The sequence below is a fragment of the Variovorax beijingensis genome, from assembly GCF_007828835.1.
GTDB classification, from domain to species: Bacteria; Pseudomonadota; Gammaproteobacteria; order Burkholderiales; family Burkholderiaceae_C; genus Variovorax; species Variovorax beijingensis_A.
This window is the reverse complement of sequence record NZ_VIVL01000015.1, coordinates 1-53920: the sequence shown is the minus strand read 5'-3', so window position 1 is coordinate 53920 and position 53920 is coordinate 1. Positions and strand designations below refer to the sequence as shown.

The window sequence follows — 53920 nt, the reverse complement described above, 5'->3', positions numbered from 1 at the left end:
ACCCGTGAGCGCATCGCCGAGGCGCGCTGCAAGATCGACATGGCGCGCCTGTTGACGCTCAAATCTGCATGGATGATGGATGTCGCGGGCAACAAGGCCGCGCAGGCGGAAATTGCGATGATCAAGGTCGTCGCGCCGCAGATGGCCTGCGACGTCATCGATTGGGCAATCCAACTGCACGGCAGCGCCGGCCTTAGCGAGGATTTTCCGCTGGCGCAAAGCTACAGCGCGGCGCGTTCGGTGCGGATTGCAGATGGTCCGGACGAGGTCCACCGCAACGCGGTCGCGAAGATCGAACTCAACAAGTACGTCTCGCGCTGAGATCAGCGCAAGGGCGATGCGGCCCTTCTGCGTTCGACCAGCGAGAGGGTCACCCGACCGGTTCCTGCCGTGAGCTCAATGTTTGCTTGGCTGCGGCGTAGTCGGCGTTGGTGAGCGATTGCCAGCCCACGGCATGCACAAAGAGCTCGGTGAGCACGTTGATCGCAGTGGCATCGTCAATGAAGCGGTCCGGGAAGTCACCGCCTTTCGCCGTCCAGTTGTAGCAGGTGTACTCGAGCATCGAGCAGAGCGCCGAGGCGGCGAGTTCGGTGTCCATGCCCGGGCTGTAGCCTTCTTTCTGCGCGAGCTGAATCATGACCGAGAGTCCGCGTATGCCCTGCTGGCGGACGTTTCGCCAGGCGCGAGAGAACTGCTGGTCGATCATGGCCATCTGGAAGGCGGCCGTGGCGATTGGCCAGTCTTCCCGATAGATTCTCCAGAAAGCGGTCAATCGCGACGTGAGATTCTCGAGGGGGCCTTCGGCCTCGCTGATGGGCCGGTTGACTTCATCCTTGAGCCGCTGCCGGAAGTCTTCCAACAGTTCCTGCAGCACTTGCTCTTTGGTCTTGAAGTACAGATAAAACGCGCCGGGCGAGCGGTCTGCCTGCGCCATGATGTCCGCAATCGTTGCGGCAGCGAAGCCGTCGATCGCGATCGTTCGTTTGGCGGCCTGTTTGATCGCCTCCCGAGTGGCGTCCCCTTTGTGGGTTGCGCGCTTGCGTCGGGCGGGGGGGGATTCGGTCTGCATTGGAGCTGAATGTAAGGTCAGCTTAGCTTTATGTCCAGAACTGGCCTTGCTGGAGGAGAGTCGCATAGGGTTTTCCAGAACTGAATGGTAATTTACTTTTAAGCGCCACTGCCGTCTAATCGCATCGTGCGGATCATGCGAAGCCGGATCCGGAAGGTCATTCGTTCAATGTTTCGGCCAAGGAGCCCTCCATGACATCAACGGCGGCGCTGCGCAGAGCAGCCACCATCAACCCCAAGGGACTGGCAATTTCGACCGGTGAGGAAAGGTGCACTTGGCCAGAACACGTTCGGCGCGTGTCCGCGATGGCGGGCGCGCTGAAGGCTGCGGGAGTCGAGCCCGGCGATCGGGTCGCAACGCTTTGCAGAAACTCGCCTCGCTACTACGAGCTGTTGATGGCCATTTGGTGGGCCGGCGGCGTCATCGTCCCTCTCAACACACGCCTGGCCTACCCCGAACTCCGATACATCACGGAGCACTCGCAGTCGTTGCTGCTTTTCGGAGATGAATCTTTCAAGGAGATCGGAAGCCGGATTGGAAGCGAGGTGCCATTGCTGAAGGCCTTCGTCTGTTTGGATGGTGAACGGTACGCACAGATGATCGAGCATCCACCGACAGACGATGCTTGCGGGGATCTCCATGCGCTGGCCGGCATCTGCTACACCGGCGGCACGACAGGGCTGCCCAAAGGGGTGGAGCTGACACACCTGAATTTCACTGTCAGTGCGATGGGTGTACAGCGGGAGGTCGGCCACGACCCCCAGACCGTCTACCTTCATTCGACACCCCTGTTCCATTTGGCGGATCTCGCGAACGGGTTGGCCGCGACATTCGGCTGCGGCACGCACAGCTTCATCGATCAGTTCACCCCGGAAGTGTTCTACCAGCGGCTCCGGGAAGAAGGCGTCACGCACATTCAACTCGTCCCGACGATGGCTGCGATGATTCTCGACGCGCCGGAGCGCGACGATCGACTCCTGTCGCAGATCCGCTCCATCGCGTATGGCGCCGCGCCGATATCTCAGGCGTTACTTGCCCGAATGGTGGAGGGCTTCCCGAATGCCCGTTTCAACCAGTTCTACGGTATGACCGAGGCGTGCGGCGCGAGCAGTACGCTGGCCCCGGATCGCCACGTCTTGAGCGGCCCGAAAGCGGGCAAGTTGGGGTCCGCGGGGCAGGTGATGCCGGGCTTCGAGATTCGCATCATGGATGCGAACTCGCGTCTATGCGGTCCCGGAGAAACCGGCGAGATCCAGATGCGCGGCCCGGCCGTCATGCGCGGCTATTGGAGGGAGCCCGAGAAAACAGCCAAGACGCTTGTGGACGGGTGGCTCTGCTCCGGTGATGCAGGCTATCTGGACGAAGACGGTTTCCTGTACGTTATCGACCGCATCAAGGACATGATCATCAGCGGAGGCGAGAACATCTATTGCGCCGAGGTTGAGAACGCCCTGGCTTCGCACCCGAACGTCGACGCTTGCGCTGTGATAGGTCTGCCCGATGAGCGCTGGGGGGACCGGGTTCATGCGGTGGTCGTGCCGAGGGCCGGCTCGACACTGAGCCCTTCTGATTTGGACACGCACTGTCGCGCGCTGATAGCAGGCTACAAGGTGCCGCGCAGCTATGACATTCGCAGCAAGCCGCTACCGCTCTCGGCCGTCGGAAAAGTCCAAAAGACTCAGTTGCGGGAGGAGTGGCTTGCCGCTGCCAAAGCCCACACAAAGCCGCTGGTTTGATCCGAGCCTGCCTGGTTGGGTCTTGAGCAACGCGGTCGGTGGGGCGCGCTCGATTGAACGAGACGGCTCTCCGCTGGCGATTGACCTGCGCTCTGATGGAGTTTGCTCAGCGCAACCCGCGGCGACCGTCATGGCCTGCCGAGCGGTGTGATTGCCGTACGCTCAGCCTGCGCCGTCTTGGCGTATTGCTATCCCTTGCCATGCGACGAGGGGCTGCTGGCGCCGGCGAGCCGCGCGATCTGAAAGACACTGTCTGGCGAGACCTGGACATAGTCATTCAGTCCGCCGGACCGCATGATCGGATAGGCCTCGGCTGTCTGATATACGCCGTCTTTGAGGAGTGCCTTGTCGATGTATACGGCCACCACCTCGCCCAATACGAGCCAGCCACTGACCTTGTCGCCATCGGTGTTCCGGAACTGCACGATGTCGATCACCTTGCATTCCATGGCTGCGCGGCTTTCGCCCACCCGCGGGACGTTGACCATGCGACCCGGCACGGCCGTGAGGCCGGCGAGCGGAAACTCGTCCTCGCCGTGCGGAAGCGGTGATGAGGTCTGGTTCATCTGATCACCCAGCTCGCGGGTGACCAGGTTCCAGGTGAACTCCCGCGTTTCCGACGCGTTTTGAACGCTGTCTTTCCAGGCGATCGAAGAAAACCCGATGATCGGTGGGTCGTAGTTGAACGCGTTGAAGAAACTGTAGGGCGCGAGATTGACCCGCCCCTGTGCGTCGCGCGACGAGATCCAGCCGATGGGCCGCGGGGCCACCAGCGCATTGAGCGGGTTGTGGCTCAACCCGTGGCCCTTGGCGGGCTCGTAGTAGTGAAAGTCTCGAACTGTCATCGTATGGGCCTGCTTTTCCGCGCGGCAGCGCTATTGCGCCACCAGATTGAGGGTCTTCGCGATGCTGACGAACTTGTCGCTCTCTGTACGCAAGAAGGCCGCTGCCTGCTGCGGCGTCATGGAGTCCAGCTTGCGCAAGCCCTGTGCCGTCGCAAGCGCGACGAATTCCGGACTCTCGTTCCACTCGTGGAAGGCCTTGCTCAGGCGTGCGACGACGGCATCGGGTGCGCGCGCGGGCGCGAACAAGCCCGTCCAGATGCCGAATTCGAAGTTCTTGAACCGTGCGTGCTCGCTCAGCGTCGCGAGGTCCGGCAGGAGCGGATGTCGCTTCGTGCTCGCGATGGCGATGGCCTTGATCCGCCCCGTCTGGATCATTCCCAGGATCGGTCCCGCGAGAGGAACAAATGCGAGGTCGACTTCGCCACCGCCCACGGCCGTGGCGATGGGTGCGATGCCTTTGTACGGAACCTCCAGCAGCTTGACACCGACGCGCCCCTGCAGTTCGGCGGCCGCAAGATGAGCGAGGGTGCCCTGGCCCCAGTGCGCAATGGACAACTCCTTCGCGCCCGGCTTTTGCATCTGCTCGAGGAGCGCGCCGAGGTTGTTGAAAGGGCGGTCGGGATGGCTGACGAGGACCATGTCCGCGCTCCCGAATGATCCGATGAGCTTGAAGCTGTCGGACGCGTACTTCGCCGAAGCGAGAGTGAGCGGCGCCACCACCAGATCCGGACCGGCAGTGGCGAGCAGCGTGTATCCGTCGGGCGCGGCGTTCAACACGTTCATCGCTGCGATGGAGCCGTTCGCCCCGGGCATGTTTTCGATCACGAGGGTCTGCCCGAGGGCGCGCTGCAGAACGGGCGTGGACGGCCGTACCGAAGCGTCGACGCCGAACCCAGCCGGGTAAGCGACTTTTACCAGGATGGCTTTGTTCGGATAGGGCTGCGCGGCCGCGGCAGCGCCGCCGCAAAGCGCGACCGCGACAAGAGCGGCATCAAAGAATCTGCGAGTCAGAGTTTTCATGTTTGTCTCCGTGTGCCGGTCAGAAAGCCGGCGAAGTGTTGTGAATAAAAGATTCATGCATACACATCGGTGATGGCGTGGACAGCTTCGAACCCATCAAGACGTCTCCAATCGCACTGGGGCGCAGCAATGACTTCCGGTGGCGCATCAACCGGCCGACTGTTGCGCGGGCAAAGAGATAGCAGCTGCGGGCACGGAGCGGGGCACTTGCGGCATTTGCAAAACGATCGTTTAGTAAACGAAGACTATGTCACCGCCAGCCACCTGTCAACAAGAAGCTCTTCCGTGAGATCCGGGCAAACCCTGGGCGGCCGACACTCGACTTCCGCTACATGCTCGTGGACCTGCCGGCGGTGTACGCGCGCACGGGCGGCGTGCTGCTGCCGCTGCACGCGCCCGAGCGGCAGGCCTACCGGGTGGCGGAACTGCGGCGCTGGTGCCGGCGCCTTGGCATGCATGTGAACCCGCAACCGAAGTTCATGTGCCCCGATGCGACTCTGGCTTCATGCATCGTCATCGCGGCAGGCGCTGCGGGCCACGACGTCGTGCCGCTCTACAAGGCCATCCTGCACGCCCAATGGTGTGCCGACCTGGACATCTCGAGTCCGCAGACACTCGCCGAGATCCTGCAAGCCTGCGGTCTCGACGCCCAGGCCCGGATCAGCCAGGCGCGCACCGACGAGGTGGCCCGCTCCTACGCCGCACTGACCGACCGCGCGGTTTCAGCAGGGGTGTTCGGCTCGCCGAGCTACGTCTTCCGCGAGGAACTCTTCTGGGGACAGGACCGCCTGGACTTTCTCGAAGAAGCGCTGGCGAAGTCCGATGGAGGGCGCGCTGGCCGGCTGAATGCCCGGTCCTGTTTCGACGACTTGGAAACGTAGTGTGTGCAATTCCAGGGCCGACACATAGGCATACGCAATGTGCGCCGGAAGGGGAGGGCGCAGCGAACAATTCATTCGCCCCCTACCCAAGCTCACTTCACTACCAAGGAATCACCATGAAGTTCTCTCGCATTGCCAGTGCTGCCTCGTTCTCGGTCCTTGCCGCTCTCGTTGGAGCGCAAGCCCATGCCGAGGAATACCAAGGCGTGTTGCAGACGCACTCGACGCTCAGCCGCAGCGACGTTCGCGCCCAGGCCGTCGCGGCCGCGCACTCCGCAGATCCCTATGCCGATGGCGCCTCCTCAGGTGTGGTTGCGGCGCTCGCGTCCACGCTCGACCGCTCGGCAGTGCAGGCCGAAGCCCGCGCACTCGCTCACGCGCCGGCCCAGAACCTCTATGTCGAGGCCTTCGTCAACAGCCGGGTGCCCGCGCAGTACGGCATCCACGGGGTGCTCCCCACGCGCCAGGCGGGCATCGCCGACGGCGTCATCTTGCGCTGAACGCCGGAGCTCACCGTGACCATGAGATCCAACGTGCTGATCGGCGTGGCGGCTGTTGCGGCCTCGGTCGGCATACTCACCGCGGCGGCAACGCCGCCGGGAGGTGAGATTCCCGCCGGCGTTGCGCAGATCGCGCCCGAGTTCCAGAACATCGACCACTGGCTCAACTCCCAGCCGCTGAAGCTGCAGGACCTGCGCGGCAAGGTCGTGCTCGTCGACTTCTGGACCTACACCTGCATCAACTGCCTCAACCACCTGCCCCATGTCCAGGCGTGGAACGAGAAGTACAAGGACCAGGGCCTCGTCGTCGTGGGCGTGCACACGCCGGAGTTCGCGTACGAGAAGTCCACCAAGAACGTGCAGGACGCGATCAGCCGGCTGCAGATCAAGCACGCCGTTGCGCAAGACAACCACTACGCCACCTGGAAGGCCTTCAACAACCAGTACTGGCCCGCGGTCTACCTGATCGACAAGCAGGGAAAGATCGTCTATTCGCACTTCGGCGAAGGCAGCTACGGCACCACCGAGAAAAAGATCCAGTCGCTGCTGGCCGAACCGGCGCCGGCGGCGGGAAGCTGAGATGAAGAAGCTCTGGTTCGCGCTCCTCTTCCTTGCGGGCGGCTTCGCGCATGAAGTGCGCAACCCGGTGAGCTGCCAATGCATCGCCGCCAGCGGATTCACGGGGGCGACCCGGCGCCGCGCCCGTCCGATCGACCCGCCGCTTCCAAAAGAAAACTGACCAGCGCCTGCACCCGCGCGCTGCGCCCCTTGCGCGTGGGCACGAGCACCACCACCGGGGCCGCGCCGAATTCCCAGTCCGCCATCACGCGCTCGAGGCGGCCGGCGGCCAGCGCCTCGGCGGCATCCCATTGGGAGCGCAGCACGATGCCCAGGCCGTCCTCGGCCCACTGGCGCGCCACGCTGCCGTCGTTGCTGACGAAGGCCGGGTTGATGCGCAGCGTCTCGCTCTTGCGAGCGCCGCTGCCCGCGGGCCGCATGTGCCACAGCGTCACGTCCTCGTCGTTCTCGCGGATGCAGATGCAGGCGTGGTAGGCCAGGTCCGCCGGATTGCGGGGCGTGCCGTGCTCGCGCAGGTAGCCGGGGCTCGCGCACAGCCACCGTTCGTTGGAAGCGAGCGTGTGCGCCACCCATGAGGAGTCGCGCACTGCGCCCACGTGCACCACCGCGTCGGAATCGTGCTTGTCGGGCCACGGCGTTTCGCGCAGGTCCAGTTGCAGCCGCAGGGCCGGATGCAGGCGGGAGAAACGGGACAGCCATGGCGCGACGTGCGTGCGGCCATAGCCGAAGGACGCGGCCACGCGCAGCGTTCCGCTCAGGCGCCGGTCGTCGCGCTGCAGGGATTCGCGCAGGCCGTCGAACTTCAGCAAAAGTTCATAGGCCTCGCGCCCGAACCGTTCGCCTTCGGAGGTCAGGTGCAGCTTGCGCGACGTGCGGTGGGCCAGCGCCAGGCCCAGCGAGGCCTCGAGCTTGCGCAGGCGCATCGACAGCGCGGGCGGCGTGACACCCAGCGAGCGCGCAGCCGCGCTGAGCGAGCTCTCGCGCAGCAGCGCGGCAGCCAGGCGAAGGTCTTCGATCTGCATCATTCAGCAGAGCTTAACTATTGATGACGCAAGAGTGAAGCTCGAAGACGCCCTGGCACACCTAAAGTGAGCGCCATGCAAAACACTTCGACTCCCCATGCCGCGGCCGGACGCTATCCCCGGGCCGTGCTGTTCGACCTGCTCACCGCGCTGCTCGACTCGTGGACCGTCTGGAACGCGGCTGCCGGCTCCGAGCGGATGGGCCGCGCCTGGCGCGCCGAATACCTGCGGCTCACCTATGGCTGCGGCGCCTACGTGCCCTACGAAGACCTGGTGCGGCAGGCCGCCGCCGCCGTGGGGTTGCCCGCGAGCGCCCCGCAGTCGCTGGACGACCGTTGGGATGAACTGCCTGCCTGGAGCGGCGCCACCGAACTGCTGCGGGCGCTTCAGCCCCACTGCAAGCTGGCCGTGGTGACCAACTGCTCGCGGCGCCTGGGCGAACGCGCTGCCGAACGCCTGGGCATCGACTGGGACGTGGTCGTGACCTCCGAGGAAGCGGGCTTCTACAAGCCCGACCCCAGGCCCTACCGGCTGGCCCTGGAGCGGCTGGACGTGCAGCCGGGCGAGGCGGCCTTCGTTGCCGGCTCCGGCTACGACATGTTCGGCACCGCCAGCGTCGGCCTGCGTACCTACTGGCACAACCGCGCCGGCCTCGACCGGCCCGAAGGCGCGCCGTTGGCGGAGGTCGAGTCGCCCGCGCTCGACGGCGCGCTGCCATGGCTGCGCGGCTTCCGGCCGGCCGCTTCCTGATTCAACCCACCACCCCAGGACCTTGTCGATGATCCGCTTTCTTCGCCTGGCCGGCAGCCTTGTCGCCTTCTGCGCCGGCTTGCTGGCCGCGCCCGGCACTTTCGCCCAGCCGTTTCCGAACCGCCCGGTCACGCTGATCGTTCCTTTCCCTGCCGGGGGCCCCAGCGATGCACTGGCCCGCGCCATCGCACAGAAGATGGCTGCGCCGCTGGGCCAGCCCATCGTCATCGAGAACCTCGGCGGCGCCAACGGCGTCATCGGCCTGACGAAGGCCAGCAAGGCCGTCGCCGACGGCTACACCATCTCGTTCGGCGGCATCGGCACGCACGTGGCCAACCTCGCGCTGTACAAGAAGCTGGCCTACGACCCTGTCGCGGACTTCGCGCCCATCGGCCCCGCGGGCGCGGCACCGATGCTGCTGCTGGCCCGCGCCGATCTGCCGGCCAACGACCTGCGCGAGTTCGGCGCCTGGCTGGCGAAGCACAAGGACAAGGCCTCCTACGGCAGCGCGGGCGTGGGGTCGATCTCGCACTACGGCTGCGTGTTGCTGCTGTCTTCCCTCGGCCAGAACGCCACGCACGTGCCCTACAAGGGCGTCGCGCCAGCGGTCAACGACCTGATGGGCGGCCAGACCGATTTCATGTGCGACCAGACCACCACCGCACTGCCGCAGATCGCCGGCGGGCGCATCAAGGCCATCGCGGTACTGTCGGGCACGCGCCTCGCGCGGCTGCCTCGTATCGGCACCGCCGCGGAAGCCGGCCATGCCCTGGACGTGCGTTCCTGGAACGCCTTCTTCGCCCCGCGCGGCACGCCGCAGCCCGTGCTCGCCAGGCTGACGAGCGCGCTGCAGCAGGCGGTCGCCGACCCGGCGCTGCGCAAGCAGATGGAAGGACTGGGCGTCGACCTGCCCGCGCCTGCCGATGCAATGCCCGCGGCCGTCACCGCCCTCATCGCGCGCGGCATCCGCGACGACGTGCCGGCCCTCAAGGCCAAGGGCCAATACCTGGATTGATTCGAATGAGCAACATGCAGAACATCTCCCAAGATCTGGCCAGCATCGACACCCCCGCAGCCATCGTGTCGCTGCCGCGCATGCAACGGAACATCGCGCGCATGCAGCAGCAGGCCGACGCGCTGGGCGTGCGCTTTCGCCCGCACGTGAAGACCAGCAAATGCGCCGACGTGGTCGCCGCGCAGCTTGCCGCCGGCGCGGCGGGCATCACGGTGTCGACGCTGAAAGAGGCCGACCAGTTCTTCGCCCACGGCGTGACCGACATCCTCTACGCCGTCGGCATGGCGCCGCACCGGCTCGCGCATGCGCTGGACCTCTGCCAGCGCGGCTGCGCGCTGCAGATCCTGACCGACAGCGTCGAAGGTGCACGGGCCATCGCCGAGTACGGCCGCGCACGTGGCCACGCGTTCGAAGTTCTCATCGAGATCGACACCGACGGCCACCGCTCCGGCATCAAGCCGGGCGAGGATCTCCTCCTCGAGGTCGGCCGCATGCTGCACGAGGGCGGCATGCGCCTGGCCGGCGTGCTCACGCATGCGGGCTCCAGCTACGAACTGCATACGCCCGAGGCCCTGGCCGCCCTGGCCGAGCAGGAACGTGCCGGCTGCGTGCAGGCTGCGGAACGCCTGCGCGCAGCGGGCCTGCCGTGCCCCATCGTCTCGGCAGGCTCCACCCCCACGGCGCTGGAAGCCGCGTCGCTGGAAGGCGTCACCGAACTGCGCGCCGGCGTCTATGTCTTCTTCGACCTGGTGATGCGCAACGTGGGCGTCTGCCGCACCGAAGACATTGCGCTGAGCGTGCTCACCACCGTCATCGGGCACCAGGCCGACAAGGGCTGGGCCATCGTCGATGCCGGCTGGATGGCCATGAGCCGCGACCGGGGCACGGGCAGGCAGCAACGCGACTATGGCTATGGCCAGGTGTGCACCGTGGACGGAATGCCGATCGAGGGCTACCTGCTGTCGGCCGCCAACCAGGAGCACGGCATCCTGTCGCGCGAGGGCGCTGCGGACACGGACATCGTCGCGCGCTTTCCGGTCGGCACACGGCTGCGCATATTGCCCAACCATGCCTGCGCGACCGGCGCGCAGTTTCCCGCCTACCAGGCGCTGGCCGCGGACGGCACGGTGCAAACCTGGGAGCGTTTCCATGGCTGGTGAGAACGCCGCCGAGTCGCACAACATGCCGGGCCCGGTCCATGTCGCCGTGCCCGCGCTGGCCAGGCCGGGCGGCCACTACAGCCACGCTGCCATCGGCGGCGGCCTGGTCTTCATCGCCGGGCAGCTGCCGATCACGCCGGACGGCGAGCGCCTGGCCGATGCGGCTTTCGAGGCGCAGGCGGCACAGACGCTGGCGAACGTGCAGGCGGCGTTGCTGGCCGCCGGCTCGGGCATCGACAAGCTGCTGCAGGTGAGGGTCTATCTCGACGACATCGCCAACTGGCCGGCCTTCGACAGGATCTACGCGCAGTGGGCCGGACCCTCGCGCCCGGCCAGGGCCGTCGTGCCGACCGGGCCGCTGCACTTCGGGTTCAAGGTCGAGGTGGAGGCGATGGCGCTTGCGTGAATGGGCGTTTGCAGGGTGGAGGATTGGACGCTAGACTGACGTTAAAGCAAACATTAACGGATACTGCAATATGCCATTGAGAGCATCGGACATTGTTCCCATCAGCGAAGCGCGCGCCCGGCTCACCGAACTGGCCGAAGACGTGGTCGGCAGCGGCTCGGAGAAAGTGCTGACCAAGAACGGCGCGAGCTACGTTGCCTTGGTCGATGCACGCCGGCTGGATTACTACCATGCTCTCGAATCGGAGCACGCCAGCCTTGTGCTGGCCGAGGACGCCATCACCGGCCTGCGGCAGGCCTTGGCAGGCCAGTTCGTGTCTGACGAGGAACTGGACCGGGCACTCGGCGTCGCAACGGCGCCGTGAGCATTCCTGTCAGTGCAAGCGTTCGGGCGGTTCCGAACTTTCTGGTGTGCCTGCATGCTGCACGTAGCTTCATGGAGGCACAGGACGCCGCTTCTGCGCCGGCGCGCTTCAAGAAGTTGCAGGCTGAAGTGGTCAAAGCGCGCGCGCTTCTTTCGTTCGCGCCCACAAGCGGGCGACCTGCTCGATTCCTCGATGCCAAGTCGGGCTGGGGGCGGTTTCAAGCTGAGCAGGCAAGACAAACTGCCGAGGCACTTGGCTTGCCTGTGTTGCGGGAGTTGGTGCTGGCTCGTCACGTCCTGCTCTATGCCCATTCCGAGAAAGAAGTGGTGTTGCTCTCACTGAGGCACGAGCGTCAGCTGGGTGACGGATTGCCCTGGCACCCCGTCTGACGGGCGCTGAGGAAGGCCTGATCCCTCAAGGCGCGCTGCGGCGCAGAAACACATGCGTGGCGCGCTCGCCTGCCACCTGCCGATCGCAGCGGTAGCCCAGCGCCGGCAGGTCCAGGCCTGCGAACAGCGCCTCGCCCTTGCCCAGCAGCACCGGACGCACGGCCAGGTGCAGTTCGTCGATCAGGCCGGCCTTCAGGTATTCGCGCACCGTTGCCACGCCGCCGCCCACGCGCACGTCGCGCCCACCAGCGGCGGCCTGCGCCAGCGCGAGCGCTTCGTGGATGCCGCCGGTGACGAAGTGGAAGGTGGTGCCGCCCTGCATCGTCAGCGGCGCGCGGGCATGGTGGGTCAACACGAAGACCGGCACGTGGTAGGGAGGCTCGTCGCCCCACCAGCCTTTCCAGCTTTCGTCGGGCCAGGGACCGCGCACCGGCCCGAACATGTTGCGCCCGAGGATCCAGGCACCCATCTCGGCGAAACCCAGTTCGGCCATCTCGTTGTCGATGCCGGTTTCGCCGTTGGCCTCGCCCGTTTTCTGCATCTGCTGCCAGACGCGCGTGGGAAAGAACCAGTCCATGAGTTCGGGGCCGCGAACGCCCAGCGGATGCTCCAGGCTCTGGTCCGGGCCGGCGGCAAAACCGTCGAGCGAAACGCCGAAGCTGCGCACGAGCAATCGGGCCATGGGGTCGTCTCCTGCAAGAAGAAGGGGGCTGAAGTTTAGCGCGGGCGATGCCTCGCGAACCGCCGTTCGAGACCATGGGCATCGCACAAAATGCGCGCATGAGCATCGAATACATCAGCGTTGAAGAAGCCATTGCCGGCACCGGCCTGCGCATGGTGGTGGTGGGGCATATTCCCAGCCCCTGGTCGGAGGCGGCCAAGGGCATCCTGCATGTGAAAGGCATCCCGTGGAAAGCGGTGCGCCTGGCCTACGACAGCCCGCGACTCAAGGAGTGGGCCGGCCAGCGCAACGCGCCCGTGGCCATCTGCAACAACGAGGCGCCGCGCTCGGGCTGGGCGGACATCCTGCTCCTGTGCGAGCGGCTCGCGCCGCAGCCCTCGCTTCTCCCGGCCGATGCGGCCGACCGGGCGCTGATGTTCGGCCTGGCCCACGAGATCTGCGGCGAGCAGGGGCTGGCGTGGTCGCGCCGCCTGCAGCTGGTGCAGGCCGGGCTGACCGGAGAGGGCGGTTTCGCTGCACAGGCCGCCGCATACATCGGCAAGAAGTACGGCTTCAGTCCGCAGGCGGGCGCGAGTGCACCCGGGCGTGTGGTGGCTGTGCTGAAGATGCTGGCAGCGCGCCTGAAGGCACAGCAGGCGGCCGGCAGCGACTACTACATCGGCAGAAGTCTTAGCGCCGTGGACATCTACAGCGCGACCGCGCTGGCGCTGATGCGTCCGTTGCCGCAGGCGGTTTGCCAGATGGACCCCGTCACGCGCCAGGCTTTCGAATTCCGCGAGCCGGTGACCGATGCGGCGCTGGACGCTGTGCTGCTGCGGCACCGGGATCTCATGTACGAGCGGCACCTGGGGCTGCCGCTGTCGCTGTGACGGGCCGCGGAAACCCGAATTCGACGGCGATGCCGGCGTTCAAGGTCGACGCATTCAATGCAATCACGGCGCTCTTGTCCGCTCGTTCAGCGGCCGGCAAACCTCCAGCACCATCCCGCGCAGCCACCGATGCGCAGGATCCCGATCCAGGCGCGGATGCCACATCTGCGACACGGTGATCGGCTCCGTGGGCATCGGCAGAGGGAAAGAGCGCAGCGTGCCGCGCGCCCTCAGGTGTTCGAAGTAGGAGGACGGTATCAATGCAACCAGATCGGTCGCGGCCGCTATCGACAGGGCGGTACCGAAGCTGGGCACCACGACCGCGGCATTGCGCACCAGGCCCACTGCCGCAAGCGCGTCGTCCACCGGTCCCACGCTCCGGCCGTGGCGTGAAGTGACCACGTGGTCGCAGGCCGCGTAGCGCTCGGCCGTGATCTCGGGTCCGGCGAGCAGCGGATGGCCCTCGCGCACGACCGCGATGAAGCGGTCGCGATAGAGCGCCTGCACGCGGACCTCCGGGCCCGACTCGCCGAGAACGCCGATATCCAGGTCGAGCAATCCCTCGCGCAGGGGACGGACGTCCTTGTCGGGCTTGGGCGCGAAGCGCAGGCGAACGCCGGGCGCCTCGCGCGCGGCGCGGGCCACCAGCTGAGGCGCGAAGCCCTCGATGAAGCCGTCGTTGGCCCGTATCGTGAACAGGTGCCGGAGCGTGCGGGGGTCCATGCTCGCGCTGGCGGGCTGAAGCACCGCGCGCGACTCCTGCACCAGCTCCCTGACGCGATCGCGCAGTGCCAGCGCATGCGGCGTGGGCACCATGGCGCGGCCCGCGCGCACCAGGAGCTGATCCCCGGTCGATTCCCGCAGCCGCGTGAGTGCCCGGCTCATCGCCGACTCGCTCAGGCCCAGGCGCTCGGCAGCTTTCGCGACGCTGCCCTCGGAGAGAAGTGCGTTCAACGCAAACAGCAGGTTCAGGTCGGCTTCTGTCGGCATGCCCGAAGCTAGCACGGCCGCGAGGATTTCGACAGGCGCCGCATGCAGGAACAAGCTGCGCGCCGCGCGCTGTGCAAGCCGTGTGCGCAGTCCTAAGCTGGACTCATGCTGACATCCACACTTCGATCCAACTCTTCCTCCACCGCTTCGCCCACCGTCGAACCCCGGAAGGCGAACGATGCGAACGCGGCGCATGACGCCGACGGCCTGCCGTTGCCGCGGCGCTGCCTGGCCGTCGCCGCGATCCTGGGCGCGGGCGTGCTGGTGGTGCTCGACGGCGCCATCGCCAACATCGCACTGCCAAACATTGCCCAGCAGTTGCGGGCGACACCCGCCGATGCCGTCTGGATCATCACCGCCTACCAACTGGCTGTGGTCATGTTCCTGTTGCCGGCTTCTGCGGTCGGGGAGAGCTTCGGGTATCGGCGGGTCTTCGCGGGTGGCGTTGCGCTGTTCACCGCGGCGTCGGTGCTGTGCGCGTTGGCGCCATCGCTGCCATGGCTCGTGGCCGCGAGGTGCCTCCAGGGCCTGGGCAGTGCGGCCGTGATGCCACTGGGGCTGGCGTTGCTGCGCTTCACTTATCCGCGCCGGCTGCTGGCGCGCTCGATCGCGTGGAATGCACTCGCCGTCGCAGCCGCTTCGGCGTCGGGACCCGCCCTTGGCGCCTTCATACTTTCCGCGGCGAGTTGGCCGTGGCTCTTTGCGGTGAACCTGCCGATCGGCCTCCTCGTGCTCGCCGCCTGCGCAGGGTTGCCGAGCCCGGCGCGCCCGGTGCGTCGCATCGATGGCTGGAGCATCGCGCTCAATGCGGTCATGTTCGCGGCTTTCGTGCTGGGAAGCGACCGGCTGGTGGCACAGCCGCTGCTCGGCGGCGCGCTGCTCGCGCTGTCGGCCGTTTGCATGGTCTGGCTGGTGCGGCGCGAAATGCCAAAGGCGGCACCGTTGATCCCGCTCGACCTGCTGCGCGTGCATTCCTTTCGGGTCTCGATCATTGCCTCCGTGTGCTGCTTCACCGGCCAGATGGCCGGCCTTGTGGCGCTGCCGTTCTACATCCAGCACGAACTCGGCCAGAGCGCGGTGACGGCCGGCCTCTTGATGACTCCCTGGCCCCTGGCGGTGATGCTGGCCGCGCCGCTGTCGGCACGCCTGGCCCAGCGCGTGCCCGGCGCCTGGCTGTGCGCGGCCGGCAGTGCATGCTTCGCGAGCGGCCTGGCCCTGTGTGCGCTGTGGCCGCTGCACGGCAACCCGGCCCTGCCGATCGCTGCGTTCACGAGCCTCGCAGGCCTGGGTTTCGGCTTCTTCCAGACACCTAACAACCAGAACATGCTGCTCTCGGCACCCAGGGAACGCAGCGGCGCGGCCGGTGGCGCGCAAGGCACCGCCCGGCTCACGGGGCTGACGCTCGGCAGCCTGTTGATGAGCTTGATGTTCGAGCTGCTGCCATCCCACAGCGCAGTGCACTGGGGCTTGGTGATGGCGGCTCTGGCTGCGTTGGCAGGGAGCATGGCGAGCTTGCTCAGGAGTACCGCAAGGGTGCACGCCGCGTGATTTATATCGGAAGGCGGGGCCTCTTTTGGGCTCCGACTTGCCGGTGCGAACGACCGCTTTTTGAGGTGCCTTGTATCGCCGCATCGGGGAAGCTCGCGCGCAGCCTCATCTTGCATGCGACGAGGGGTTTATCTGCGATCTCGTGAAGGTTCAAGCAGCCGACAATGTAAGCGCACGGCGCGCCTGTTCGACCCGGGCGCGTGTCACGCAGTCGGCAGCATGATCGTTGATCAGCCCTGCAGCCTGCATGAAGGCATACACGGTGGTGGGCCCGACAAACTTCCAGCCCTGTTTCTTCAAGTCCTTGGACAAGGCCAGCGAGGACGCGGAAGCGGTTTGCGGCTCTGCGAGCTGCGCAGGGTCCGGCTCATGGCGCCAGAAGTAAGACGCCAGCGATCCCTCGCGCTGCGCCATCTCCTCGGCCATGCGCGCGTTGTGAATCACAGCCTCGATCTTGCCGCGATGGCGCACGATGCCGCTGTCGCCAAGCAATCGCTCGACATCAGGTGCGCCGAAGCGCGCGATGCGCCTGTAATCGAAGCCCAGGAAGGCCTGCCGGAAGTTCTCTCGCTTGACCAGAATGGTGCGCCAGCTCAGGCCCGACTGAAAGCCTTCCAGGCACAGCTTCTCGAAAAGGTGGTGGTCATCCGTGACGGGAAAGCCCCATTCAGTATCGTGATAGTGGAGAAACTCGGGAGCGGCGGCGCACCAGCGACACCGCGGCTGTCCATCGAGCCCGAGGAGAGTCGAGCCCATTTCAGGTACGTTCCACCAGGAACTGCAGGCGCTGGTCGACCCTGCCGGGCACTATCTCCGCGATCTCGACCTTGACCACGTCCTGCGCCACAAAGGGATCCATCGCTACGCGCTCCTCCAACGCCTCGCGGGTGGTGTTGTGTGCCAGGACGGTGCCACCCTGGTTGCCCGAGAGGCTGCCTGTCAGGAGGAAGACGCCATCTTCAAATCCCTGCTCGATCCATCGCATGTGCTCCGCCATGTGGCGTGATGCCTGGCCTTTGTTGCTCGAGAACTTGAGAAACACACAGAACATGAATGACCTTTCTTGAACAGATGGCTAACACGAACGACCGGAGGCAGTTGGCTGCACGGGCGAGCAGGACTCGACCCAGGCACTCATGAGTGCCACCTCCTGTTGTACAAATTGCTTGTTGCGCAGGGACTGCGCGAGCACCGCCACTCCTTGGCTGCGCGCCAGGAGATGCAGGGCGAGCGCATCCGCTTCCTTGCCTCGACCCATTTGGCGGAACTGCCCTCGCAGCCACACGCGGAAGAGATCCAGGATGGCGTTGGCCTCGCCTTGTCCCGGGTGCCCGAGCTTGGCAAGTTCCGTACACAGGGTGCCGACCGGACAGCCATGGCGCATGATCTTGGCTTGATTGCGGATCAGCAGGGTGATGAACAGGCGGATGCGCTCCTGCGGGCCCTCGCCTTCCGTCTCCCACTGACTCAACATCGCTCGCGTGCGCTCCATTCGCGCGGCGATGACCGCCGTCAGGATCTCGTCCTTCGTCTTGAAGTGATAGTAGAAATTGCCGCGCGAGATCCTCACGGCATCCGCGATGTCCGCGAAGGACGTGTGCTCGAACCCGCGCTCGTAGAACAAGGCGTCGGCGGCTTGAACGATGCTGTCGCGGGTACGCAAGATCGAATAGGACAGTTGACCTAAAGAAGGCGCAAACTGTAGGACGTGTGTCCTAGGTTGTCAATCAAGATCATTGCGGCTCATTGGGGCCTGGATACGCCTGATGAAGTCAAGCATGAGCGCAACGGCCGCGGCCGCATGGGTTTCGAGCAGCAGGTGGCCTGCGTCCAGGACATGGGCTTCCATCCTGGGCAGCGCACACATCCAGGACAGAACCTCGGCCAGGTCGAAATAGATATCGTGCCTTCCCCACACCATGAGGGCAGGGGGCTGCCAATGCTCGAGGTACTTGGCGATGGCGTCGAAGCGGGCGGCATAGTTTCCGTAGTCCGCGATCAGCGCCCGCTGGGTGTCCATATGTCCCGGCAGGTTCATCACTTGCCAATCCTCTTCCCAGTGTTCAGCGGGGATGCGCTCGGCCACTTCCGGCGGAACGCCGGCGATGTAGGTGTCGCGTGTGCCCGCGAGGGTCAGGTGCGCGGTCGCCGCCGCCTGGTTTTCTGCGTTGGGCTGCGTCCAGTAGGCCTGCGTCGCGGCCCATCCCGGTCCCCATCCCGTTCGATGCGCGTTGGCGTTCTGCACGATGAGGCCCAGCACCTTCTCTGGCGCCTGCATCGCGATCTGCAGGCCCACGGGCGCTCCCCAGTCATGCAGGTAGATGAATCGCGGACCGATCTCGAGCGAATCCAGCAGTTCGGAAATCGCCTGGCCGATGGCGGGAAACGAGGGGGCCGGCAGCGGGTCGGACTCGCCATGGCCGGGCAGATCCGGTGCGATCACGAAAGCGGCCTGCGACAGCGCGGGCACGACCGCCCGGAACAGCCGGGCCGAGTTGGGGGTTCCGTGCAGCAGCAGCAAGGCGGGTCTGGACACCTCGCCTGCGGTGGTGAACGACAGTTGGGTGCCGCCGGACAGGCGAAGCCGTTCTGTTCTCATGCCATGGCCCGTGCTGCTCGGCAGGGGCTTTCGCTTCAAGGCGGGTGGCTTCCGGGTTGCCATGCACGAATTCTGGCGTGAAGAGATCCGGGCCATGTCAGCGCAGGCCGCTACAGCGTGTCCTGGGATTGCCGGGGCGCGGAATCTTTTCTGCACCGGTTCGGGAACAGCAGGCATGCCTTGACCTTGGTGTCCCCTTCGGGCACCGTGCCTGCATTCGCAAAAATGGCCAAAGTGGTATCAGCCGATCGATGCCCTCATCGGGCAGGTCGACCCGTTCGGCTATAACCTCGATTTCCGCAGTGCCACCCGGGCGAAGGAGTTCTTGATGAGTTTGGATTTCACTTTCGGCCGCATGGCACTCGCCCTCTGCGCCGGCTCGCTCTTCGCCGTGACTGCCGCGATCGCCGGTGAGGTCGCCAGCCAGTCGCCAACTGGGAGCCTCGCCGCCGAAAAATTGGCTGCTCGCACTGGACCGGAGAGCGTTGTCGTGGAGAGCGCAGGGCCCTACGGCGTCGATACGGAAAGCGTCAGGCGCCATCTTGCCGACACCTTGGCAAAGGATTCGGCGCTGGCGCCGCTACCGCGCAACAACGAGCGGTACAGCTTCGATGGGAAGGTTCGCACCTATGTCGTGCCCGTGCGCCCGGCCATCGACAACCCGATCAACAGCTATTCGCCCTACGACAGCAGTTCGTTCCGCCGAGATGCCGTGGCCGCGGATGCGTCGAATCTCGGCTTGCTTCAGGCGCTGTTCAAGCGCCTCGCTGCGGATTGAACGAAGCGCCGGCAACGGCGCATCACTCACCGATTGAACGTCGGAGAAACCTGCCGCGCAATCATTGAGGCAGTCAGCCGACGGTGTACGGCGTTTCGGGCACCTGCGTGTGGAAGCTGGCATTGAGCATGTTCCACGAGCGGATCGCGCAGACCGCGAACGAGAGGTCCGCGATCTGTGCGTCACTGAAGTGCCGCTTCACTGCGTCGAAGTCCGCGTCGCTGGGCGTGCGCTGCGGCAACGCGTTGACGGCCTCCGCCCAGTTGAAGGCGGCGCGCTCGGCTTCGCTGAAGAAGCGCTCCGCCTCGCGCCAGCCGGCCACAGCGTTGACATGGCGCGGGTCCATGCCCTGCTTGAGCAGCTCGGCCCAGTGCATGTCGATGCAGAAAGCGCAGCCGTTGATCTGGCTGATGCGCAAGTTCACCAGTTCACGCAGACGCTTGTCCAGCGTACGGCCGGCGGCATGGGAAAACTGGGTACCGGCGCGCGCTGCCGCGGGCGCGAGGGCGTGGTAGTCGAGTCGTGCTGGGGACATGTTGAGCTCCTTGTAGCTTGAGGGTTGGGGGAACACCTCTTAGACGGGCGGGCACATGGCCTTGTGACAGGCACGGCGCCCCGTACTGCTCGACCATGCCTCGGCCCACGTGGATGGCAACCCGGACCAGGGGCCCCTGGAAAAGCGCGGAGTTCGTGGCGCACGCCGCGATCCGCGCGATGCCGCGAGGCAAGCGCGCGGTGGTGGCTGGCCGACGGCAGCCACATCCGTCATTCGCCATTCAGGCGGCAACCCGCCTTCTCGCCGGCGCTTCGGCCTCGTGCAGGTACGCCGTGAAGCCATCCTTGGCCGGCGGCACTGCATGGAGCAGCATTACTGCGCTGACTTGTCCGCGATGGCCCGCTCCGTGCATGAGGACATGCATGAGCATCTCCTCGCGGGACATGCGCCCCGGTGCGCCGTCGGTGAACGCGAAGTCGATCCGTTCGGCCAGCTGGTCGGGATCGAGCGTCGAGACATGGTCGATGTATTCCCGGTCGCTTCTTCTGAGATCGGCGGCCAGGGCTGCGAGCGTCGGCATCTCGCTCAGGTTGGCCGACGGATACGCGTGGCCTTCTCGCCGGAGGTGGGCGGCGAATATGCGGTCCACCACATACGTGTGGCTCAACGCCTTGATGGCCAGTGCGGTGACCGGGGAGCTGTCGCCGAGCCCGGCGAGCGCCGTCAGCAGCTGGTCGTCGGCCCAAGCCTTGAATCCGAAGAGGCGGTGCAATGTGTCGTGCATGTCATGGGTCTCCTGGGGTGTTTGCGCGTCTGCCAAGAATATGAGCGATCATTCGCTTTTTCTACTCGCATTGACGGCTGCGGAACATGGCAAGAAAACCGGTCACCAAGCCCAGGAAAATCGCGGTTCAGGAGCGATCGCGCGCGACGGTCGGCAGCCTGATCGAGGCAACTGCTCGCATTCTGGTCAAGGAAGGCTTCGACAAGGCGAGCACCAACCGCGTCGCGGAAGTCGCGGGGGTGAGCATCGGCTCGCTCTATCAGTACTTCCCGAGCAAGGAGGCACTCGTGGCCGCCGTGATCGAGCGCCACCAGCAGCAGATCATGCAAATGGTCCGCAGCGAACTGGCGCAGGTCAGGGCCCAGCCGCTGGACCAGGCGATACGCCGATTCGTCGCGGTCGCGGTCGCAGCGCATCGGCTTGATCCCGCGCTGCATCGCGTGCTTGCCGAGCAGATCCCGCGCGTGGGAAGGCTCGAGAAGCTGGAGACGTTCAGCCGTGAGAACTTCAGCCTGTTCAGGGCCTACCTCGAGGCGGCGCGGGACGAACTGGGCGTCGACGACCTGGAGCTCGCATCATTTGTCTGCGTCACCACGATCGAGGCATTGACGCACAACGCGGTGCTGCACCACTCCAAAGCGTTGACCGGCGATCGGATGGACGCGCTCATCGATGAGGGTGCGCGCCTCGTGACCGGCTATCTCAAAGGCTAGCCCGACGGTTCAGCGGCTCGGCACGGGCAAGGTTGCTGAGTTCTATCCATTCAGCACAAGAGACCCCTGCGGATATTGCCCGCACATGAATTCGACGAACGCGCGAACCTTCGGCGCGGGAAGCCGCCTCGATGTGTGCAGGACCCACAGCGCGACCTCCGCGCCCGAAACCATGCCCCACTGGACCAGCTCTCCGCGCGTGAGCTGGTTCCACGCGATGGACTGCGGGATCAGCGCAGCGCCGGCGCCGGCGACCGCGGCGTCGCGGATCATCAGGAACGATGAAAGCCTGAGCTTCGGGATCGGCTCCACGACAAGGCGTCCGTCGTCGAGCGTCCAATTCCCGCCTTGGAAGCTTGTTGAAACGATGCCCGGAACAGGGCTGACCTTGCCCTTGCCTCGCTTCGGCATGGGCACGGAGGGCGCGGCCACGACCACCAGCCGGTCCTTGGCGAAGCAGCGGCCCACAAGGCTGCTGTCGGGGCCTGGATTGATCCGGATCGCGGCGTCGAACTGCTCCTCGACGAGGTCGACCAGGCGGTCGTCGGCCACCACCTCGCAGGCGACCTCGGGGTAGGCCGCGCAGAACTCGGCGCCGATGCGGCCCATCGCCAGCTGCGAGAACAGCACCGGCGAGGCGATGCGCAAGCGCCCGCGCGGCACCGACAGGCCCTCGCGCGCGGAAGTCATGGCGTCGGCCACCTCGTGCATCGGCCCTTCGGTGCGGTCCATCAGCATCTGGCCGGCTTCCGTGAGCTTGAGCCCGCGGGCGCTGCGCTCGATGAGCCGCACGCCGAGCTGCTCTTCCAGGTCCGCGATGCGGCGCGACAGCGTCGCCTTGGATCTGCCGCTCGCGCGGCTTGCCTTTCCGAGGCCGCCATTGGCTGCGACGAGCGCGAAGTCGGTCAATGCGTTCAGGTCCATGTGTTCCGGATTTGAGACGAGGTGTCTTCATTTTCGCGTCTTTGTTTTACCGATGCAACGGCCTATCTTCTCCTCATCGCAACTTCGAATGAGGAAATTGAAATGACCACCACCACCACGCAACGCGCTGTGCTGATCCGGGCCTATGGCGGCGCCGCCGCTGCAGAGGTCGCCGAGATCGCGAAGCCCGCAGCCGGGCCGGGCCAAGTCCTGGTCCGCGTTCTGGCCGCCGGTGTGAACGGCATCGACTGGAAGGTTCGTGAAGGCTTCGTGAGAGAGGCTTTCCCGCTTCAGCTGCCCGCCGTGCTGGGCATCGAACTCGCAGGCACCGTCGAGGCGCTCGGCCCCGGCGCCTCGCGCTTTCGCGTGGGCGATCGCGTCATGGGCCCGCTGGGCGGGCTCGGTGCCTATGCCGACTTCGTGAGCGTCGACGAGGCGAACCTGGTGCGCACGCCCCAGGGCCTGGACGACGTCCATGCGGCCGGCGTTCCTGTCGCGGCCGTGGCCGCCTGGCAGAGCCTGTACCACGCGGGTCCGATCACCGCAGGCCAGCGGATCCTGATCCACGGCGCGGCGGGAGGGCTGGGCGGCTATGCCGTGCAGTACGCCAAGCGGGCAGGCGCCGAAGTCTTCGCCACGGCGTCGACCGCGCACCTCGAATACGTGCGCAGCCTGGGCGCGGACCACGTCATCGACCACCGGAGCGAACGCTTCGAGTCGGTCGCGCGCGACATCGACCTGGTGCTCGACTACGTCGGCGGCGAAGTGCTCGATCGCTCGTGGCAGGTGCTGTCGAAAAACGGCGCGATCGTCGGCACGTCCTCGCCCGACATCCTGGCACGCACGCCGCCCGGGCGCCGCGGACTGTGGTTCATGAACAAGCCGGATGCCGCCCTGCTGGAACGGCTGGCGGCGGAGATCGCGCAAGGCACGCTGATCTCGAAGCTCGGCGAAGTCGTGGGCTTCGGCGACATCCCCGCGGCCATCGAACGCAACCGCACCGAGCCTCGCATCGGCAAGGTGGTCGCGGATTTCTCGCGCTGATCGATCTTTTTTTCCCTCTCTAACTTCCCAGGAGATTTCCATGAGCATTCTCGTCACGGGTGCCACCGGCACCATCGGTTCCCTCGTCGTCCAAGGCCTGTCCGCTGCCGGCGCCGAGGTCAGCGCCTTCGTTCGCACATCCGGAAAGCAAGCCTTCCCGTCGGGCGTCCAGGAGGTCGTCGGCGACCTGACCGACGTGCCCTCGCTGCGCGCGGCACTGTCTTCGGTGCGCACGCTGTTCCTGCTCAATGCCGTCACGCCCGATGAAGTGACGCAGGCCCTCGTCATGCTGAACCTGGCGCGCGAAGCCGGCATCGAGCGCATCGTCTACCTGTCGGTCATCCATGCGGACAAGTTCACCAACGTGCCGCACTTCACCGGCAAGCACACGGTCGAGCGAATGATCGAGAGCCTCGACATTCCGGCGACCATCCTTCGTCCGGCCTACTTCATGCAGAACGAGCGCATGGTCCAGCAGGTGATCCAGGGCCATGGCGCCTACCCGATGCCGATCGGCTCTACAGGTGTCGCGATGATCGATGCGCGGGACATCGCGGACGCCGCCGTTGCCGAATTGCTGCGCCGCGACCGCGCGCCCGCGCCGTCACCGCGCGTGACGCTCGAGCTGGTCGGGCCCGAGCTGTGGACCGGAGCGTCGGTGGCCAAGGTCTGGAGCGCCGCGCTCGGCCGCGAAGTGGCTTACGGCGGGGATGACGTGGCGGCCTTCGAAGGACAGATGGCCTCGTTCGGGCCATCCTGGCTGGCCTACGACATGCGCCTGATGATGGCAGGGATCCAGAAGTTCGGCATGCACGGCGCGAACGGTGCAGCGGATCGCCTGCAGGCCATCATCGGCCATCCTCTGCGCCGCTACGCCGACTTCGTCAAGGAGGCCGTTGCCGCGTCATAGGCAGCGCCCACTCAGATCACGCCCTCGCGCCGCAGCCTGTCCAGCGCTTCGCTGCCAAGGCCCAGCGCCGCGTAGATCTCCGCGTTGTGTTCGCCGGCCGCCGGCCCGGTGCGCGGCGCCGCGGGCCTGAAGCCCGAGAAGCGCGGCACGATCGCAGGCGCAGGCAGCGACCCGAGGTCCGGGTCGGGCAGGCGGATGACGGCTTCGCGCGCAATGAAGTGCGGGTCGGCCATCACGTCGTCCACCGCATAGACCTTGCTGTGGGGAACACCGCCGCGGGTCAGGGCCTCGGACAGTTCTGCGAGCGTCTGGCCCTCGCACCAGGCGGCCACGATCGCATCGATCTCGTCGATGTTCCGCACCCGGTCCGGCGTGGTGGCAAAGCGCGGGTCGTGCGCCAGCGCCGGCCGGCCCATGGCCTGGCAGATGCGCTTGAAGATCGGGTCGGACGAACCCACGATCGTGACCCAATGGCCCTCGGCCGTGCGGTACATGTTGGACGGAGCCGTGTAGGTGGCCCGGCTGCCCGAGCGGCTGCGCGCCTGCCCCAGCACCTCGTGCTCGACCGGCAGGGCTTCGAGCAGCCGGAACATGGCTTCGGTCGCCGCGAGATCGATCTCCCGGCCCGGTGCGTCGGGGTGGCGATGGCGTTCCGCGATCGCGGTGGAGATGGCGAAGGCACCGAACAGGCCCGCAATCACGTCGCCGAGCGGATAGTTCATGTGCTGCGGACTGCGGCCGCTTTCGCCGGTCAGATGCGCGAAGCCGCTCATCGCCTCGAAGATGCGCGCAAAACCCGGGCGCTGCGCATACGGGCCGGTCTGGCCGAAGCCGGTGAGGCGCAGGATGACGAGCCGGGGGTTGACCGACCACAGCGTGGGCGCGTCGAGTCCCCACTTGTCGAGCGTGCCGGTGCGGAAGTTCTCGACCAGCACATCGAAGGACGCGATCAGCCGCAGGAACAGCGCGCGGCCTTCCGGCTTGCGCACGTCGAGCGACACGCCTTTCTTGCCGCGGTTCGAGACCTTCCAGAACAGCGCGTGATCCGGCGTGGTGGGCGAGAGCGAGCGCAGTGGGTCGTTGCCTTCGGGCAGTTCCAGCTTGACGACCTCGGCGCCCATGTCGGCGCACAGCGAGGCCGAGAAGGGCGCCGCGATCACGGTGGCCATGTCGAGGATCCGGATGCCGGCGAGCGGCCCCTGTGTCGCGGCGGGTGGTGGCGTGGGCTCGGCGGCGGCGGTGTGTTGGGGGGCGTCGGATGGCATGCATCGAAGTCTGTTGGCGCGCTCCATTTGCCGCAACTCATGTTTCGACATCCTGAACGTGGCGTTGATGCCTGCTATCGCAGGCCCAGCGAGAGCTCGATGCTGTGGGCCAGCGTGAGCAGCCGCGGCGCGACCTCGCGGCGCATCTGCGCGAAGCTGCCGCGCTTGGTTGCCACGGCGCAGTTCAGCACGAACTGCATGCCATCCACCAGGCCGTGCAGCGGCACGGCAAAGCCATGACGGTTCGGCTGCCAGTCGGCGCGGGCACTGCAGAAGCCGTCGCGCGCCAGTTCCTCCCGCGCCAGTTCGGCCGCCGCGGCGTGGCGCTCGAATTCGGCCGGCGCGGCAACGCGGATCTGGTTCAGCACCGACAGCCGGTCTTCGGGCGCGGCGCGCGCCAGCCAGGCGCGCCCGATGGCGGTGGCCAGCATGGGAAGCGGCGCGCCGATGTCGGGCGTCAGCACGAAGTCCTCGCTGCTGCGCGCAGTCTCCACATACACCATGTGGATGCGGTGGCGCAGGCCGAGCGAGACGGCGCCTTCGATCTCGCGTGCCAGTGTTTCCATCATCGGCCGCGCGATCGGGCGGATGCGCATGCTGGCCAGCAGCGGATGGCTCAGCCCCAGGACGGCCGCGCCCAGGCGGTACCTGGCGCTGGCCGGGTCGCGCCGCAGGTAGCCGAGCAGCGCCAGCGTGTGCGTCAGGCGCGCGACCGTGGGTTTCGAGAGCCCCGTGCGCTGCGCGAAGTCCTTGTTCGCGAGGCTCGATTCGCCCGGATGGAAGCACAGCAGCAGGTCGATGCCGCTCGCGAGCGTGGTGGCGAACTGGCGGTCCTTGGTGTCCTCATCTTTCATGCCGCAGCATCCAGGTCGGCTTCCACGCTGCGCGCGAGCGCGACGAGGCGCGGGCCCACGCCTTGCTCGAGCTGGCGCGGGCCGAGCCGCGACGTGAGCACGCCGCAATTGAGCACCAGCGTCTCGCCGTCCTGGGGAATGCGGATCGGCACGCCGACCGCCTGCACGTCGCTGCGCCAGGCGCCGCGCGACACGCAGAAGCCCTTGCGCTGGAGGTCGGCCTGCGCCCGCACCAGGTCGGCTTCGTACAGCCGCACCTGGCCGGGCTCCGAAGCCTCGATTTGCGCCAGCACGGCGTCGCGCAGCTGCGGCGGCGCGTGTGCGAGCCAGCCGCGCCCCATCGCGGTCGGCAGCATCGGCACGGCCGCGCCGATGTCGGGCCGCCAGGCGCTGAGGTCGTGGCCGCGGCAGGTTTCGACGTAGACCATCCGCGTGCGGTCGCGCATGCCCAGCGACACCGAGCCGCCCACCTCGTCGGCCAGCTGCTTCATGCGGCCGCGCGCGACTTGCCGGATGCGCAGGCTCGCCATCAGCGGATAGCCGATGGTGAGTGCGGTGGAGCCCAGGCGATAGCGCCGCAGGTGCGCATCGAAGACCACCAGGCCGCGCGCCGCCAGCGTGTAGGTCAGCCGCGAGATCGTCGCCTTCGACAGCCCGGTGCGCTCCGACAGTTCCTTGTTGCCGAGCGCGGGCTCGCCGACGGTGAAGCAGTGCAGCACCTGCAGGCCGTGCTGCAGCGTGGTTGCGAAGTCGGGGTCGGGGTGGCGGGCGGCAGGCATGTGGGGCTGGTGTTGCGCGGTGAATGCTACGTCCGGCAGGGCATGCCGGCGAGCGGCGGCATTCAAGATAGAGAAACATCGTTTTCCATATGTGATGCCGCTGCGTAGTCTCCGGGCCCTGGCAAAGAACCAACTGGAGACCCCATGCGCAAGATGTTCATGCTCGCTGCCGCCTGCCTGCTGGCCGCGGCTTCCGCGGTGCACGCCGACCCGGCTTCCTATCCGGCCAAGCCGGTCCGCCTCATCGTGCCCTTTGCACCGGGCGGCTCCACCGACGTGCTGGCGCGGCTGCTGGCCGCGGCCCTCGCTCCCGAATTGGGGCAGCCCGTCATCGTCGAGAACAAGGCCGGCGCCGGCGGCAACATCGGCGGCGACTACGTCGCCAAGTCGGCGCCCGACGGCTACACGCTGCTGATTGCGGCGGCAGGCCCCACGGTGATCAACCCGAGCCTCTACGCCAGGATGCCCTACGACCCCGCGAAGGACCTGCGGCCGGTGACCTTGCTGATCCAGGAGCCCAACCTGATGGCGATCAACCCCAAGATCCCGGCGAAGACGGTGCCCGAGTTCATCGCCTATGCCAAGTCCAGGCCGAAGGAGGTCAGCTTCGGCTCCGCGGGCAACGGCAGCCCGTCCCACCTGGCCGGCGAGTGGTTCAACCAGCTCACTGGCACCACGATGGTCCACGTCCCGTACAAGGGCACGGGCCCTGCGATGAACGATCTGCTCGCCGGCCAGATCGCGATGATGATCGACAACATGCCCGCCCTGTGGCCGCATGTGCAGTCGGGCAGGCTCAGGGCGCTGGCGGTGTCCACCGACAAGCGGGCCACGGCCGCGCCCGACGTGCCGACCATTTCCGAGTCCGTCAAGGGCTTCAGCTTCGGTGCCTGGAAGGGCCTGATGGTGCCCGCTGCGACGCCCACCGCCATCGTCGAGCGCCTGCATGCCGCCACGACGAAGGCGCTGGAAAAGCCCGAGCTTCGCCATCGCCTGGCGGCCTTGGGCGCCGAGCCGGTCGGCAACACCCCGGCGCAGTTTGCCGAGCTCATCAAGGCCGACACGGCCTCGTGGGCGGCGCTGGTCAAGTCCACCGGAACCAAGCTGGACTGAGGTCCGCGCGCATCCACCCCATGAAGCAAGGAGCAACACATCATGCAGCGTGATCCCCAAGCGTTCGAGCAATTCCTCGACAGCCTGCGCAGCTACGTGCGCGAGCGGCTGGTGCCGAACGAGGCGCGCGTGGCCGACGCCGACGAAGTGCCCGCCGACCTGGTGGCCGACATGGCGGCGCAGGGCCTGTTCGGCTATTCGATCCCCGAGGCCTATGGCGGGGCGGGCATGACGACCGAAGAGCTGGTGCTGGCGGCGATGGAGCTGTCGCAGTGCTCGGTGGCCTTTCGGGCGCGGGTCGGCACCAACACCGGCATCGGCTCCGAGGCCCTGGTGGCCGACGGCACCGAGGCGCAGAAGCGCCGCTACCTTCCGCGGCTGGCCAGCGGCGAGCTGACCGGCGCGTTCGCGCTGACCGAACCCGAGGCCGGATCGGACGCCGTGTCGCTGCGCACCTCGGCGCGGCGCGAGGGCGACCACTACGTGCTCAACGGCACCAAGTGCTTCATCACCAACGCGCCGATCGCCGGCCTCTTCACCGTGATGGCGCGCACCGACCCCCATGACCTGTCGGCGCGCGGCGTCACGGCCTTCCTGGTCGAGCGCGGCATGCCCGGGCTCGGCACCGGGCCGGCCTACCGGAAGATGGGGCAGGCGGGCTCGCCCGTGTCCGAGGTTCACATGAACGACTGCATCGTGCCGGCAGAGAACGTCATCGGCGGGCGCGAAGGGCAGGGCTTCAAGACGGCGATGAAAGTGCTGAACAAGCAGCGCATCCACCTCGCGGCCCTGTGCATCGGGCCGGCGATCCGCATGCTGCAGGACGCGGTGGCGTTCGTGTCCACGCGCCGGCAGTTCGGCCAGGCGCTCTCGGGCTTCCAGCTGATCCAGGCGCTGATCGCCGACAGCCAGACCGAGATCCATGCGGCCCGTGCACTGGTGCTGGACACCGCGCGCAAGCGCGACGAGGGCATCGACGTGACGATGGAGGCGTCGATCTGCAAGTACTTCGCGTCCGAGATGTGCGGCCGCGTGGCCGACCGCTGCGTGCAGATGCTGGGCGGCTATGGCTACATCGCCGACCACGGCATGGAGCGCTTCTACCGCGACGTGCGGCTGTTCCGGCTGTACGAAGGCACGAGCCAGATCCACCAGCTCAACATCGCCAGGCGCACGCTGGCCAAGGCCGGCTACGGCGGCGAAGGCGCCTGATGTTCGGCTACAGCGACCGTCTTCCGGCATTGCGCGAGGCGGTGCGGCGCTTCGTCGAGGAAGAGGCCATTCCGCGCGAGCGCCCGGCACTGGCGCACGACCTGGACGCGCTGGAAGCCGCGGTCCATTCATTGCGCGCCAAGGCCATGAAGGCCGGCATCTACGGGCCGCAGCTGCCGGTGGCGTGGGGCGGGCTGGGCCTGTGCTGGCGCGATCGTTCGGTGGTGCTCGAAGAGGCCGGCCGCAGCTTCCTGGCGCCATTGGCCATGAACTGCGCACCGCCGGACCAGCCCAACATGATCAACCTGCTGGCCGAAGGAACACCGGCGCAGCAGCAGCGCTACCTGGTGCCGCTCGCGCGCGGCGAGGCCCGGTCGTGCTTTGCGATGACCGAACCCGAACCCGGTGCAGGGTCCGACCCGTCGATGCTGAAGACGGTGGCCGAGCGCCGTCCCGGCGGCTGGGTCATCAACGGCCGCAAGTGGTTCATCAGCGGGGCGGTCGGCGCCGCCTTCGCGCTGGTGCTGGCGAAGACGGGCGAGGGCGCGACGATCTTCATCGTCGATGCCGGCAATCCCGGCTACCGCGTGGTGCGCAACATCGCGAGCATCGACGGCTTCCAGATCGGCGGCCATGGCGAGATCGAACTGCAAGACTGCTTCGTCGACGACGGCGCGGTGCTGGGCGAGGCGGGCCGGGGCTTTGCCCAGGCGCAGGCGCGGCTCGAACCGGCGCGCCTGTCGCACTGCATGCGCTTCATCGGCCGCGCCTCGCGCGCGATGGCGCTGGCGCAGGACTACGCCAACCGGCGCCACTCGTTCGGGCAGCCGCTCGCCCAACTGCAGCAGGTGCAGGCGATGGTGGCCGATTCGCACATCGACCTGCATGCCGCGCGCCTGATGACCTGGCACGCGGCCGCGAAGCTCGATGCGAAGCAAAGCATCAAGCACGAGTCGGCCATGGTCAAGGTGTTCGTGTCCGAGGCCGTGGGACGGGTGGCGGACCGCGCTGCGCAGATCATGGGCGCGCTCGGCATGTCGGAAGACTCTCCCGTGTCGATGATCCTTCGCGAGATGCGGCCTTTTCGTGTCTATGACGGCGCGTCGGAGGTGCACCGCTCGACGCTGGCGCGGCGCATCCTGAAGGAATCGCTGCGTCCTTGAGGCCGTCACTCGCCGGCGGTCAGCAGGACGGTGCCGTGCGCGAGAACGCGGGTCCGGTCGTCCGACCCTTTCATGCATCCCTGCAGTTCGATGATGCTGCCGCCTCTGGGACGGGCCGCGATCGACGAAACGCGCCACTCGATCAGCACCGTCTCGCTCGCTGATACGGGCCGCAGCAGATCGACCGAGAAGTTGATGCCCAGCACATGTCCTTTCTTCGCGAAATGCGTGGCGGTCAATCCCATCAGCAGCGAGGTGGTGTGCGTGGCGCTTGCGATCAGTCCGCCAAAGCGCGTGCCCCTTGCGAACACCGCATCGTGGTGCAGCGGGTTCTCGTCTCCCGCGGCCAAGGCAAAGGCCCTGACTTGCTCTTCGTCGAAAGTGTGGATTCGCGAGAAGCGGTAGCCGGGCTCGACAGGGGCACGGGCGGCGGGTTCGAACTCAACCATGGCGCGCGAGGCCGGTGATGGCCTCCTGGCTTCCGGCCTGCTGGCGCAGGCGGAACTTCTGGATCTTTCCCGTGGCCGTCTTCGGCAAGCTGCTGAAGATCACCCGGCGCGGACACTTGAAGTGGGCCAGCCGCTCCCGGCAGAACGCAATGATCTCCTGTTCGGAAGGTGCCGGGATGCCGGTCCTGAGTTCGATGAACACGCACGGCACCTCGCCCCATTTCTCGTCGGGCTGGGCGACCACGGCGGCATGCAGGACGGCCGGGTGGCCATGAACGACATCCTCGACCTCCACGGAGGAGATGTTCTCGCCGCCCGAAATGATCACGTCCTTCGAACGATCGGTGATCTGCGCATAGCCGTTGCCATGCAGGACCGCGACGTCGCCGGTGCGGAACCAGCCGTCGGCGAGCGCCCTGCGTGTCGCCGCCTCGTTCTTGAAGTAGCCCATCATCACGGTGTTGCCGCGCAGCATGAGTTCTCCTGCGGTTTTTCCGTCGCGAGGGACCGGCTCCAGCGTGTCCGCGTCGCCGACCATGAGGCCTTCGAACATGGCAGCGCGTACGCCCTGGCGCACCCGCAGCCTGCCTTGCTCGGCGGGTTCAAGATCGTCCCAGCCGTCCTGCCACGCGCAACTCACCGGCGTGCCGCAAACCTCGGTGATGCCGAACACGTGCTCCACGTCGAAGCCCATCGCCAGCACCGCGTTCAGCACGGCCAGCGGCGGCGGGGAACCCGCGGTCAGCACCCGCACGCTGCGGGACAGCCGGATGTTCCGGGCTGAATCCGAGAGCATGGCCATCACGACCGGCGCCGCGCAGAGATGGTCGATCTGGTGCGTGTCGATGGCCTGCAGCACCGCTTCGGCGGACACCCGGCGCAGGCAGACGTGGGTCCCGGCCGCCGCCGTCACGGCCCAGGTGAAGCACCACCCGTTCGCATGGAACATGGGCAGCGTCCACAGGTACTTCGGCGCCCGCGGCATCGCCCAGTTCGTGATCTGCAGCAGGCTCATCAGGTAGGTGCCGCGGTGGCTGGCGACCACGCCCTTCGGGTCTCCCGTCGTACCCGAGGTGTAGTTCAGCGCGATGGGCTGCCACTCGTCGCTCGGCCAGCGGCCGGGGAACTCCGGGTCGCCACCCGCCAGCAGCGACTCATAGTCGGTCTCGCCGATGCGTTCGGCGGGCGGCGCGAGATGGTCTTCGATGTCGATGACCGGGGGAGGGCTGTCCAGAAGCGCCAGGGCGGCGGCAACCGTCGCGGAGAATTCGCGGTCGACCATCAGCAATTTGCACTCGCCGTGACGCAGGATGAACGCGATGCCTTCTGCATCCAGGCGATGGTTGATCGCGTTGAGCACGGCACCTGCCAGCGGCACGCCGAAGTGCGACTCCAGCATCGCCGGCGTGTTCGGCGCCAGCACCGAAACCGTGTCCCCCGGCTGGATGCCCCTGGCCATCAGCGCCGACGCCAGGCGATGGCAGCGCTCCCGCGTCTGCGCCCAGGTCCGTGTCAGGTCGCCGTGCACCACGGCCGGGCGGTTCGGATGCGCCAGCGCGGCGCGGTCGAGAAAGCCGAGCGGCGTCAGCGGTACATGGTTCGCCTCGCAGCGGTCGAGGCCCTTTGCATAGGATGGCGCGCTCATGTCCTTGTCTCCTTCGTGCTGTCGTGGAATGCCGTGAAGGCGGAAACCGGCTCCCGCTCGGTGACCAGCGCGTTCTCGATGGAGGACTCGTCGGCGTAGCCCAGGCTCATGCCGCAGACGAGCATCTGGCCCGCGGGAATGTCCAGGAACTCGGCGATCTGGCGATGGAACTTCAGGAACGCGGCTTGCGGACAGGTGTGGAGGTGGCGGCCGCGTGCGGCGATCATCACGCTCTGCAGGAACATGCCGCAGTCCAGCAGGCTTCCTTCCTGCAGTGCGCGGTCGATCGTGAAGAACAGGCCCACGGGCGCATCGAAGAAACGGTAGTTGCGCCCATGCTGCATGTGCATGCGCTGCTTGTCGCCCTTGGCGATGCCAAGCAGCCCATAGAGGTCCCAGCCCACCTTGCGGCGCCGCTCCAGGTACGGGGAGAGCCATTCGCGCGGGTAGTAGTCGTAGGGCTCGAGCAGTTCCTCCGATCTGCCGGGATCGTCGTCGAGCGCTGCGATCGCGGCGGACAGGCCGGCCTTCGCAGCCCCGGTCAGCACATGCACATGCCAGGGCTGCATGTTCATGCCGGAAGCGCTGTAGCGCGCGGTCGAGAGGATCGCTTCGATCTCTTGCTGCGGCACCGGCCTGGGCAGGTACGCCCTGATGCTGCGCCGCGTGGCAATTGCCCAATCGACTGCGCCTTGCAGCGCCTGCGCACCCAGCGGCGGCGCCATCATTCGGTTCATTGCGGGTTTCCTCGTTGCCGGATTGCCGATGAGCTTAGTTCCGCAAGCGCTCGATGCCCATGCCCGCAGGCCTCGATCCGGCCGGGGCTTTCGGGCATGCGGACGTCACTGGCGGGCGCCGGGCGCTTATTCCCGCGCGTGCGCAGAGGAGCGATAGCTTCCGGGGCTCACGCCTGTCCATTTCTTGAAGGCGCGATGAAAGGCGCTGGTCTCCCGGAATCCGGTGCGGGCGGCGACCTCGGCCACCGTCAGCGGAGCGCTCGACAGCAGGTCGATCGCGATGTCCCGCCGCAGATCGTCCTTCACCCGCTGGTAGCTCAGCCCCTCCTGCTGCAGTCGGCGCTGGAGCGTGGTGCCGGAAACGCAGAGCTCTTGCGCGAGCTTCTCCAGCTCGGGCCACGCATCGGGCATCTGGCTGCGCAACCGGTGCCGCACCTGTGCGCTGGTGCTCGCGTCATTGCGGTACTTGACCAGCAGATTGGCGGGCGCTGCCCGCAGGAAGTTGTCGACGGTCTGGGGGGATTCCGCGATCTTCAGATCGAGCAGGTCGCTGGCAAAGGTGATGTGCGTGGTCTCTGCGTTGAACTTCACGTTCTCGCAGAACCGCGTGCGGTAGTGGCTGTCGTCGGCCGGCGGCGGACAGCGGAACCGCATCTCGCGCAACGGAATTCGCCTGTGCACGAGCCAGCATGCCAGCCCGTGGACGAGGATGAACCAGGTGCCGTAGCCGAACAGCCGGCGCAGCACGCCACCGTCGTGCAGGATCACGCGCGCCTCGTCCGCTGATCGGACCAGCTCCCCGCGAAAGTCGTCCAGGGTGGCGTGAAGAAACCGGAGGATCCGGCGTAGGGCGTGCTCCAGGTTCTCCGAGTTGACCGCTGCGCGCGTCATGAGCGCATAGCTTCCGCGGCGCAGTCCGTGGCTGTCCAGGCCGAAGAACTCGTCATCCATCAGGTCGGCCAGCGCCACCCACATGCGCGAGTACGCAGCCGCCGAAATGCGCGCGCGCGGCGCATTCAGCAGATCGCGGTCCAGCCTTGCGATCTCGAGCACGCCGCTGATGTCCATGTTCCTGAGCGCGGCGGCGCGAATCGCCTCATGCACGAGCTCAATGGAAACGGTGCCCTTCAGCCCTGCTGACTTCATGCGGCGAACTCTCTGGGGAATGGTTGATCAGGGTGCGCCCCTGGCCGTGGGGGTGGCGCGGCCTGATCTTAGTCACTCCGGCCGGGGCGAAGCTGGCGAAGCGATCCGCCGCAAGGCGCAACGAAAACGACGTTCAATGCTCCTTCATCCCCAACAAGGCCCGAAGCGTCAACTCCGTCGCATCGTCGTCCAGCCTGGTCCGATGCGCAATGCCCAGCGCCCTCGACAGCGCCGGCCGCAGCGGTCGCATGCTGATGCGCCGATCGGGCGGCGGCGCGCCTGCCTCGTGCGGCAGCAGCGCGGCGCCGTAGCCTGCTGCCACGAGGTTCCTCATCGCGTCGTTGTAGTTCAATTCGATGCGCGCCTGCGGCCTCTCGCCGGCCGCGGCGAACCATTCGGCGGTCTGGCGGAAGAGCCGGGTGCCGCGGTCATTGGCAATCAAGGGCCGGGCGGCGAGCCAGGCCGGCGTCACGTGCGGCGGCGGTTTCCAAGCGGCCGGGATGAACGCCAGCACCGGATCCTTGCGCCAGGCCTGCACGCGCAGGCCGCGGAGCACCGGCTGCGGCAAAGCCACAATGCCGATGTCCAGGCTTCCGGCGGCCAGCCGCGCCAGGGCTTCCTCGCTGGTCATCACCGCGACCTGCACGTCGATCTCCGGATGCCGGGCGGCCAAGGCCTCCAAGGCCTGCGGCAGCAGGTGCGCGAGCGCACCGGTGGACGCGCCCAATCGGACGCGGCCGCCGCGCGCTGCGATCTGCCTTTGAACGGTCTGCAGCAGGTCGTCGGCTTCGGCCAGCAGCCGCCGTGCCCTGTCGATCAGCAAGCTGCCGGCGGACGTCGCGGTGACGCCGGCCGGCGCGCGGTGCAGCAGGCGGGCCCCGAGGCGGGCTTCGAGCTGTGCCACGTGCAGCGTCACCGTGGGCGGTGCCAGATGAAGTGCCTTGGCCGCTGCCGCGAACGAGCCGAGATCGATCACCGTCAGCAGCGTTCGCAGGCGGTCGAGGTTGATTTCGCGCATCGTGCAACTTTCCTCGTTGGAAGGGGATTCAGAATTCCTGAATCCGTAGTTTGTCAGATTCAACTGGTGTGCATGCGATGGGCGATGCACCATGCGTTTCGAACTCAATCGGAGCGCTCCATGACCCCTCTCGTTTTCATCGATGGCGACCAAGGCACCACGGGCCTGGAGGTGCGGCAATGGCTGGCGGGGCGGACCGACCTTCGCTTGCTGCAATTGCCGTCCGAACATCGCAAGAGCGCGGCCCATCGCGCCGAGGCGCTGAACGACTGCGACATCGCATTGCTGTGCCTGCCGGACGACGCCGCGCGCGAAGCCGTGGCGCTGGTGCGCCGTCCTGGCGTGCGGGTGATCGACGCGAGCTCGGCCCATCGCACCGCGCCGGGCTGGGTCTATGGCCTGCCGGAGCTGGAGGCTGCGCAGCCCGGGCGCATCGCCAGCGCCGGACGTGTCAGCAATCCCGGTTGCTACCCGACGGGGGCGCTGGCATTGCTCAAGCCGTTGATCGATGACGGCCTGCTGCCGGCAGACTACCCGCTGGTCATTCACGCGGTGTCGGGCTATTCAGGACGGGGCCGACCCGGCCTCGAGGATCATGAAGGCGCCGGCGCTGCCACCGCGGTGCCCTTCCAGGTCTACGGCCTGGGCCTGAACCACAAGCACGTGCCCGAGATCCAGCAGCATGCCGGCCTGGCGCATGCGCCGGTGTTCGTGCCGGCGTATGGCCACTATCGGCAAGGCATCGTGTTGACGATGGCGCTGCATCTGCGCCTGCTGCCCGCCGGCGTGACGGCCGCGCGCTTGCACGCCGCGCTTCAAGCGCGCTATGCCGGGCAAGCTTTCATCGAGCTGCAATCGCTCGACAAGGAGGTCGATGCGCGGCGGCTCGACCCCCGGGCACTCAACGGCAGCAACCGATTGCGACTCGCGGTTTTTGAGCAGGAGCGCACGGGCCAGGTGCTGTTGGCCGCGGTGTTCGACAACCTGGGAAAGGGCGCCGCGGGAGCGGCGGTGCAGAACCTCGATTTGATGCTCGGATTGTCGGCGGTACCACACCTGGAGCCCGGTGACTCATTGGGCCGCGTGCGGGCGGCATGACATTTAGCCAGCGGTAGAGAGCGGCCCGGGCTTCCATCGCTCGTGTTGAATTGGCAGCCTTGTGTTGGCACCCATGCGGGTGCGTCGGGGCAGTGTCCTCTGTTCAGCCGCGGACATCCAGAGGCGCGAACGACTTCACCAGGTCGTCCAAGGCCTTCAGCTGCGCGAGGAATGGCTCCAATTGGTCCAGCGGCAGAGCGCTGGGACCGTCGCATTTGGCCTGCGCCGGGTCAGGATGAGCTTCAAGAAAGAGGCCCGCCAAGCCCACCGCCAGGCCCGCACGCGCCAGTTCAGCCACTTGCTCGCGTCGCCCGCCGGAGACGGCAGCGTTCGCCTCGCGTTGCTGGAGGGCATGGGTAACGTCGAAGATGACGGGCAGGTTCCCGGTAACCTTCTTCATGGCACCGAAGCCAAGCATGTCCACCACCAGGTTGTCGTAACCGAAACAGGTGCCACGGTCGCACAGAATGACCGGGGAGCTTCCCGCCTCCCTGATCTTCTCCACGATATTGAGCACCTGCGGCGGACTCAGGAACTGGGGCTTCTTGACGTTGATGACCTTGCCCGTCCTGGCAAGCGCGACGACCAAGTCAGTCTGGCGGGCGAGAAACGCAGGCAGTTGCAGAACGTCCACGACTTCGGCGACGGGATTTGCCTGCCATGGCTCGTGAACGTCGGTGAGGATGGGCACGCCGAACGCTGCCTTGACGGCTTCGAAGATTTTCAGGCCCTCTTCCAGACCCGGGCCCCGGAAGGAATGGATGGACGAGCGATTCGCCTTGTCGAAACTTGCCTTGAAGACGTAAGGGATGCCAAGCTTGCGCGTGACTCGCACGTACTCCTCCGCAGCACGCAGGGCCATGTCCTTCGACTCGAGTACGTTCACGCCGCCAAACAGGACAAAGCCGTTGCTGTTGCTGACGTTGATGGCGGGGGTGATGGCGACGGTCGTCAAGAAGAGTTCTCCTGCAGTGTTGTTGCTCGCATTCTCGCGCTCCGGCCGGCCAGTGAATCACGCCTTCGGCCACCAGTGGCTGGAGCCGGCCAGCACCGACCGTCCACCCGACTGGCCGTTCCGGCTGCCGACGCCGTAGGATTTTCATGAAAACCTTCGAGCCTTATGCTCGGGTCTATGGGGCTGCCAGCAAACAACCATCCCGCTCACATCCATGTTCCTCCCCCCGCAAATTGCAGAGGTCACCGTTGACCAGGCGTGGCGCTACGAGACGCCGTACCCTCCTTTGGGGTTTCGACCTCTGGCCGAGGGGGCGCTCGGCAACGGAGATACGTTTGGGCTCTACTGGCCCATCGGCCTGGAAGCGCGGGAGCCTATCGTGGTCGAGACATGGCACGATTCATGGCAGATCCAACCGGTGTACTCTTCGCTGTCCTCATTCTTGGTCGCGCTCGCGAAGGCTGAGGACGCATACCCTGAACCGCCTTCCCTCGTGGAGGACCCGCGCTCCCCGCGGGCGCTTCTCGAGGATGCGAAGCGGAAGGTGCAGGCGCAAGCCGTCGCAGAGGCTGTCCAGCTCTTGGAAAGGGCACTGGACGTTCTGCCCGAGTACACGGACGCACTTTGCCTTCTGTGGGCCCAGCATGTTCGGCAAGGGCGCATCGATGAGGCGCTTGCAGTTGCGATCAGAGCCATCATTGCTCCACCGTCTTTGGGAGGTCGCGCGACCAGGCCGCTCAGATGGCTGCAGGCGCAAGGCGAAGCGCCGGCCTTGGAGCACGACCCCATCTGGCAAGCACGCGCTGAACTCAAGCTGTCCTATGGAGGCGCGAAGGAGAACGGCGACTACGCCATCTATCGCTCTGCCATCCAGGCCTACCTGGGCGCCTCGCGATACGTTGAGGCGAGCATGCTCATGCAAACCTATGCGGAACTGATGCAGGCGGAGACGGTCGCCTTCCAAGAGCGGCACGGTTTTGTGAAGGCGGAATTCCTGGCTGCGCAGATTGCCGTCAGCGCCAGGCTGCCGGATGGGCCAAGGGCCTGAGGAGACCATCGGCCAAAGGCAGAGGTCGAGTGCCCCAGGGACGATATCGACCTCGAGCGCCGCGTGGGAGACGGGCGTGGGTTGCCGATGACACCATGCTGCGGTAGCCTGCCGGCTCCAATACTGCGAGGAGTCTCCGATGCCCAGTCGCTTCATTCTTTCCACTGGCGCCGCCGTCGCCGCCGCCCTGATCATCGGTTGCGGAGCGATGGGGTCATCGGGCGGCAAGTCCATGAGCTTCTTCATCACCAGCGTCAACCCCGGAAAGGGCGGCGACCTCGGCGGCCTGGCCGGAGCCGACCGCTTCTGCCAATCGCTGGCCACGAGTGCCGGGGCGGGCGACAAGACTTGGCGCGCTTACTTGAGCACCGTCGCCGCGAACGGACAGCCGGCTGTCAATGCGCGCGACCGGATCGGCACCGGCCCCTGGACCAACGCCAAGGGAGTGGTCGTCGCCACCAGCGTGGCCGACCTGCACAGCGCCAACGCAAAGGTGGGCAAGGACACCTCGTTGACCGAGAAGGGCGAAGTTGTCTCCGGCTTCGGCGATCCGGTCAACCGCCACGACATCCTCACCGGCTCGCGCCCTGACGGAACCGTGGCCGTGCCCGAACCCGGCAAGGACACCACGTGCGGCAATTGGACCCGAAGCGACGGCGGCTCCGCCATCGTGGGTCACCACGACCACAAGGGCACCAATCCCGATCCGGTAGCCAACGCGTCGTGGAACTCCTCGCACGGTACGCGCGGCTGCAGCGTCGACCAGCTCAAAATGAGCGGCAGCGCCGGGCTGATGTACTGCTTTGCGGCCAACTGACCTTGGCAGATGGGCGGCCCTCGGTCCGCCGGCGTGCGAGCGCAGGCCGCCGACGTCCAGAAATTGACTCGAATCCCGGGAAGCGATGGTGGGAAAGCAACTCCAGATTGCCATGAATGAAGCGGACGAGAAGGACTTCGTCGCGTTCTTGCGCAGCGCGGCCGACATCCGGTTGATCGAGGCTTTTGCGCCCACGATCGAAGAGCTGTGGGTGGACGGCTTCCATCCCATCTTCAAGGGGCATCACACCTATGCAATCTGGAATACGGCATTTGCGTGGACGCCCGAATACGGAACTGTGGGCGAGCAAGCCCACGATCCGAACAGCGTCGGTTGGCGCTACGTGTCGAATGCCGACGGCGCCCCGCTGCTGCACATGACGCGCAGCAATTCGCTGTCGGGTGTCTCCGGCCGCTTGTTCTGGGCAAAGGACTTCGCTGCCCCCGGTGGACTGGCATACGACGTTGCTTCCTTCTCCCAGTGGATTGACTCGGTCTGGCGGTGGGTTCGCCGGCACGGGAAGAAGTCGAAGGACCTGGACCGACCCGCAGGGGCGTACGGGACCAAACCGGCCGTTCGCTGATGACCGTCTCGCGAAGCCGCAGCCTCGGTTCTGTCGTTCGGCCCCCGCGCATCTGAGTTGAATTTTTAATTCTTTGGAACTACTCGACCACCAGCGGCTGGAGATCGACCCCGTGTCGATTCCGGGTGCCTGGGTGCGGCAGTCGCCCCGACGACGGCCTCGTGGTGCGTGCGGGCCTGCAGCTCAAGGGCCGAATCGATACCGCCGCCGGCAGGCTGCAGTCCTACGGCCGCATCGACGTGTTCCACGCCTCGGGCGGGGTCGACGCGGCGCAGTTCCTGAGCCTCGGCGGCAGCAGCACGGTCATCGGCAGCGATGCGGGGTCGACCAGCACCGAACTCGCGGGCGGCATGACGCTGGCGGTGGGCGGGCGCACCACGGTCTATGCCGAGCTCGGCAAGCGCTGGACCTCAGGGGGCGGCACGCGCGTGAAGAGCGGGCTCAATGCCTCGGTGGGTGTGCGCGTGAGTTGGTGAGGGGCCTGCGCCGGGCGGACAAGGCAGCTTGTCCGAGCACTTGGTCAGCCTGAGTCGCGCGAGCTGGTTGTGGCCCGCCACACGCATATTCCGAGTGAAAAGTGGTGGTGCCCTATCTGGGCATCGCCTTCACCGTTGTGCTGCGGGTTGCCCCCAAGCCATCCATCTGACGAGGGCCGCGGAAGACCTGATCGCCAGCGGTCGGCCATGACCGGGCACTGAGGGGTGCTGCCAGCTTGCCAGGGCATCGGTTCGCTGGGCTGAGTTCTGGAAGTCCAACCGCAGGCCCACACGCGTCGCGCGGACTGGATGAACCCCTCGGCCTTGCCGTTGGTCTGCGAAGCGAACTTGAAATCGGTGAACGGCCGCTTTGAAGTTTTCGCGGCGACGTATTCGCAGCCGGTGTTCCAACCGATGAGCGCTGCACCTGCATGCCGGCCGGCGGGCCCTGCCGGCGCCGGGTAGAGAATCCAGGGCTTATGGAACTCCGATCGCTGCGCTACTTCATCGCCGTGCTGGAAGCGGGCAGCCTTTCGCGCGCCGCGGGTGCGCTGTACGTGGCGCAACCCGCGCTCACGGCACAGATCAAGAAGCTTGAGGAGGAGCTTGGCACGCAGCTCTTCGAGCGTTCGCACGTCGGCGTCACGCCCACGGCGGCCGGGCTGCAGCTCTATCACGACGCGCGCAAGCTGCTGTCCGACGCCAGCGCGATGCGCGAGCGCCTGCAGCGCACGCCCGATGGGCCCGAGGGCTCGGTCACGGTGGCCGTACCTTTCCTTCTAGCCTCGCTGCTGCTCGGGCCGGCGCTGGCGCGGCTGAAACAAAGGCATCCTCGGATTCGCGTGTTCGTCATCGACGACCTGAGCCTGATGGTGCGCAAGGCCATGGTCGAGCGGCGCGCGGACATCGGCATCCTGGTGGACAGCGATGAAGTGAACGGCCTCGATGTGAAGCCACTTGCGCGGGAGGCGATGTTCGTCTGCGGCTACGACGCCGACGGCAAGGTTGCGGCCATGACCGTGCAGCCTGCCACCGGTGCATCGAAGAAGCGCAAGGCGGCTACGGTGCCGAGGCCCGAGATGCCCTTCGCCCGTGCGGCCGGCCTCCCGCTGGTGCTGCAATCGCGCCGATTCAGCATTCGCGCGCAGGTCGAGCGCACTGCGTCGGACCTGGGCCTGGAGCTCAACATCGCGCACGAGCACGATTCCGCTCGCGTGATCCGTTCGCTGTATTTGGCGGGCGCGGGCTTCACCTTTTCTCCCGCCTGCGCCCTGGGCGACGCGCCAGCGGGCGGCAAGCGGTGGCTGGTGGCGCGCGTGGTGCGTCCCGAACTGGCGCGCACCTACTTTCTTGCAACCCCGTCAACGCGCGAGCCCGACCCCGCGACCCGGGCAGTGATGGACGTGCTCGTCGAAGAAACGCGCCGCATGATCGCATCGGGCCGCTGGGAGGCGGAGTTCCTGTTGGGAGAGAGGCCCGCACCAGGAGCGTCAGGCAAGCCATAGCGCCGGGCACTCCGAGTTGGCAGGGCCATCAACTCTTTTGATGGCCGCGCATCAGCAATCCGTATTTGTTGTTGTGCGCCTTCCGCTGCCAAAGTCGTCTCCATCCCGTGCCGTGGCTCGGACATCCAGGAGACAACTTGCAAACCACAGCCCCCGAGATCGCCAACGTCGGCGAGCTCACATCCCGTGCCGCTCGCATCCACGCGAAGCGGCTTGCCGTCACCAGCGCGCAGCGCTCGGCCACCTACGAAGAACTTGAGCAGCGCTCCAACCGTCTGGCCAACGCGCTGTGCGGCCTCGGCTTGCAGCGCGGCGACCGGGTGGGCGTGTACCTGCCGAACTGCATCGAAATCGTCGAGCTCGAACTGGCGTGCTACAAGGCCGCGCTCGTGAAGGCGCCCATCAACGCGCGGCTGGCGCCGGTCGAAGTGGCCGAGGTCATCGCGAACAGCGAGGCGACGCTGATCGTCACCACCGCCGAACGCGCCGAGAGCTTCTTGCCGCAGCTCAAGAGCGCGCCGCGCCTGCTGCTGCTCGACGTCGCGGAAGACTCCCCCACGTCATACGAAGGCGCGCTTTCTCGCGCCAGCGACCGCTTCACACCCGCACGGGTGAGCGCCGACGAACTCGCGGTGCTGCACTACACCTCGGGCTCCAGCGGCGTGCTCAAGGCCGCGATGCAGACCTTCGGCAACCGCCTCGCGCAACTGCGCAAGTTCCTGATGCGCGCCGACAACCTTCAGCCCGGCGACCTGCTGGGGCTGGTGGGACCGATCACGCACGCATCGGGCATGCAGCTGGTGCCGGCGCTGTGCAGCGGCGCCACGATCCGGCTTTTCAGCGGCTTCGATCCCGCACGCTTCATCGCGGAGATGAAGCGCGAGCGCGTGACCCACACCTTCATGGTGCCGACCATGATCAACATGCTGCTGGCCGAGGTGCAGGGCCGCTACCGCCCATTGCCCGACCTGCGGCGCCTGGGCTACGGCGCCGCGCCGATGGCGCCGGCTCGCATCATGCAGGCCATGGACGTGTTCGGCCCGGTGCTCTCGCAAGGCTATGGTGCGGGGGAGACGACCTCGGGCGTGTGCGGCCTGAGCGTTGAAGACCACCTGTTCGCGAGAGCCGCCATGCCCGAGCGGCTGGCATCGTGCGGGCGGCCGTTTCTCGAGTCGCGGGTGGACATCGTCGACGACGAAGGCCAGCCGGTGGCCGCCGGTGAGATCGGCGAGATCGTGGTGGGCGGCGCCGATGTCTTCGCGGGCTACTGGCGCGCCCCCGAGCTCACGGCCGAGGTACTGAAGAACGACCGCTACCACACGGGCGACCTGGCACGCGCGGACGACGACGGCTACATCTATATTGTCGACCGCAAGAAGGACATGGTGATCAGCGGAGGCTTCAACGTGTACCCGTCGGAGGTCGAGGCGGTGCTGTACCAGCACGCCGCGGTCGATGAAGCGTGCGTGTTCAGTGTGCCCGACGACAAGTGGGGCGAGGCCGTGGCCGCGCACATCGTGTTGAAGGCCGGCTCGGCCGCGGACGCGGCCGCGCTCGATGCCTTCTGCGCCGAACGGCTTGCGGGCTTCAAGCGGCCGCGCCGCATCGAGTTTGTCGAGGCACTGCAGAAGAACGCCAACGGAAAGATCGCGCGCAAGCTCATCCAGTCGCCGTACTGGGTGGGCCACGACCGCCGCGTGAACTGAGGAGCCGCACGACCATGACCACGCAAACCATTGCATCCGGGCCCACGGGCGCGACCACCGCTGCTTCCAGCGTGCGCTCTCCGCTGTTCGACGGACCGTTCGAAGGTTCGGAACGCGCGGCCGAATTGATTGCGCGCATCGGTGACTTCATCGACGGCGAGCTGGCCGCGCTGGTCCGCGAGCAAGGCATCGATCACGAGCACGGTGCCGACAAAGCCACGCTGCAGCGCGTGTGGCGACGCTCGCATGAACTGGGCTTCTACGGCATGACGCTGCCCACGAAGATGGGAGGCCTGGGGCTCTCGCTGCTCGACCACGTGTTGATCAAGGAATCGATCTACGCGAGCGGCTCGCCCCTGGCACCTCATGTGTTCGGAGAACTCAGCGGCCCGCCGCGCGTGGGAGCGCTGGCGCGCTATGCCACGCCGATGCAGCTCGCGAATTTCATCGTTCCGGTGGCGCAGGCCGAGAAGGCCATCTGCTTCGCGCTCACCGAGGCCGAGGCCGGTTCGGACCCCGGCGCGCTGCAGACGCAGGCGCGCCTCGAGGGCGACACCTACGTTGTCAACGGGCGCAAGCGCTTCATCTCGGGCTCGCCCTTTGCGGACTACGCGGTGCTGATGGCGTCCACCTCCGACAACCCCGAACGACGCGAGATCTCGGCCTTCTTCGTCGACCTGCGCCAAGACGGCGTGGAGGTGAAGGCCGGCTACAAGACCATGGCGGGCCAGTCGACCACCGGCGACATCCTGCTGACCGATTGCCGCGTGCCCGCCGCCAACCTCATCGGCGAGCCGGGCCGCGGTCTGGCGCTGGCGCTGGGCCGGATCACCGTCAACCGGCTGCTGCACTGCCCCGGCATGGTGGGCCTGGCCACGGTGGCTTTGAAGGATGCCCGCGACTACGCGCGCACGCGCCGCCAGTTCGGCCGCCCGATCTCGCAGTTCCAGGCCATCCAGCATTCGCTGGCCGACATGGCCACGCAGCTGGCGGCGGCGCGCGCGCTGATGATCTCGACCGCGCGCCAGCTCGACGCAGGCGGCGATGCGCGGGCCGATGCGTCGATGGCGAAGCTCTTCTGCTCGGAAGCGGCCTTTCGCATTGCCGACGCGGCGGTGCAGATCCACGGCGGCGAAGGCATCGTGCAGGGCCGGCGTGTGGAGTTCCTGTTCCGCATGCTTCGCATGTACCGCGTGCTCACGGGCACCAGCGAGATACAGAAGAACATCATCGCGCGCGAGCTGCTCGGCGAGGCGCCGTAGGCGGGCCAGGACGAATCACAAAGCAAAAAGATCCGGAGACAAGCGAAATTGAACAACGAACTTATCGATTGCATCGACCATTCACGCCGTGCGCTTTGCCGCGCGCTGGCGGCATCGCCTCTGCTGCCGCTCGCGAAAGCCGCAAAGGCCGCCGACCAATGGCCTAGCCGCCCCGTCAAGTGGGTTGTGCCCTACCTGGCAGGCACCGGTCCCGACACCGGCGCGCGCATCCTCGCCGAGTCGGCCGGCCGCTTGCTTGGCCAACCCGTCATCATCGAAAACAAGGGCGGCGCCGCCGGCAACATCGGCGCGCGTCAGGTTGCCCGTGCCGCACCCGACGGGTACACATGGATCTACTCCGCCGCACCCATGGCGGCGAACGTGCTGATGTACCGCAGTCCCGGCTACGACGTGATGAAGGACTTCCGCCATGTCATGCGGCTTACCACGTCGGATGTGCTGCTGGTCGTCAACCCGGCGTCGGGGATCGAGACTTTGCAGGACCTCGTTACCAAGGCGCGTGCCGCCCCCGGCAAGCTGGACTATGCCTCCGGCGGCGTGGGCACACCGTCGCATCTTGGCGTGGAGCTGTTCCTCAATGCCGCGGACATCAGCGCCACCCATGTTCCGTACAAGGGCGCGTCCGAACTGGTCAACGCCGTGCTGGGCGGGCAGGTGAGCTTCGGCATGCCCATCTTCGCGGTGGCCTTCCCGCAGGTGAAGGCCGGCAAGCTCAAGGCACTGGGCGTTGCCGGCACGCGGCGCAACGCCAGCCTGCCGGACGTGCCAACGCTGGCCGAGCAAGGCGTGCAGGGCGTGCAACTGACGTCATGGGGCGGGCTCTCGCTGCCCGCGGGCACGCCCGATGCGATCGCGGCGCGTGTTTACGAGGTCTTCAGCCAAATGCTCAAGGACCCCCCGGTGATCGCATCATTGAGCGAACTGGGTAGCCAGGTTTCGCCTTCGACACCCGAGGGTTATCTGCAGGTTATCCGGCATGAAGTCGAGTTGACAGGGCAGATGATGAAGAGCGCCAAGATATCGCCGCTTTAGAAAAAGCTCGCGCTGGGGTGCTCGGCCGAATGAACTGCCTTCGCGTTTTCCTTTTCCTTGTGAGGCGATGTTTTTATCAGGTCCTGCAGCGGCCGCCGAGCTTGGCTGTGCTTCAGAAATGCGCTCTGCGAAAACCAGCTTCGAGAGCTCGCTACTTCGGCTTTGGAGATAGGCGACCGGCGGCCTCGGGCCCTGAGCGGAAGTCTGGCCCTATGCAAAGCGGTCACTGCGGACAGGCGCAGTGGCACTCCATGGCGCGAGTCACTTTCTCATCGCTTTCCATGCCCCCACTGGTCCGCCCAAGCTGACAACGGCTTCAGCGCCTTCGCAAGACGGCGCCCTTCGTCCGTTAGTCGATAGCCACCCTCGGCGTGTTCGACAAGGTCGACTTCCCTCAGTTCAGTGAGCCGCGTGTTGAGCAATCTGGTGTTCGTCTCGCAAGCGTCTTGCAGGGCTCTGAAGGTCAGCGAGCCTTCCCGCAGCTCCCAGAGCACGCGCAGCGCCGTGCGCCGTCCCAGCAGGTCCAGAGCAACCATGATGGGACGGCCGGTGGTGGAACCGCGAACTGGTTGGCCGATACGAGGTGTCGTCATGCTTTACTTTATACAGCAGGAAGCCTACGATAGCGCGGCCATTGAATCAGGAGTCCGTATGCCCGCACGCATTGAGCCAGCAACGCCACCATTTGGTGAGGACATTTCCAGGCCACTCGACAGGCTGATGAAGGGACAGCCCCCTCTTCGGCTGTTCACGACGTTGGCACGCGACCCTCGTCTATTTCAAAAGTTCTTTGCCGGTGGGTTGCTGGACAAAGGCAACTTGAGTATCCGACAGCGCGAAATCGTGATACATCGCACAACGGCATTGTGCAAATCCGAATATGAATGGGGCATCCACGTCACGGCCTTCTCAGGGCTCGCTGGCCTGACGCCAGAGCAGGTCCAGGCGACCGTCACGGCTTCGGGGAACGAAGCCTGCTGGTCAGCCGAGGAGCATGTCCTTCTGCGCCTCTGCGACTCTTTGCACGAGCATTCCGACATCGACGATGGACTGTGGGACGAGTTGCGGAATTACTTTACCGAGGAAGCCATCATTGAACTGCTGATGCTGGCTGGCTTCTATCGCACCGTCAGCTACCTGACGAACGGGCTCCGCATGCCCTTGGAAGAGGCGGGCGCACGATTCCCGGCTTGAGGCCGCTTCTGGGCGAGGCGTCGGCGCATTGACTACCGTGCAACAACAGGAGAACTCTCGATGATCAAAGTCAGTGTCATGTACCCGTATGCCGGAGACGTCTGATTCGATCACGCTTACTACCGCGAGACGCATATGCCAATGATGAAACGGCTGCTCGGCGCTGCATGTCTGTACTACATGGTGGACAAGGGCATCTCAGGGCGCGCCCCAGGCATAGACCCTGTTTACGTAGCCAAATGCGAATTCGTCTGTACTTCTGTCGAAGCTTATCGGGCAGCTTCTGGCCAGCACCAGCAGGAGATCAGGGGCGACATCGCCAATTACACGGATATTCAACCCGTGGTGCAGATCAGCGAAGTGGTAGTAGAGCGTTCGGAAGTTTGACCAAGGTGCGAATTGGCCAAGCACCGCATCCGCGTATGGCAAACCCCGGGGGATAGCGCGGTGCTTTGCAAGCGTTTCACCACGTCGACGTAGTCGCGAAGCCAGCCCAAGCGGCGCGATCTCCGGTTGTGGCCGACTGTAGCTGGTCGCGCTTCCATCGTGAACGGGCCCGGAGCTACCGCTCTGCTCGCCTCGATTGCGGGGGCTCATTCTCTGCAGTCGGCGCGGTGAAGGCCGAGACACAGAACTGCAAACAATGGGCGGTCGGCAGTCCACTCGGTGACACCAACGCGAGGTGCCCCCTTTGGCATCTGATAACTGTGCTGTACGGCAAGGCCCCGCTTCACAAACGCCCCTGGGAAATTTTTTGCGCTTGGTTGGAGGAACTCGCTCGTCGGCTCGCGCTCATACGGGAAAATGCCGCTTGGAACCGCGCCGGTGGCAATCGACCGTCGGGGTGGGCCACGAATGTTTGTACCCCCAGAGCCCCCGCCCGGCAACATCACGAGAACCCCTCAATGACGATCATCGTGTCTGCTGACAGGCGCCGCGAAGGCATATCTGCCGTGGCGGCTCGGCTGGTGCCCTATCTGGGCATCGCCTTCACCGTTGTGCTGCTAGACCAAGCGTCGAAGTCGCTCGCCACACGATTCCTAAGCGGGGGCGAAATCCTTCCCATCACGCCCTTTGCCGATCTCGTCCTGGCGCACAACCGGGGCGTTGCCTTCTCTTTCTTGGCCGACGCTTCGGGCTGGCAGCGATGGCTGTTTACGGCGCTTGCCATCGCGGCGGCTGCATTCATCCTCAAACTGCTGGCGCAGCCCGGCGGAACGCTGCTGTTCAGAGCGGCCTTGGCACTTGTGCTCGGCGGCGCGCTGGGAAATGCGATCGACCGCTCGTGGCAGGGACATGTGGTCGACTTCATCCATCTTCATTGGCGCGACGTCTACGACTTCGCCATCTTCAACGTGGCCGATTGCGCCATCACTGCAGGCGCAGCACTTCTGGTGCTGGCTGAAATCAGGCGGCCGCGAGCTGCTTGAAGCAGATTCGAGCTTGCTCTCACGGAGCCGGATCCGCCGCCGCAACTGATCGGTCGCGTGGGACTTGGCATTTTGGTGGTGAACGCGAAGGCCAGGTACCGGTCGGTGACGGCTGTTGCATCCATGATCGGGAGCTTTACCAGAATCGGCCGATAAAGTTGACGGCCTTCTCAAAGAGGCTGTTCGGCAGCACGGTGCTCATGACAATGCAAGCCCACCCGATGAGACCGATCAAGAAGCCAGTCCGATCGCCGCTGCCCCACATCAGGTAGCCGATACCCGCAATGGCTGAACCCAAAGCGAACATGAGAAGTCGACCTTTCCAGGTAGCCATCAAACTCCAATCTTTGCGCGGTTGATCAGAAGCCTTCTTTCGCCTTCGCGGTGGAGCGGGCCCGATGGGAATTGCCCATCGACCACGCCGTCATTACGAAGGTCGGGTCATGGCCCGCATTCTGCCTTTCCTGCTGAGGCCGCAACGGTTGTCGAGGGCGGCTACTTGGCGCTCTCGCGACCTATGAGGTCCCACGCAAGGCCTGCAACCCAACCGATGCCCACCAACCATGCCCCGGCCTGAACTGTGTCGACGTCGACCGGCGCGGCCCAATTGACCACCGCCGCGAGCGCCAAGCCGACAGCGGCGCCAAGACAAGACAATGGTGAGACGAGCGCGTCAAGCATTTGAGAGGTATGGGCGAATGTCTGGTTCTGGCCGAGCTTTGCCCTAAGCGGCATGCGGTTCAAATGAGCCCGCTGCCGAGGCAAAGTGTAGGGGTAGCGCTGATGACTTGACTTGGCCAGCCAGCCCTCGCGCAAGAAACTGCGCCATGCCCATTTTGAAATGCTCGGGCGAATCACTGCGTGGCACCGTGACGACTTCCCACAAACCACTTGCGCCGACGGTGCTCCAGCAGAACAAATCGCCATCATCCGAAATAGCCCATGGCAGGAGGCCGCCTGGCTCAAAGAAGAGCGGGAATGGGAAGTTCTCCGGATAGCTGGTCCGGAGTTCGCGCAGCGCCGAGAGCTGAATGAACATCTGGTCCAGCAGGTTCACATGTGGGTTCGCGCTGAAAGGGTTGAGAACGGTCAAGAAACTATTGATGGTCCCCGAACCGTAGTGGTCAATGAACTGCATGTAGTCGGTAGGCAACGGGCCACCAAGCTTGGACGTCACGGCACCCCATTGACCCGTGGTGCCTTGCTCGGTCAGCCGGGCAGGGCGTGGGAGCAGACTGAGGAGTTCGTCAATGACCATGGGAATTGGGCCGATGTCGGTTCATGACTGGATTCTGGCCGACGACTGAACGTCCGATGTTGGCCGAACTGTGCCATAGCTGTGTGAGTACGCCGCGCTGCTATTCGCCGTCGAGTCGCAAGAGCTTCTCGTCGAACCAGATGTCTTCGTAGCCCGGCGCAATCAAGAAGCGCCAGCCAGTCATACAGGTTTTGAGTACAGTTTCCGAGTGACTGGTTGTGGCCGGCAGGCGCCGTCTACCGCGTCAACTCCGCATGGTAGCCAACGCGGCAACGCATTTGCTATCTCGTACAAGGCAATAGCCAGCGCCACCCGTCATGGATGAAGGGAAGCTCTCGAAGTACCAAAGTTCGTCACCAGCGACGATTTGGGCCTTCAACGCTTCCCAACGTGCTAGCCACGCCGGGCTAACCTGAGCGTTGTACTCGACAGACCTCCGCTGAAGCTCTGCTTCCGCATCCTCAATGGAAAGTCGACGCCGCCATGACGTTGGCGGTGGAAATGTTGTCGTCTTCATACGCTACGGAAAACCGTGACCTTGTCGGGAATGTCCGCAATTGGCGGGAGGCGCAGTTCAACCTACTGCCAGAACTTCCATGAGGATTTGGGAGTCGCTCGGACCTTCTCGGGTCGCTTGTAGTTCGCATTGAATTTCCATGTCCCACCTTCTTGATAGAACTCGATAGTCGATTCCAACCAGGCTTCGCCGTGCTCCTGAAAAACCGCCCAGTACTGCTCGCAGAGCTGCGCAAGGTCTTGGGAGATGCTCGCCTTGTCGTCCGACTGGTCGTTTTTGAGCCCGTAGTTGATGCGGTGACCGTCGCAGTCAATCGTAAGCACGCCGCGGGTCCAAGATTCGGGCGAGCAGCGAATCGCCTCATGCAGAAGTGAAGTGAGGGCCTCGCTGTATTTGTCTAGCTTGTCCGTCATGCCTTGATTGCCCGGGATGTTGGCCGCCACCGACCGATTGGCGATTGTTGACGCGCCTTTAGTTGGCGTGCACGCGCTTCAACGAGTTCAGTTCCAAGTTGGCCCAAAACTGTCGTGTAATCGCCTCGAACGTCGGCTTCCAAGCGAATTGGGCCTCATCGGTGAATGTCAGGTGATGGCCGCCTGTAGCCGGTTGCGCCTTACGGCGCTTCGAACCTGAGCCGGCATAGCCGTCGTGCGGAAGCAGAGCGTTCCCAAAGACCTTGTACTTGGCACCGCCGTTCAGGCGTGCAACGGGATTGCTTCATAGCGGCTTGCTCATGCGCAAGATCGGGACCGCAACACCGCCGCGGTCGTCCGTGAGGCGTTCGCATGGCTCGTAGCCGCAGGCGCGGTAGAGCGGTGCGCCTGCCATGGTGGCCATCAATTCAACTTTCTTGAAGCCTTCGGACCGTGCCGCCCCCTCACAGAGCGAGAGAATAAGCCGACCCACGCCTTTGCGCGTGTGTTGCGGGTGGGTGTACATGGCGCGGACCCGCGCCGCATCCTTTGCTGGGTCGAGCAGGACAGCGCTGCGACCGGGCGACTGGTCTCCGCCGTACAGGGTGGCGCGGCGGCTCCATCCACCGCAACCTGCAACCCTGCCGTCCGCTTCCACGACGAAATAAGTTCGATCATCGATGAGCTGGGTGTCCAACCCCATGATCGCCCGGCTCGACGCAATCTGGCTTTCGTCGAGGAACGGCTTCTGCAATTCGGATATTGCAGCGTCCATCAAGGCCCTTAGCGCGTCAATGTCGTCGCGGTGGGCAAGCCGGTAGGTCAGCTTCGCACTTGTCATGGTTCGCTCCTTGAGGCCGCCTGCGCATTCACCAATTTAGACTAGATCAAGTCGCTGCTCGTTTGCAAGCGCCGATGCTTGAGACTGAACGTCCGATCGTGGCCGACTGTAGCCGAAGGGCGGTCGGCGCCGGGGGGCCGAGCCGTCAGCTGGCTTGTTCGAAAGCCGTCATTCGTTGCGACCGCAATGGGAGGCCAGACCTCAGGGCTGGCAGACGGCTTCCAGATGTTCGTGCGTGGAACGTGTTTCTCATATCCAGTCCCATCATCAACGCCGACGACTTGATGGCCGACGCAGGGTCGAAGGTTGCAAGAACTCGTCCGCGGGAGGCCCGTAAGTCATTCCAGACGATCAGCCGCAGCTTGATATGGGTCAAGCACCGGCGCCACCGCGCACCCTAGGATGCCCTGATGGAATCAAGGAGCTTCTTGTGAAAGCATATTTTGTGGGTGGCGGCATCGGCTCTCTGGCAGGCGCGGCATTCATGATCCGTGACGCGGGCGTCGCGGGCGCGCAGATCACCATCATCGAGCGCTCGGCGATTGCCGGCGGCAGCCTGGACGCCGCGCCGCATGCGACCGGCGGCTACTCTCTGCGTGGTGGGCGCATGCTGACTTCTGACCACTACGAATGCCTGTGGGATCTGCTGAAGACCATCCCCTCGCTCGACCACCCGGAAGAATCGGTCTTTGAAGAGACGGCTCGCTTCAACCGCGAGCATCCGGCCCACTCGAGTGCGCGCCTTGTCGACCAGCACCGCTTCAAGCTCGACGTGAGTTCGATGGGTTTCACCAACGCCGACCGGCTGGAGCTGGTGCGCCTCGCCGAGACCTCCGAAGACGCATTGGGCACCAGCCGCATCACAGACTGGCTCTCGCCCCCGTTTTTCCGTACCAACTTCTGGTGGATGTGGCAGACCACTTTTGCCTTCCAGCCCTGGCACAGTGCAGTCGAGTTGAAGCGCTATCTGCATCGCTTCATGAATGAGTTCCCGCGCATCGAGACTCTGGCAGGCGTGAAGCGCACGGTCTACAACCAGTACGACTCGATCGTGCAGCCACTCGAAGCATGGCTGCGCGCGGGCGGCGTGAATTTCGTGCACGGCACGACCGTGACCGAAATGGACCTGCGCGACGAAGGAGGCCAGGTCACAGTGCAGGCGCTGCATGTGCTCGACGACGCGGGCACGCGACGGATCGCCGTCGGCGCCGAGGACTTGGTCTTCTTCCAGAACGCGTCGATGACCGATGCGTCGAGCACTGGTTCGATGGAGTTCGCCCCGCCGCGCCTGACGATGGCCGACAGCGACGGCTGGACGCTATGGGAGAAGATCGCACGCGGCCGGCCGGAATTCGGCAACCCCGCAGCGTTCAACAGCAGCATCGCCGAGTCATACTGGGCCTCGTTCACGGTCACCTGCAATACGACGGCCTTCTTCGACCGCATCGAGAGCTTCTCTGGCGACCGTGCTGGTACCGGCGGACTGGTAACGTTCAAGGACTCGAATTGGCAGATGTCGGTGGTGCTGTACCACCAACCCCACTTCCGCGGCCAGCGCGCCGACCAGCAGGTCTTCTGGGGCTACGCGCTGCAGCCAGACCGCGTCGGAAACTTCGTACCCAAGGCGATGAGCGACTGCAGCGGCGCCGAGATACTGCAAGAATTGCGCGGTCACCTGAACTTCGACCCCGAGGTGCTGGCCGGCGCGATCTGCATCCCCTGCCGCCTGCCCTACATCACCAGCATGTTCATGCCACGCGCCAAGACCGACCGGCCGTTGCCGGTGCCCAAGTGCTCGCGCAACCTGGCCTTCGTGAGTCAGTTCGTCGAGATCGGCGGCGACGTGGTGTTCACGGTCGAGTACTCGGTGCGTGCGGCGCAGATGGCGGTCTACCAGTTGCTGGGCGTGCGACGCCAGGTGCCACCGATCACGCGTCACGACCACTCGCTCAAGGTCATGTTCGATTCGCTGGTGAAGTCCTTCAGCTGAGGTCGCAACGCGGCTCGCGCCGAAGTTGCAGAACAACGCCACTCCGATGTTGCAGGTCATCAACTCGCCCTGTTGAACCGTCTTGGCAAACTCTCCAGCGGCCGGCCGGCTGGCTTCGCTTGCTGCGGTCGTTCACGATCGACCGGTCGTGGCCGAGGCCGTGTGAAAACGGGTTGAATAACTGACGGTGCTCGCCTAGATTGTGGCAACGCTACTGAAGGGCAGCCACATGAAGCGATTCATCGAAGGCGAGGATCGACAGCAGGTCACTCTGCTGCCAGAGTGCCTTGACGACTATATCGGCGAAGACAACCCGGTGC

The 53920-nt window shown here is 65.8% G+C and carries 59 protein-coding genes and 1 pseudogene (1 of these 60 cut by a window edge); 33 read left to right on the top strand and 27 right to left on the bottom strand.

Going from position 1 to position 53920, the window contains the following annotated elements; genetic code table 11:
- A protein-coding gene (locus FB547_RS29440) for an acyl-CoA dehydrogenase family protein (RefSeq protein ID WP_145747165.1) crosses the window boundary here: on the top strand, positions 1 to 321 show its 3' portion. The gene continues 900 nt to the left of window position 1, outside the view; the window shows 321 of its 1221 coding nt (coding positions 901-1221); the start codon falls outside the window, past its left edge; the stop codon is at positions 319 to 321.
- Between the two features lie 49 nt (positions 322 to 370).
- On the opposite strand, the gene FB547_RS29435 is transcribed toward FB547_RS29440, so the two are convergent.
- Positions 371 to 1069 (bottom strand): TetR/AcrR family transcriptional regulator, encoded by a 699-nt coding sequence (locus FB547_RS29435; RefSeq protein ID WP_186454288.1) that lies wholly within the window; start codon positions 1067 to 1069, stop codon positions 371 to 373.
- A 191-nt stretch (positions 1070 to 1260) separates the two neighbouring features.
- On the opposite strand from FB547_RS29435, the gene FB547_RS29430 reads away from it, so the two are divergent.
- Complete coding sequence (locus FB547_RS29430) at positions 1261 to 2805, top strand: class I adenylate-forming enzyme family protein (RefSeq protein ID WP_145747163.1); 1545 nt, start codon at positions 1261 to 1263, stop codon at positions 2803 to 2805.
- A 188-nt stretch (positions 2806 to 2993) separates the two neighbouring features.
- On the opposite strand, the gene FB547_RS29425 is transcribed toward FB547_RS29430, so the two are convergent.
- Both FB547_RS29425 and FB547_RS29420 read right to left on the bottom strand, forming a co-directional pair.
- Positions 2994 to 3650 carry a flavin reductase family protein gene (locus FB547_RS29425; protein ID WP_145747162.1) on the bottom strand — a complete coding sequence of 219 codons (657 nt, stop codon included), beginning with the start codon at positions 3648 to 3650 and terminating at the stop codon, positions 2994 to 2996.
- A gap of 30 nt (positions 3651 to 3680) precedes the next feature.
- Positions 3681 to 4670 (bottom strand): tripartite tricarboxylate transporter substrate binding protein, encoded by a 990-nt coding sequence (locus FB547_RS29420; protein ID WP_145747161.1) that lies wholly within the window; start codon positions 4668 to 4670, stop codon positions 3681 to 3683.
- 332 nt (positions 4671 to 5002) lie between these two features.
- Between FB547_RS29420 and FB547_RS29415 the strand changes: the two genes are divergently transcribed.
- The 3 genes from FB547_RS29415 (at position 5003) to FB547_RS29405 (ending at position 6630) form a co-directional block, all read left to right on the top strand.
- A complete protein-coding gene (locus FB547_RS29415) occupies positions 5003 to 5551 on the top strand; it encodes a 2-hydroxychromene-2-carboxylate isomerase (protein WP_145747160.1) in 549 nt (182 codons plus the stop codon).
- 116 nt (positions 5552 to 5667) lie between these two features.
- The gene (locus tag FB547_RS29410; RefSeq protein ID WP_145747159.1) at positions 5668 to 6051 is read left to right on the top strand and encodes a hypothetical protein; all 384 of its coding nucleotides are present in this window, start codon (positions 5668 to 5670) and stop codon (positions 6049 to 6051) included.
- A gap of 15 nt (positions 6052 to 6066) precedes the next feature.
- Positions 6067 to 6630, top strand: coding sequence for a thioredoxin family protein (locus FB547_RS29405; protein WP_145747158.1), 564 nt, complete (start codon positions 6067 to 6069; stop codon positions 6628 to 6630).
- 98 nt (positions 6631 to 6728) lie between these two features.
- On the opposite strand, the gene FB547_RS29400 is transcribed toward FB547_RS29405, so the two are convergent.
- Positions 6729 to 7655, bottom strand: coding sequence for a LysR family transcriptional regulator (locus tag FB547_RS29400; protein ID WP_145747157.1), 927 nt, complete (start codon positions 7653 to 7655; stop codon positions 6729 to 6731).
- Positions 7656 to 7727: 72 nt separating this feature from the next.
- Here FB547_RS29400 and FB547_RS29395 point away from each other — a divergent pair, with 72 nt between their 5' ends.
- From FB547_RS29395 to FB547_RS29370, 6 genes are all read left to right on the top strand, one after another.
- Complete coding sequence (locus FB547_RS29395; protein ID WP_145747156.1) at positions 7728 to 8402, top strand: HAD family hydrolase; 675 nt, start codon at positions 7728 to 7730, stop codon at positions 8400 to 8402.
- A 28-nt stretch (positions 8403 to 8430) separates the two neighbouring features.
- A complete protein-coding gene (locus FB547_RS29390; protein ID WP_145747155.1) occupies positions 8431 to 9417 on the top strand; it encodes a tripartite tricarboxylate transporter substrate-binding protein in 987 nt (328 codons plus the stop codon).
- A 5-nt stretch (positions 9418 to 9422) separates the two neighbouring features.
- The gene (locus tag FB547_RS29385; protein WP_145747154.1) at positions 9423 to 10577 is read left to right on the top strand and encodes a DSD1 family PLP-dependent enzyme; all 1155 of its coding nucleotides are present in this window, start codon (positions 9423 to 9425) and stop codon (positions 10575 to 10577) included.
- Complete coding sequence (locus tag FB547_RS29380; RefSeq protein WP_145747153.1) at positions 10567 to 10983, top strand: RidA family protein; 417 nt, start codon at positions 10567 to 10569, stop codon at positions 10981 to 10983. Before FB547_RS29385 ends, FB547_RS29380 begins: the two co-directional genes overlap by 11 nt.
- Positions 10984 to 11053: 70 nt before the next feature.
- The gene (locus tag FB547_RS29375; protein ID WP_145747152.1) at positions 11054 to 11347 is read left to right on the top strand and encodes a type II toxin-antitoxin system Phd/YefM family antitoxin; all 294 of its coding nucleotides are present in this window, start codon (positions 11054 to 11056) and stop codon (positions 11345 to 11347) included.
- Positions 11344 to 11736 carry a hypothetical protein gene (locus tag FB547_RS29370; protein WP_145747151.1) on the top strand — a complete coding sequence of 131 codons (393 nt, stop codon included), beginning with the start codon at positions 11344 to 11346 and terminating at the stop codon, positions 11734 to 11736. The genes FB547_RS29375 and FB547_RS29370 overlap by 4 nt, the downstream gene beginning before the upstream one ends.
- Positions 11737 to 11761: 25 nt before the next feature.
- Here the strand turns inward: FB547_RS29370 and FB547_RS29365 are convergent, their stop codons facing one another.
- A complete protein-coding gene (locus FB547_RS29365; RefSeq protein ID WP_145747150.1) occupies positions 11762 to 12418 on the bottom strand; it encodes a dihydrofolate reductase family protein in 657 nt (218 codons plus the stop codon).
- A 74-nt stretch (positions 12419 to 12492) separates the two neighbouring features.
- On the opposite strand from FB547_RS29365, the gene FB547_RS29360 reads away from it, so the two are divergent.
- Positions 12493 to 13287 (top strand): hypothetical protein, encoded by a 795-nt coding sequence (locus FB547_RS29360; protein ID WP_145747149.1) that lies wholly within the window; start codon positions 12493 to 12495, stop codon positions 13285 to 13287.
- 63 nt (positions 13288 to 13350) lie between these two features.
- On the opposite strand, the gene FB547_RS29355 is transcribed toward FB547_RS29360, so the two are convergent.
- Positions 13351 to 14277, bottom strand: coding sequence for a LysR family transcriptional regulator (locus FB547_RS29355; RefSeq protein ID WP_145747148.1), 927 nt, complete (start codon positions 14275 to 14277; stop codon positions 13351 to 13353).
- A gap of 105 nt (positions 14278 to 14382) precedes the next feature.
- Here FB547_RS29355 and FB547_RS29350 point away from each other — a divergent pair, with 105 nt between their 5' ends.
- Positions 14383 to 15825: an MFS transporter gene (locus FB547_RS29350; protein ID WP_145747147.1), complete on the top strand. Its 1443-nt coding sequence runs from the start codon at positions 14383 to 14385 to the stop codon at positions 15823 to 15825.
- 150 nt (positions 15826 to 15975) lie between these two features.
- On the opposite strand, the gene FB547_RS29345 is transcribed toward FB547_RS29350, so the two are convergent.
- From FB547_RS29345 to FB547_RS29330, 4 genes are read right to left on the bottom strand one after another with little or no spacing between them, the layout of a single operon-like run.
- Entirely contained in the window at positions 15976 to 16581 is a 606-nt protein-coding gene (locus FB547_RS29345) for a DNA-3-methyladenine glycosylase I (RefSeq protein ID WP_145747146.1), read from the bottom strand.
- A gap of 1 nt (position 16582) precedes the next feature.
- On the bottom strand, positions 16583 to 16876 hold the full coding sequence (locus FB547_RS29340) for a YciI family protein (RefSeq protein WP_145747145.1): 294 nt from the start codon (positions 16874 to 16876) through the stop codon (positions 16583 to 16585).
- A 24-nt stretch (positions 16877 to 16900) separates the two neighbouring features.
- Positions 16901 to 17488, bottom strand: coding sequence for a TetR/AcrR family transcriptional regulator (locus FB547_RS29335; protein ID WP_209503207.1), 588 nt, complete (start codon positions 17486 to 17488; stop codon positions 16901 to 16903).
- Between the two features lie 60 nt (positions 17489 to 17548).
- Positions 17549 to 18463: an alpha/beta fold hydrolase gene (locus FB547_RS29330; RefSeq protein ID WP_261380450.1), complete on the bottom strand. Its 915-nt coding sequence runs from the start codon at positions 18461 to 18463 to the stop codon at positions 17549 to 17551.
- A gap of 289 nt (positions 18464 to 18752) precedes the next feature.
- Here FB547_RS29330 and FB547_RS29325 point away from each other — a divergent pair, with 289 nt between their 5' ends.
- Positions 18753 to 19202 carry a hypothetical protein gene (locus tag FB547_RS29325; RefSeq protein WP_145747143.1) on the top strand — a complete coding sequence of 150 codons (450 nt, stop codon included), beginning with the start codon at positions 18753 to 18755 and terminating at the stop codon, positions 19200 to 19202.
- A 73-nt stretch (positions 19203 to 19275) separates the two neighbouring features.
- Here FB547_RS29325 and FB547_RS29320 read toward each other — a convergent pair whose 3' ends face one another.
- Both FB547_RS29320 and FB547_RS29315 read right to left on the bottom strand, forming a co-directional pair.
- The gene (locus tag FB547_RS29320; RefSeq protein WP_145747142.1) at positions 19276 to 19737 is read right to left on the bottom strand and encodes a carboxymuconolactone decarboxylase family protein; all 462 of its coding nucleotides are present in this window, start codon (positions 19735 to 19737) and stop codon (positions 19276 to 19278) included.
- Positions 19738 to 19978: 241 nt separating this feature from the next.
- Positions 19979 to 20482: a DinB family protein gene (locus FB547_RS29315; protein WP_145747141.1), complete on the bottom strand. Its 504-nt coding sequence runs from the start codon at positions 20480 to 20482 to the stop codon at positions 19979 to 19981.
- 86 nt (positions 20483 to 20568) lie between these two features.
- Between FB547_RS29315 and FB547_RS29310 the strand changes: the two genes are divergently transcribed.
- The gene (locus FB547_RS29310; RefSeq protein WP_145747140.1) at positions 20569 to 21195 is read left to right on the top strand and encodes a TetR/AcrR family transcriptional regulator; all 627 of its coding nucleotides are present in this window, start codon (positions 20569 to 20571) and stop codon (positions 21193 to 21195) included.
- A gap of 42 nt (positions 21196 to 21237) precedes the next feature.
- Here FB547_RS29310 and FB547_RS29305 read toward each other — a convergent pair whose 3' ends face one another.
- The gene (locus FB547_RS29305) at positions 21238 to 22119 is read right to left on the bottom strand and encodes a LysR family transcriptional regulator (RefSeq protein WP_145747139.1); all 882 of its coding nucleotides are present in this window, start codon (positions 22117 to 22119) and stop codon (positions 21238 to 21240) included.
- Between the two features lie 102 nt (positions 22120 to 22221).
- On the opposite strand from FB547_RS29305, the gene FB547_RS29300 reads away from it, so the two are divergent.
- The gene (locus FB547_RS29300; RefSeq protein ID WP_145747138.1) at positions 22222 to 23163 is read left to right on the top strand and encodes an NADP-dependent oxidoreductase; all 942 of its coding nucleotides are present in this window, start codon (positions 22222 to 22224) and stop codon (positions 23161 to 23163) included.
- Positions 23164 to 23203: 40 nt separating this feature from the next.
- On the top strand, positions 23204 to 24073 hold the full coding sequence (locus tag FB547_RS29295; protein ID WP_145747137.1) for an NmrA/HSCARG family protein: 870 nt from the start codon (positions 23204 to 23206) through the stop codon (positions 24071 to 24073).
- An 11-nt stretch (positions 24074 to 24084) separates the two neighbouring features.
- Here FB547_RS29295 and FB547_RS29290 read toward each other — a convergent pair whose 3' ends face one another.
- The 3 genes from FB547_RS29290 to FB547_RS29280 all read right to left on the bottom strand — a co-directional run bounded on the left by FB547_RS29290 (position 24085) and on the right by FB547_RS29280 (position 26971).
- Positions 24085 to 25338, bottom strand: coding sequence for a CaiB/BaiF CoA transferase family protein (locus tag FB547_RS29290; protein ID WP_145747136.1), 1254 nt, complete (start codon positions 25336 to 25338; stop codon positions 24085 to 24087).
- Between the two features lie 74 nt (positions 25339 to 25412).
- The gene (locus FB547_RS29285; RefSeq protein ID WP_145747135.1) at positions 25413 to 26192 is read right to left on the bottom strand and encodes an IclR family transcriptional regulator; all 780 of its coding nucleotides are present in this window, start codon (positions 26190 to 26192) and stop codon (positions 25413 to 25415) included.
- Positions 26189 to 26971, bottom strand: coding sequence for an IclR family transcriptional regulator (locus FB547_RS29280; RefSeq protein ID WP_145747134.1), 783 nt, complete (start codon positions 26969 to 26971; stop codon positions 26189 to 26191). The genes FB547_RS29285 and FB547_RS29280 overlap by 4 nt, the downstream gene beginning before the upstream one ends.
- A 144-nt stretch (positions 26972 to 27115) precedes the next feature.
- Between FB547_RS29280 and FB547_RS29275 the strand changes: the two genes are divergently transcribed.
- Genes FB547_RS29275 through FB547_RS29265 form a run of 3 tightly spaced genes read left to right on the top strand, consistent with a single transcriptional unit; the run spans position 27116 to position 30459 of the window.
- Entirely contained in the window at positions 27116 to 28084 is a 969-nt protein-coding gene (locus FB547_RS29275) for a Bug family tripartite tricarboxylate transporter substrate binding protein (protein ID WP_145747133.1), read from the top strand.
- 42 nt (positions 28085 to 28126) lie between these two features.
- Positions 28127 to 29296, top strand: a complete 1170-nt coding sequence (locus FB547_RS29270) for an acyl-CoA dehydrogenase family protein (protein ID WP_145747132.1) — start codon at positions 28127 to 28129, stop codon at positions 29294 to 29296.
- Positions 29296 to 30459: an acyl-CoA dehydrogenase family protein gene (locus FB547_RS29265; RefSeq protein WP_145747131.1), complete on the top strand. Its 1164-nt coding sequence runs from the start codon at positions 29296 to 29298 to the stop codon at positions 30457 to 30459. Before FB547_RS29270 ends, FB547_RS29265 begins: the two co-directional genes overlap by 1 nt.
- A gap of 5 nt (positions 30460 to 30464) precedes the next feature.
- On the opposite strand, the gene FB547_RS29260 is transcribed toward FB547_RS29265, so the two are convergent.
- The 5 genes from FB547_RS29260 to FB547_RS29240 form a co-directional block, all read right to left on the bottom strand.
- A complete protein-coding gene (locus FB547_RS29260; RefSeq protein ID WP_145747130.1) occupies positions 30465 to 30908 on the bottom strand; it encodes a MaoC family dehydratase in 444 nt (147 codons plus the stop codon).
- The gene (locus FB547_RS29255; RefSeq protein WP_145747129.1) at positions 30901 to 32553 is read right to left on the bottom strand and encodes an AMP-binding protein; all 1653 of its coding nucleotides are present in this window, start codon (positions 32551 to 32553) and stop codon (positions 30901 to 30903) included. Before FB547_RS29255 ends, FB547_RS29260 begins: the two co-directional genes overlap by 8 nt.
- A complete protein-coding gene (locus tag FB547_RS29250) occupies positions 32550 to 33290 on the bottom strand; it encodes a nitroreductase (RefSeq protein WP_145747128.1) in 741 nt (246 codons plus the stop codon). Before FB547_RS29250 ends, FB547_RS29255 begins: the two co-directional genes overlap by 4 nt.
- A gap of 126 nt (positions 33291 to 33416) precedes the next feature.
- A complete protein-coding gene (locus FB547_RS29245) occupies positions 33417 to 34436 on the bottom strand; it encodes an AraC family transcriptional regulator (protein ID WP_145747127.1) in 1020 nt (339 codons plus the stop codon).
- Between the two features lie 133 nt (positions 34437 to 34569).
- Positions 34570 to 35454, bottom strand: coding sequence for a LysR family transcriptional regulator (locus tag FB547_RS29240; RefSeq protein ID WP_145747126.1), 885 nt, complete (start codon positions 35452 to 35454; stop codon positions 34570 to 34572).
- Between the two features lie 120 nt (positions 35455 to 35574).
- On the opposite strand from FB547_RS29240, the gene argC reads away from it, so the two are divergent.
- Complete coding sequence (gene argC / locus FB547_RS29235; protein ID WP_145747125.1) at positions 35575 to 36552, top strand: N-acetyl-gamma-glutamyl-phosphate reductase; 978 nt, start codon at positions 35575 to 35577, stop codon at positions 36550 to 36552.
- Positions 36553 to 36655: 103 nt separating this feature from the next.
- On the opposite strand, the gene kdsA is transcribed toward argC, so the two are convergent.
- Complete coding sequence (gene kdsA / locus FB547_RS29230) at positions 36656 to 37507, bottom strand: 3-deoxy-8-phosphooctulonate synthase (protein WP_145747124.1); 852 nt, start codon at positions 37505 to 37507, stop codon at positions 36656 to 36658.
- Between the two features lie 214 nt (positions 37508 to 37721).
- Between kdsA and FB547_RS29225 the strand changes: the two genes are divergently transcribed.
- From FB547_RS29225 to FB547_RS29190, 8 genes are all read left to right on the top strand, one after another.
- Positions 37722 to 38555, top strand: coding sequence for a hypothetical protein (locus tag FB547_RS29225; protein WP_145747123.1), 834 nt, complete (start codon positions 37722 to 37724; stop codon positions 38553 to 38555).
- A 139-nt stretch (positions 38556 to 38694) separates the two neighbouring features.
- Positions 38695 to 39372, top strand: coding sequence for a hypothetical protein (locus tag FB547_RS29220; RefSeq protein ID WP_145747122.1), 678 nt, complete (start codon positions 38695 to 38697; stop codon positions 39370 to 39372).
- Between the two features lie 112 nt (positions 39373 to 39484).
- Positions 39485 to 39955, top strand: a complete 471-nt coding sequence (locus FB547_RS29215) for a hypothetical protein (protein ID WP_145747121.1) — start codon at positions 39485 to 39487, stop codon at positions 39953 to 39955.
- Between the two features lie 161 nt (positions 39956 to 40116).
- A complete protein-coding gene (locus FB547_RS29210; protein ID WP_186454287.1) occupies positions 40117 to 40431 on the top strand; it encodes an autotransporter domain-containing protein in 315 nt (104 codons plus the stop codon).
- Between the two features lie 479 nt (positions 40432 to 40910).
- A complete protein-coding gene (locus FB547_RS29205) occupies positions 40911 to 41936 on the top strand; it encodes a LysR family transcriptional regulator (protein ID WP_145747119.1) in 1026 nt (341 codons plus the stop codon).
- Positions 41937 to 42073: 137 nt separating this feature from the next.
- On the top strand, positions 42074 to 43642 hold the full coding sequence (locus FB547_RS29200; protein ID WP_145747118.1) for an AMP-binding protein: 1569 nt from the start codon (positions 42074 to 42076) through the stop codon (positions 43640 to 43642).
- 14 nt (positions 43643 to 43656) lie between these two features.
- Entirely contained in the window at positions 43657 to 44904 is a 1248-nt protein-coding gene (locus FB547_RS29195; protein WP_145747117.1) for an acyl-CoA dehydrogenase family protein, read from the top strand.
- 48 nt (positions 44905 to 44952) lie between these two features.
- Positions 44953 to 45957, top strand: coding sequence for a Bug family tripartite tricarboxylate transporter substrate binding protein (locus tag FB547_RS29190; protein ID WP_410000822.1), 1005 nt, complete (start codon positions 44953 to 44955; stop codon positions 45955 to 45957).
- Between the two features lie 269 nt (positions 45958 to 46226).
- On the opposite strand, the gene FB547_RS29185 is transcribed toward FB547_RS29190, so the two are convergent.
- A complete protein-coding gene (locus tag FB547_RS29185; RefSeq protein WP_125951901.1) occupies positions 46227 to 46550 on the bottom strand; it encodes a winged helix-turn-helix transcriptional regulator in 324 nt (107 codons plus the stop codon).
- Positions 46551 to 46608: 58 nt separating this feature from the next.
- Here FB547_RS29185 and FB547_RS29180 point away from each other — a divergent pair, with 58 nt between their 5' ends.
- From FB547_RS29180 to lspA, 3 genes and pseudogenes are all read left to right on the top strand, one after another.
- A complete protein-coding gene (locus tag FB547_RS29180) occupies positions 46609 to 47151 on the top strand; it encodes a carboxymuconolactone decarboxylase family protein (RefSeq protein ID WP_145747116.1) in 543 nt (180 codons plus the stop codon).
- Between the two features lie 60 nt (positions 47152 to 47211).
- Positions 47212 to 47538: pseudogene (locus tag FB547_RS29175) on the top strand (EthD family reductase).
- 518 nt (positions 47539 to 48056) lie between these two features.
- Positions 48057 to 48581, top strand: coding sequence for a signal peptidase II (gene lspA, locus FB547_RS29170; RefSeq protein WP_145747115.1), 525 nt, complete (start codon positions 48057 to 48059; stop codon positions 48579 to 48581).
- A 136-nt stretch (positions 48582 to 48717) separates the two neighbouring features.
- Here lspA and FB547_RS29165 read toward each other — a convergent pair whose 3' ends face one another.
- The 4 genes from FB547_RS29165 to FB547_RS29150 form a co-directional block, all read right to left on the bottom strand.
- Positions 48718 to 48915: a hypothetical protein gene (locus tag FB547_RS29165; protein WP_145747114.1), complete on the bottom strand. Its 198-nt coding sequence runs from the start codon at positions 48913 to 48915 to the stop codon at positions 48718 to 48720.
- A gap of 390 nt (positions 48916 to 49305) precedes the next feature.
- Entirely contained in the window at positions 49306 to 49839 is a 534-nt protein-coding gene (locus FB547_RS29160) for an SMI1/KNR4 family protein (protein ID WP_145747113.1), read from the bottom strand.
- Between the two features lie 579 nt (positions 49840 to 50418).
- Positions 50419 to 50799 carry a hypothetical protein gene (locus FB547_RS29155; RefSeq protein ID WP_143062631.1) on the bottom strand — a complete coding sequence of 127 codons (381 nt, stop codon included), beginning with the start codon at positions 50797 to 50799 and terminating at the stop codon, positions 50419 to 50421.
- Between the two features lie 274 nt (positions 50800 to 51073).
- Positions 51074 to 51610: a GNAT family N-acetyltransferase gene (locus FB547_RS29150; RefSeq protein WP_145747112.1), complete on the bottom strand. Its 537-nt coding sequence runs from the start codon at positions 51608 to 51610 to the stop codon at positions 51074 to 51076.
- A gap of 367 nt (positions 51611 to 51977) precedes the next feature.
- Here FB547_RS29150 and FB547_RS29145 point away from each other — a divergent pair, with 367 nt between their 5' ends.
- A complete protein-coding gene (locus tag FB547_RS29145; RefSeq protein ID WP_145747111.1) occupies positions 51978 to 53600 on the top strand; it encodes an oleate hydratase in 1623 nt (540 codons plus the stop codon).
- The last annotated feature ends 320 nt before the right edge of the window (positions 53601 to 53920 follow it).

What these genes read in the sequence shown, in the direction of transcription:
- FB547_RS29435 (WP_186454288.1), bottom strand. Translation starts at nt 1,069, where the DNA reads ATGCAGACCGAATCCCCCCCCGCCCGACGCAAGCGCGCAACCCACAAA.
- FB547_RS29430 (WP_145747163.1), top strand. Translation starts at nt 1,261, where the DNA reads ATGACATCAACGGCGGCGCTGCGCAGAGCAGCCACCATCAACCCCAAG.
- FB547_RS29425 (WP_145747162.1), bottom strand. Translation starts at nt 3,650, where the DNA reads ATGACAGTTCGAGACTTTCACTACTACGAGCCCGCCAAGGGCCACGGG.
- FB547_RS29420 (WP_145747161.1), bottom strand. Translation starts at nt 4,670, where the DNA reads ATGAAAACTCTGACTCGCAGATTCTTTGATGCCGCTCTTGTCGCGGTC.
- FB547_RS29415 (WP_145747160.1), top strand. Translation starts at nt 5,003, where the DNA reads ATGCTCGTGGACCTGCCGGCGGTGTACGCGCGCACGGGCGGCGTGCTG.
- FB547_RS29410 (WP_145747159.1), top strand. Translation starts at nt 5,668, where the DNA reads ATGAAGTTCTCTCGCATTGCCAGTGCTGCCTCGTTCTCGGTCCTTGCC.
- FB547_RS29400 (WP_145747157.1), bottom strand. Translation starts at nt 7,655, where the DNA reads ATGATGCAGATCGAAGACCTTCGCCTGGCTGCCGCGCTGCTGCGCGAG.
- FB547_RS29395 (WP_145747156.1), top strand. Translation starts at nt 7,728, where the DNA reads ATGCAAAACACTTCGACTCCCCATGCCGCGGCCGGACGCTATCCCCGG.
- FB547_RS29390 (WP_145747155.1), top strand. Translation starts at nt 8,431, where the DNA reads ATGATCCGCTTTCTTCGCCTGGCCGGCAGCCTTGTCGCCTTCTGCGCC.
- FB547_RS29385 (WP_145747154.1), top strand. Translation starts at nt 9,423, where the DNA reads ATGAGCAACATGCAGAACATCTCCCAAGATCTGGCCAGCATCGACACC.
- FB547_RS29380 (WP_145747153.1), top strand. Translation starts at nt 10,567, where the DNA reads ATGGCTGGTGAGAACGCCGCCGAGTCGCACAACATGCCGGGCCCGGTC.
- FB547_RS29375 (WP_145747152.1), top strand. Translation starts at nt 11,054, where the DNA reads ATGCCATTGAGAGCATCGGACATTGTTCCCATCAGCGAAGCGCGCGCC.
- FB547_RS29365 (WP_145747150.1), bottom strand. Translation starts at nt 12,418, where the DNA reads ATGGCCCGATTGCTCGTGCGCAGCTTCGGCGTTTCGCTCGACGGTTTT.
- FB547_RS29360 (WP_145747149.1), top strand. Translation starts at nt 12,493, where the DNA reads ATGGGCATCGCACAAAATGCGCGCATGAGCATCGAATACATCAGCGTT.
- FB547_RS29355 (WP_145747148.1), bottom strand. Translation starts at nt 14,277, where the DNA reads ATGCCGACAGAAGCCGACCTGAACCTGCTGTTTGCGTTGAACGCACTT.
- FB547_RS29350 (WP_145747147.1), top strand. Translation starts at nt 14,383, where the DNA reads ATGCTGACATCCACACTTCGATCCAACTCTTCCTCCACCGCTTCGCCC.
- FB547_RS29345 (WP_145747146.1), bottom strand. Translation starts at nt 16,581, where the DNA reads ATGGGCTCGACTCTCCTCGGGCTCGATGGACAGCCGCGGTGTCGCTGG.
- FB547_RS29340 (WP_145747145.1), bottom strand. Translation starts at nt 16,876, where the DNA reads ATGTTCTGTGTGTTTCTCAAGTTCTCGAGCAACAAAGGCCAGGCATCA.
- FB547_RS29325 (WP_145747143.1), top strand. Translation starts at nt 18,753, where the DNA reads ATGAGTTTGGATTTCACTTTCGGCCGCATGGCACTCGCCCTCTGCGCC.
- FB547_RS29320 (WP_145747142.1), bottom strand. Translation starts at nt 19,737, where the DNA reads ATGTCCCCAGCACGACTCGACTACCACGCCCTCGCGCCCGCGGCAGCG.
- FB547_RS29315 (WP_145747141.1), bottom strand. Translation starts at nt 20,482, where the DNA reads ATGCACGACACATTGCACCGCCTCTTCGGATTCAAGGCTTGGGCCGAC.
- FB547_RS29310 (WP_145747140.1), top strand. Translation starts at nt 20,569, where the DNA reads ATGGCAAGAAAACCGGTCACCAAGCCCAGGAAAATCGCGGTTCAGGAG.
- FB547_RS29305 (WP_145747139.1), bottom strand. Translation starts at nt 22,119, where the DNA reads ATGGACCTGAACGCATTGACCGACTTCGCGCTCGTCGCAGCCAATGGC.
- FB547_RS29300 (WP_145747138.1), top strand. Translation starts at nt 22,222, where the DNA reads ATGACCACCACCACCACGCAACGCGCTGTGCTGATCCGGGCCTATGGC.
- FB547_RS29295 (WP_145747137.1), top strand. Translation starts at nt 23,204, where the DNA reads ATGAGCATTCTCGTCACGGGTGCCACCGGCACCATCGGTTCCCTCGTC.
- FB547_RS29290 (WP_145747136.1), bottom strand. Translation starts at nt 25,338, where the DNA reads ATGCCATCCGACGCCCCCCAACACACCGCCGCCGCCGAGCCCACGCCA.
- FB547_RS29285 (WP_145747135.1), bottom strand. Translation starts at nt 26,192, where the DNA reads ATGAAAGATGAGGACACCAAGGACCGCCAGTTCGCCACCACGCTCGCG.
- FB547_RS29280 (WP_145747134.1), bottom strand. Translation starts at nt 26,971, where the DNA reads ATGCCTGCCGCCCGCCACCCCGACCCCGACTTCGCAACCACGCTGCAG.
- FB547_RS29275 (WP_145747133.1), top strand. Translation starts at nt 27,116, where the DNA reads ATGCGCAAGATGTTCATGCTCGCTGCCGCCTGCCTGCTGGCCGCGGCT.
- FB547_RS29270 (WP_145747132.1), top strand. Translation starts at nt 28,127, where the DNA reads ATGCAGCGTGATCCCCAAGCGTTCGAGCAATTCCTCGACAGCCTGCGC.
- FB547_RS29265 (WP_145747131.1), top strand. Translation starts at nt 29,296, where the DNA reads ATGTTCGGCTACAGCGACCGTCTTCCGGCATTGCGCGAGGCGGTGCGG.
- FB547_RS29260 (WP_145747130.1), bottom strand. Translation starts at nt 30,908, where the DNA reads ATGGTTGAGTTCGAACCCGCCGCCCGTGCCCCTGTCGAGCCCGGCTAC.
- FB547_RS29255 (WP_145747129.1), bottom strand. Translation starts at nt 32,553, where the DNA reads ATGAGCGCGCCATCCTATGCAAAGGGCCTCGACCGCTGCGAGGCGAAC.
- FB547_RS29250 (WP_145747128.1), bottom strand. Translation starts at nt 33,290, where the DNA reads ATGAACCGAATGATGGCGCCGCCGCTGGGTGCGCAGGCGCTGCAAGGC.
- FB547_RS29245 (WP_145747127.1), bottom strand. Translation starts at nt 34,436, where the DNA reads ATGAAGTCAGCAGGGCTGAAGGGCACCGTTTCCATTGAGCTCGTGCAT.
- FB547_RS29240 (WP_145747126.1), bottom strand. Translation starts at nt 35,454, where the DNA reads ATGCGCGAAATCAACCTCGACCGCCTGCGAACGCTGCTGACGGTGATC.
- argC (WP_145747125.1), top strand. Translation starts at nt 35,575, where the DNA reads ATGACCCCTCTCGTTTTCATCGATGGCGACCAAGGCACCACGGGCCTG.
- FB547_RS29225 (WP_145747123.1), top strand. Translation starts at nt 37,722, where the DNA reads ATGTTCCTCCCCCCGCAAATTGCAGAGGTCACCGTTGACCAGGCGTGG.
- FB547_RS29220 (WP_145747122.1), top strand. Translation starts at nt 38,695, where the DNA reads ATGCCCAGTCGCTTCATTCTTTCCACTGGCGCCGCCGTCGCCGCCGCC.
- FB547_RS29215 (WP_145747121.1), top strand. Translation starts at nt 39,485, where the DNA reads ATGAATGAAGCGGACGAGAAGGACTTCGTCGCGTTCTTGCGCAGCGCG.
- FB547_RS29205 (WP_145747119.1), top strand. Translation starts at nt 40,911, where the DNA reads ATGGAACTCCGATCGCTGCGCTACTTCATCGCCGTGCTGGAAGCGGGC.
- FB547_RS29195 (WP_145747117.1), top strand. Translation starts at nt 43,657, where the DNA reads ATGACCACGCAAACCATTGCATCCGGGCCCACGGGCGCGACCACCGCT.
- FB547_RS29185 (WP_125951901.1), bottom strand. Translation starts at nt 46,550, where the DNA reads ATGACGACACCTCGTATCGGCCAACCAGTTCGCGGTTCCACCACCGGC.
- FB547_RS29180 (WP_145747116.1), top strand. Translation starts at nt 46,609, where the DNA reads ATGCCCGCACGCATTGAGCCAGCAACGCCACCATTTGGTGAGGACATT.
- lspA (WP_145747115.1), top strand. Translation starts at nt 48,057, where the DNA reads ATGACGATCATCGTGTCTGCTGACAGGCGCCGCGAAGGCATATCTGCC.
- FB547_RS29165 (WP_145747114.1), bottom strand. Translation starts at nt 48,915, where the DNA reads ATGGCTACCTGGAAAGGTCGACTTCTCATGTTCGCTTTGGGTTCAGCC.
- FB547_RS29160 (WP_145747113.1), bottom strand. Translation starts at nt 49,839, where the DNA reads ATGGTCATTGACGAACTCCTCAGTCTGCTCCCACGCCCTGCCCGGCTG.
- FB547_RS29150 (WP_145747112.1), bottom strand. Translation starts at nt 51,610, where the DNA reads ATGACAAGTGCGAAGCTGACCTACCGGCTTGCCCACCGCGACGACATT.
- FB547_RS29145 (WP_145747111.1), top strand. Translation starts at nt 51,978, where the DNA reads ATGGGTCAAGCACCGGCGCCACCGCGCACCCTAGGATGCCCTGATGGA.